The organism is Aquabacterium sp. (genome assembly GCF_050725395.1).
Taxonomy (GTDB): Bacteria; Pseudomonadota; Gammaproteobacteria; order Burkholderiales; family Burkholderiaceae_C; genus Aquabacterium.
In genome coordinates this window covers 1-57,671 of the sequence record NZ_JBOHHL010000028.1, presented here as the reverse complement: position 1 = coordinate 57,671, position 57,671 = coordinate 1, and the positions used below count along the sequence as shown (strand labels likewise).

The following is a 57,671-nucleotide window of genomic DNA, read 5'->3' as shown; positions in this document are numbered from 1 at the left end:
AGCACCGCCGAGCCTTGAACCTGGGCTTGCGGCAAGAGCTTGAGCAGGCTCAAGGCGGTGATGGTCTTGCCCGAGCCGGACTCGCCCACCAGGGCCAGCTTCTCGCCCGGCATCAGGTCGAAGCTGACACCCTGCACCACCGTCTTGTGGCCAAAACCGATGCGCAGGTCACGCACCGACAGGAGGGGCTTGACCGCGCTCATGATTCGAGCTCCTTGCGCGGATCGAGCGCGTCGCGCAGGGCATCGCCCATGAAGGTGAGCAGCAGCAGGGTGACTGTCAACACGAGGAAGGTCGAGAGCGAAATCCACCAGGCGTCGAGGTTGTTCTTGCCCTGGGCCAGCAGCTCGCCCAGGCTAGGGGTGTCGGACGGCACGCCCAGCCCCAGGAAATCGAGCGAGGTCAGCGCCAGGATCGCCGCGCTCATGCGGAAGGGCAGGAAGGTGACGACCGGGGTCAGGCTGTTGGGCAGCACGTGGCGGCGGATGATCTGCCAATTGCTGAGGCCCAGGGCACGGGCCGCGCGCACGTAGTCCATCTGTCGGTTGCGCAGGAATTCGGCCCGCACGTAGTCGGACAGGCCCATCCAGCCGAACAGGCTGAGCAGCACCAGCAGCAGTCCCAGGCTGGGGCTGAACACGGACGAGAAAATGATCAGCAGGTAGAGCTCGGGCATGGAACCCCAGATCTCGATGAAGCGCTGGAAGGCCAGGTCGGTCTTGCCACCATAGAAGCCCTGGATGGCCCCGGTGACCACCCCCAGCACCACGCCAATGGCCGTGAGCGCCAGCGCGAAGCCGATGGACGTGCGAAAACCATACAGAAGACGCGCCGCGATGTCGCGCCCGCGATCATCGGTGCCCAGCCAGTTGTCGCCCGAAGGCTCGGACGGGTTGGGCGTCTTCGCGAAATAGTTGATGGTGTTGTGGTGGTAGCGGTTCAGCGGGTAGATGGCGAAGTTGCCTTCGGTCTTCTTGAACTGGGCCACGATGAAGGGGTCGAGGAAATCGGTGGGCGCTTCGAAGTCGCCGCCGAACTCGGTCTCGGGCACGTTGTGAACGATGGGCACATACCAGTGGCCGTTGTAGCGGGCCACCAGCGGCTTGTCGTTCGACAGCAGGTCGGCGAACAGGGCCAGCAGCAGCAGCACGGCAAAGAGCATCAGACTCCAGTACCCCAGGCGGTGCTGCTTGAAACGCAGCCAGGCACGCCGGGATGGCGACAGCGACACAGGGGGGGCGGTCTTGGCCATCAGTCGAACTTCACCCGTGGGTCGACCCACACATAACAAAGGTCGCTGATCAGCTTGGTGACCAGGCCGATCAACGTGAACAGGTAGAGCGTGCCCAGCACCACGGGGTAGTCGCGCCGGATCACGGACTCGTAGCTCAACAGGCCCAGGCCGTCGAGCGAGAACAGGGTTTCGATCAGCAATGAACCCGTGAAGAAAGCGCCAATGAAGGCGGCCGGGAAACCCGTGATGATGGGAATGAGCGCATTGCGGAACACGTGCTTCCACAGCACTTGCCGCTCCCCGAGGCCTTTGGCTCGGGCGGTCAGCACGTATTGCTTGCGGATCTCTTCGAGGAAGGCGTTCTTGGTGAGCATGGTGATCACCGCGAAACTGCCCAGCACGCTGGCCGTGACCGGCAAGGCGATGTGCCAGAGGTAGTCGAGCACCTTGCCGGCCAAGCTGAGGTCTTCCCAGTTCGACGAGGTCAGCCCACGCAAGGGGAACCAGGCCAGGAAGCTGCCGCCGCCGAACAGCACCAGCAGCGCCACCCCCAGCACGAAGCCCGGGATGGCGTAGCCGACCAGCACGATGAGGCTGGTGGCCACGTCGAAGCGGCTGCCCGCCCTCACCGCCTTGGCGATGCCCAAGGGGATCGAGATGAGGTAGCTGAGCGCGAAGGTCCACAGACCCAGGGTGATGGACACGGGCAGCTTTTCCTTGACCAGTTGCCAGACGTCCTTGTGGTGGAAAAAGCTCTTGCCGAGGTCGAAGCGTGCGAAGGCGCCCAGCATCTGCACGAAGCGCTCGGAGGCGGGCTTGTCAAAGCCATAGAGCTGGCGGATCTCTTCGATCTGGGCCGGGTCCACGCCTTGGCGACCACGGTAACCTGCCGCCGCCGAGACGGCGCTTTCGCCGCCGCCGCCCCGGTTCTTGAGTTGGGACACCATTTGCTCGACCGGCCCACCTGGCACGAACTGGATCACGGCGAAGGTCACCAGCAAGACGCCCAGCAAGGTGGGCACCATGAGCAGCAATCGTTTGAGGATGTAGGCCCACATGGTCGTCGCCTTCACTTTCCGGCTTGCGCCCACCAAGAGGACAGGATCCAATCCTCGGCGCGGTAGTACAGCGGCTTGACGGCAGGTTGCTCGAATCGGTGGGCCGTGTAAGCCACGCGGTGCACGCCTGAATACCAGGCCGGCACCTCGTTGTACTCGAAGCGCAGCACGCGGTCGAGCGCGCGCAGCGCCGCCACTTGCTCTGGCCGGCTGATGGCGGTGACCACACGGTCGAGCAAGGCGTCCACCGCGGGAAGATCGACACCGTAGAAATTGTTCGAGCCTGGTGTGCGGGCGGCCTTGCCGCCAAAGCGGTCGAGCAGTTCGCTTCCCGGCGAGAGGCTGCCAGGAATGTTCAGGCTCGTCATCTCGAAGTCGAAGGCATCCAGGCGCGTCTGCAGCAGGGAAAAGTCGACGGTTTTGTACTGGGCATCAATGCCCAGCTTGCGCAGGTTCTGCGTGAACGGCGTGATGATGCGGCTCATCGAGGCGCCCTGCCCCGAATCGTCCAGGATCTCGATCTGGAAAGGTTCGCCAGCCTTGTTGCGCAAGGCGCCATCGCGGTAGGTCCAGCCAGCCTGGGCCAGCAGCGCCCGGGCTTTCAGCAGGTTGGCGCGCAGGCTGTTCGGCGGCAAGGTGCTGGGAGGCAAGGGCACGGGCTGGGTGAACACCTCTTGGCGCAACTGGCGGCGCAGAGGAATCAACAGCGCCAGTTCGTCCTCGCTGGGCAAACCCTTGGCCTCGAAATCACCTCCGACGAAATAACCCCGCACCCGTTTGTACGAGTTGTAGAACAGCTGCCGGTTCATCCATTCGTAGTCCATGGCCAGGCCGATGGCCTGCCGCACCCGCGCGTCCTGGAACTTGGGCAGGCGCAGGTTGAACAACCAGGACTGCATCCCGCCGGGGTTCTGGTGCTGCATTTCGATCTTGACGAAATCACCCGTTCTGAACTTGCCACCGGTGTAGGCCCGCGCCCATTCCCGCGCAATGTTCGACTGGATGACATCGAACTCGCCCGCCTTGAAGGCCTCCAGCCGTGCGGTGTCGTCCTTGTAGATCTTGAAGGTGATGCGGTCGAAGTTGAACTGGCCTTTGCGCACATTCAATTGCCGCCCCCAATAGTTGGGGTCGCGCTGGTAGGTGATGTCTTTGCCAAAGTTGACGCGGCCGATCCGGTAGGGCCCCGAGGCAATGGGCATGTCCGTGACGATCTTGTCGAAGGGCTTGAGCTTGCCGCCTTCCAGGCCCCACTTGTGGCTGAAAACAGGCAAGGACCCGGCCATCAGGGGCAGTTCGGCATTGCGGCGGATGAAGTCGAAACGCACCAGGCGCTCGCCCACCACCGCCACGGACTTCACATCGCCAAAGGCCGAACGGTAGACCGGAGAGGCTTCCTTGCTCATCAACCGGTCGAAGGAGCTTTTCACATCGATGGCCAGCACAGGATCGCCATTGCTGAAGCGGGCCAATGGGTTGAGGCGAAAGGTGACGGACAAGCCATCGGCGGCCACGCTCACGTCGTCGGCCAACAGGCCATAGGCTGTGGTGGGCTCGTCGTAGGTGCTGATGAGCAGGGTCTCGAACACCAACAGGCTCAGGCCAGAGGGCGCGGTGCCCTTGAGCGTGTAGGGGTTGTACTTGTCGAAGGTGCTGACGCGGACAGGGGCCACGAGCGAGATGTCGCCGCCCTTGGGCGCGGTGGGGTTGACGTAGTCGAAGTGGTCGAAGCCGGCCGGGTATTTGATGTCGCCAAACTGGGCATACGCATGCGCGGCCCAGGCCCCCGTTGACATGCACCACAGACAAACCAGCCAGAAGACTCTCATCATGGCGAACGATTCTGCCACAGGGGTGGTGCGGCACTCATGGGGTGATCAACGGGGTGATCATGCGCGGCACGGCCGAGAGCAAGGTCTTCGTGTAGTCGTTGGTGGGCGCGGTCAGCACCTCGCGGGCGGGTCCCATTTCGACGATGCGCCCTCGCCTCATCACCGCGACCTCGTCCGCCAAGTACTCGACCACGCCGAGGTTGTGGGTGATCAACAGGTAGGCCAGGCCACGTTCGGCCTGCAGCTGTCGGAGCAGGTTGAGGATCTGCGCCTGCACCGACACGTCCAGGGCCGAGGTGGGCTCGTCGCACACCAGCACCTTGGGCTCCACGGCCAGCGCCCGCGCGATGGCCAGGCGTTGCCGTTGACCGCCGGAGAACTCGTGCGGGAAGCGGTCCAGCGCGTCCTGGCGCAGGCCGACCTGGTCCATCAACCGAAGCAGACGCTGTTCTCGCTCGGACGCGGTCCATTCCGGACGCAGCGAACACAGGCCCTCTTCCAGGATGTCTTGCACGCGCAAGCGGGGGTTGAGCGAGGCGAAGGGGTCCTGGAAGACGATCTGGATGTCGCGGCGCGCGGCGCGCAGATCCTCGCCTTGCAAAGCGAACAAGTCACGGCCTTGCAGCAAGGCCTGGCCTTCGACCTGGGCCTTGCCCCTGAGCAACTGCATGATGGCGCGCCCGAAGGTGGTCTTGCCGCAACCCGATTCGCCCACGAGGGCCAGCGTCTGTCCCGAGCGCAAGGCCAGAGACACGCCATCGACGGCCTTGAACGCTGGCTGGGCACGCGCGAAGAGTTTGCGTCGTGGCGCGTAGCCAACCTTGAGGTCTCGCACCGCCAGCAGCACCGGTGGCGCAGGATCACGCTGTTCTGCCGCCGGCTTCATGGCGGGCTCCGCAGGCAGCAGGTCGGCCGAGCGAGTGGCCGCTTCGACGGGGAAGAAGCAGCGAACCTCGTGTCCCGCCTGCCCAGTCGCGCACAGGCCTGGGGCTTCGGTCTGGCAACGCAATTGAACACGGTGACAACGCGGCGCGAATCGGCAACCTTGGAAATCAAGCCACAAGGGAGGCACATGGCCTTGGATGGCCGCCAGGGTCGCGCCACGGTTCTGCCGGTCGGGCAATGCCCGGAGCAACAGTTCGGCATAGGGGTGAAGAGGCCGCGCAAAAAAATGGTCGGCGGGTGCGACCTCCACAATCTGGCCTGCGTACATCAAGGCCACGCGGTGCGCCATGCCGGCCACCACGGCCAGGTCATGGGTGATCAGCAGCAAGCCCAGGCGGCGCTCTTGCTGCAGGTCCTTCAGCAGGTCCAGGATCTGTTTTTGAACGGTGACGTCGAGCGCGGTGGTCGGCTCATCGGCGACCAGGAAGTCGGGCTCGGCACCCAGCGCGATGGCGATCATCACGCGCTGCTTCTGGCCGCCACTCAGCTCGAAGGGGTAGCGCGCCATGCAGCGCTCCGGCTCGGGCAGGCCGACGCGCCTCAGCCAATCCTCGGCCTTGGCCCGCGCCGCCTTGCCACGCAACGCCGTGTGCGCCTGGATGGTTTCCAGGACCTGGTCACCCACGCGCATGACCGGGTTGAGGCTGGTGGCCGGCTCCTGGAAAATCATGCCGATGCGGGCGCCGCGCACCCGCCGCATCGAGGACTCCGGCAGGTCCAGGAGGCTTTCGCCACCGAGGCGGACGTCGCCATGGCCGATGTGGGCGTTTTCGGGCAGGAGGCGCATGAGGGCCAGCGCCGTCATGCTTTTGCCGCAGCCCGATTCGCCCACCAGCGCGAAGGTTTCACCGCGGTCGATGGCAATGCTCAAACCGTCGATGGCCTTGACCAGGCCCGCGTCCGCGTCCAGCACCACCTTGAGGTCTTGAGTCTGCAACATGGTCGCTGCTCCTTCAGGTCCGCGGCCTGGCGGGCGGCCGGATGGCCAGGCGTCGGCGGAAGTGGCGCGCACGCGGGTCGAAGGCATCGCGCACGCCATCGGCGAAAAGGTTGGCGGCCAGCACCACGGTCACCATGAAGCCAAAGGCCGCCGCGAAGCTCCACCACACGACCGGGTCGCGGCTCATTTCCTTGCGCGCGAAATTGATCATGCCGCCGAAACTGTTCATGGAGGGATCGACGCCCACGCCAACGTAGGACAGCACGGCTTCGTAGAGGATCAGCGTGGAGAACTCCAGCACCGTGACGATCAGCATGAGGTGGGCGACATTGGGGAAGATGTGCCGCCACATGATGCGCGTGTGGCTGACGCCAAAGGCACGGGCGGCCTGCACGTATTCCAGTTCGCGCAGCTTGAGGGTTTCGCCGCGCAGCAGGCGGCACAGGCCGGCCCAGCCTGTGAGTCCCAGCACGGTGCACAGCAAGAACAGCTTGAGGTCGGCCCGCTCGACGGCGGTCTCGAACAGTTCGGGATGTTTGTCCAGGAACACCTGCACCATGAGCACGCAGGCCGCGATCAGCAGCACGTTGGGCACCGAGGACAGCACCGTGTACAAATACTGGATGGCTTCGTCCACCCAACCCCCGAAGTAGCCCGCCATGATGCCGAGGACCACCGCCAACGGCAAAGTGGCCAGGGTCGCCAGCGAGCCGATGACGAACGCGGTGCGGATGCTTTTCATGGCCTGGTAGAGCACGTCGTTGCCCGTGGTGTCCGTGCCCAGCACGTGGTATCCGCCCATCAGGGCCTGCACCACGCCGATCAGCAGGGCCAGCACCAGGACGGTCCACAAGGCGGTGCGCCAGGGAATCTCACCCTCCTGGCGCCACACGCTGCCGGCGACTTCACGCCAGGTGGCGCCACGACTGCGGGCCAATGCGGCGATCAGCGCAGCCACCAGGAACAGGGCCAGCAAGGTTCCGCGCGCAAAACCACTGGCAGTGCGATTGGCGATGTCCGCGGCCCATTGGCGATTGGGGTCGCGCAGGTGCGCGCCGCCATGGTGCAAACGCGGTTCGACCCGCAGAACGCGGCCGCCGGGCAAGGTGATGGAGTCCTTCGTGAAGCTGACGTAGGCCAGTGGCCGCGAATAAGTCACCTCGCGGCCGTTGATGAGATCGGCCAGCATGGCGTCCAGCAAGGAACGCGTGCGGGTCTCGTGCGCCACGGGCGTATGGGGGCTCCCTTCTGCGCGAGGCAGGGCCAGACGGTAGTGCACGCTGTCGGCCAGGGTCACCAGCAAACAAAGGCCCAGGACCATGGCCGAGGCCAGCGCCGGGCCGTCGCGGAAAACCTTGCGCCAGTTCGCGGACAGCCCTGGATGGCGAACCACCGCCACCCCATAGGCCAGCAGGGCCGCCACCAGCAGCCATACCGCGGCATCGGTCCAGAGCAAAACGATCTTGGGCATGTCGGTGACGCCTCCTTCAACCCAGCCGCACGCGCGGATCAGCCCAGGTGTAGGCCAGGTCGATCAACACATAGGTCGCGATGTAGAGCAGCGAGCCCAGGAACACCATGGTCCGCACCACGGCGAAGTCTTGCTTGGTGATCGCCTCGATCGCATAGGCCCCCAGGCCCGGCAAGCCAAAGAAGCTTTCGAACACCAGACTGCCCATGAACACATAGGGCAGGTAGGCGCCAGCGCTGGTGATGATGGGAATCCACGCATTGGGCAACACATGGCGGCGCAGCACGGCGGCCTCGGAAAGGCCCTTGGCGCGCGCTGTGCGCACATGGTCCTTGCCCACCTCTTCCAGCAGCATGGCGCGGTACAGGCGGGCCTCTCCCCCCAACCTGGCCACCAGCGACAACAGCACCGGCAATACCAGGAACTTGACCGCATCCAAGCCTGGCATGTAGCCCGACACCGGCACCAGCTTGAGCACGCGTGAAAACAGCAACTGCCCCACGATGACGTAGAAAAGGCTGGAAATCGACAGCATGACCACACAAAGCACCACGCCGGCCACGTCCAACCGGCTTCGCCGGAACATCACCAGCAGCAAGGCGAAACCCACGCTGGCCAGCACCTGCAGGATGAACAACGGCAGCGCCATCTGCAGGCTGACCAGCATGCGGCGGCGGACTTCCAGGCCGATGTCGCCCGCGCTTTCACCGTCGGAGCGGCCGAAACGCAGTGTGAACAGGGAGGCTGAACGTTCCCAGAAGATGGTGCGCGTCACACGTTCTGTGCCCTGCCCCGCATCGTTGAAGTACAGCGGTTTGTCGTAGCCACGTTCGGCTTTCCACTTGTCGATCTGCTGCTGCGCGATGTACTTGCCACCGATGTTCAGGCGTGCCATGTCGTCCGGCGTGTTGACCGTGAAGAACAGGAAAAAAGTGAACAGGTTCACTCCCGCGAGCACCAGGGCGGCGTAGACCAGGCGGCGAAGGGCGTAAGGCAGCATCGTGGTCAAGCCCCGTCCGGCACAGGAGTGATGAGGTGGCCGCGCGCGTTCATGCGCTCACGGCGTTTCAGGCTGCGCCGCAGCAAGGCGGCCAGCCCTGCGATGAGCACCAGGCAGGCCGCCAAAGGCCACCACACGGGCTTGTTCCACAGGGCCAGGCGCTGCTGTCGTTCGGCCACGTCCAGGCGCAAATAACGGCCATGGTCATGGATCATCAAGGAGGGCTTGGCGTTGTGGACCCAGTGCTGAACCGCCGCCGAAGCATCGGGAAAGTAGCCGAAACTCCACGGCGCGTCCTCTTGCGCGATCTTCACCATCTGGTCGATCAGCGCCTGCTTGGCCGGGCCATCGTCCAGCAGCTTGAGTTGGGCGAAAAGCCGGTCATAGGCCGGGTTCGCGTAGTTGGCATAGCCCTCGCCGTCCGCGCGCGTCTTGCCATTGGGGCCATACAGCAGGGACAGAAAATTCTCCGCATCGGGGTAGTCGGCGATCCAGCCTTGCCAGAACACCTGGTGCGCGCCTTTGCGCACCTTGTCCTGGAACTGGTTGTTGTCGGTGGCCCGCACTTCCAGCTGGATGTCGATCTTGGCGAACTGCCGCACCACCCAGTCGATCTCAACCTTGTTCGACGGTGTGGGCAGCAGGTAGAAATCGTAGTTGAGCACCAGCGGTCGCCCCGTCTTGGCATCGCGGCCATCAGGGTAACCGGCCTCGACCATCAACCGCCTGGCTTCGGCGATCGAGCGGCGCACCGGCTTGCCATCGACGATGCGGTGGGTGACCGGGTTGACGCCCGCCAGCGTTTCTTCGCGCGACCCGAACAAGGCTTTCGGCAAAGGCCCCATGGCAGGGACACCGCCTCTGTCCGGAAAGATGCGCGAGAACTCGTCCCAGTCGATCGCGATGGAGATGGCCTGCCGCAGCTTGCGGTTGCGGCGTTGCCGCTCCGGGGTGTCGCCGTGGCCAACGGTCGGGTCGAGCATGTTGAAAGCGATCTGGAAGCTGTCAATGCCGTGCAGCCGGTCCAGCCGAAAGCCCTTGGCTTCGTACTCCTGCCGGATGACATCGGAGCCCTGCATGTCGACCAGGTACTCGACGCCGGTGTCGGTGCGCTCGAAGACTTCGATGTCGTAGAAGCCCTGGCGGAACTTGGCCTGCCGAGGCAGGGTTTCGCGCTCCACGGTCGAGACCAGCGTGTCGATGAAAGGCGTCTTCTTGCCACAGTCCTCCAGCAGGCCAGCTTCCTTGTCGCCAGGCTCGCCTTCGCAGGGATAGGGCTCCCCTCGGTAGTTGGGGTTGCGCTTGAGCACATGACGGCGGTCCTTGATGAACTCGACCATCATGTAAGGACCGGTGCCCACGGGCCAGGTGTCCAGCGTCAGGCCCATGGTGGCCATGCCGGGCTGGGCGTAGAAGGCATCGGCTTCCCACGGCACAGGAGCGGCGAAAGTCATCGCCATCCAGTAGTTCCACTGCGGGTACTTGCCCTTGATGCGGATGCGCAGCAGGTGCTTTTCAGGGGCGGTCACGCCAGCCAGCGGCCAGCGACGGAAATCGAGGAAGGGCCGGTCCAGACTGGCGGGGTCGAGGTGAGCGCGCAGCTTCGCGTCCTCCTTGATGACCAGGTCACGGTATTCCTTCAGACCCACGATGTGCTCGGCAAACACGCCAAAGACCGGTGTGGTGATGCGGGTGGTGGCGTGGCGCTTGAAGGCGTAGACATAGTCTTCGGCGACCAGCTCGCGCGTGCCCTGCTGCTCGAACTGCAGCGGCGTCGCGCGGCCATTCAGGTCGCCAGGCTTCATCGCGTGGTAGAGGTAGTGGCCCTGCGCATCGCGCGCGAAACAGGGGTGCGGCTGGAAAAGGATGCCGGGCTTGAGCCGCACCTCGTAGACGCTTTCGGCGATCTGCTCACCAGGCGCGTCTGCCGGCAATTCGCGCCCGTTCTTGTCCAGGTAACGCGGCGCGCTCACGGCCTGGGCCGTCTTGCCGACCAGTTCGTAAGGCCGCTTGAGGTAGTGGTAGCCGTAGACGGGTTCGTAGACCTGGTAGGTGTAGGGCGTGTCCTGCCCCCAATACGAAGCCACGGGGTCGAGGTGGCGCGGCGAGCTTTCCTTCACCGCCGAATACAGGGTGTTCTCGGCGGCGGCCCCGGCTTGCCAAGGGCTGTTGTCGCAGCCGGCCAGGGCCAGCAGCAGGCAAGCCAGGACCAGGGCACACCACCGCCTCACGACCGTGTCACCACATCATGAAAACATCGCGCCCTTGCACCAGCATCTGGGCTTTGCGCCCGATGGGCAGGCACAGCTTGGTGGGCACGTGGCCAAAGGGCAGTCCGGTCAGGATGGGCGTCTTGGTGACCGTGCGCAGGTGGGCCACCATGGCCTTGAGGTTGTAGCCTCGGTCCAACGGGGACTTGCGGAAGTTGGTGAAATCACCCAGCAAAATGGCCTTTTGCTTGTCGAGGACGCCGGCCTGGTGCAGTTGCAGCAGCGCGCGCTCCACGCGGTAAGGATGCTCGTTGACATCCTCCAGGAACAGCAGGCCATCCTTGACCTTGGGGAAGTGCGGCGTGCCCAGCAAAGCTTGCACCATCGACAAATTGCCACCCCAAAGGCGACCGCTCACGTCCAGGCCGTCGAAGCCGGCTTCGGTGCGGAAACCCACGCCTTCCAGCGCCCCCGTGACGGCTTCGACGAAGCATTCCTGGGTGACGTCATCGCCGCCATCCGGCCGTTCGTCGTTGCCGAAATCATCGCAGGCCATGGGGCCGGCCCAGAAGCCGGAACTGTCGTGCGCGGCCACTTTCATCGGGCCGGTGGCGCCATGGGCCAGGGCGCCCAGTTGCAAGGCGGTCAGGTCGCTGTGGCCCACCCAGGCAGTGCCCTGCTCCACGCTGCGCGCCAGCAATGCCCAGTCGATGCGGTCCAGCAAGCGGCTCAGGCCGTAGCCGCCCCGGGTGGCCAGGGCCACGCATGGCGCGGTTTCGGCGATGCGATGCAAGGCTTGCAGGCGGGTGTCGTCGTCGCCCGCGAAACGTTGATGCTTGGCCAGGGCGGATTCGTCGATGCGGGCATCGAAGCCCAGGGCCTTCAAACGCTTGGCCGCGCGGCGCACGGCCGGCGCCTTCGCCACGATGCCCGAAGGACTGAAAATGACCACGGAATGTGGCTCGTCGGCGTGCGAGTGCTGACAGTGCTCATGCCCATGGGCATGTCCGTGGTCATGGGAATGGGAATGCGAAGAGTGCGAATGCGACACGCGGGCCTCTCGGAGAGTCAACACTGAAAGGCGAGAGTCTACGGGACAGCCCACTCCTCACATTGGGTATTCGCCCGCCGTGGAAACCGCATCGGTCCGGTGAAAGGGCATGAGCCAGGGTGCGCCGGGCTCGGTCAACGCCACGATGCTGATCTGGGGCGGCTCGGACGTCACCGTGCCGAAGATCGTCGAGAAAGCCACGTCCACCGCGTCGCGCCCGGTGCCAATGCGCACAAAACCCATTGGAATGGCCGTGCCGGACGGGTCGAAGATGTACCAGCGCCCACCCACGAACACCTCCACGTAGGCGTGGAAATCCGTGGGGCCCAGGGCCGGATCGGCGCCGTAGTCGATGCCCGTCGCGAAACGCGCCGGCAAGTTGACCGCGCGGCACAGGGCGATCATCAGGTGGGCGAAATCGCGGCACACGCCCACGTGCTGGCTCAGGGTGTCCAGCGCCGACGTGCTGGAGTTGGAGCTCATGGACGTGAACTTGGTGTGCGACTGCACCCAGTCGTGGATGGCCTGGGCGCGAACATAGCCTTGCCGCAGGTGGCCGAACTCGCGGGTGGCCAGCGCCGTCATCTGGTCCGACTGGCAATACCGGCTGGGGTAAATGTAGGGCAGCACCGCCATGGGCAACTGCGCGATGGGCGCTTCGCCCAGGCTGGAGGGCAGCGAATACACCTGGGCGATGTCCACCGTGGCCTCATAGCGCACCATCAGCGGACCCTGGCCCGCCTTCAGGCGCATGAAGCGGTTGCCGAGGTGATCGGTCACGTGCTGCAAAGGCACGGCTTGGCTGACATACAAAGTCTCCTGCACCACCGTTTGGGACGAATTGCGTGCTGCGTGGAGATTGAAGATGAAATCAGCCGTGGAATCCTTGATCTCGTAGTTCAAGGAGATGGAAAACTTCAGCCTGACCATGGGCTACCTGCTTTCCATTGAGTCGTTTTGTCACAGGGAACACTCCCTGCGATGCATCATAGTCCTGCACGCACGATGCATGCCTGAATTGGCTCAAACGGGAACAACCACCCGCCGCCGGGGTTTGACGACCACCACCACGGCGGCACGTTCGGCCGCCGTCGGCCCCTGGACCACCGGCACCCGGGGGTGCTTCACGATCGCAGAACGGAGCTTGGCTTCGACGCGGCTGCTGTTCAAGGTCTGGCGGACGTCGCCATTGACCAGCAGATAGCCCCCCGCCACGTCCTTGGCCAGTGCGCCGATTTCCATGCCACGGCGGATGGTGCCCATGTAAGTGAGGTCGTCGCGGGGCATCGCGAACTGGCGCCAGCCTTCTCCGAGCGTGATCTGGGTATCGTTGCCGGGACGCTTTTTGGGTTTCAGGTTCATGCTGTACTTCTAGCGTGGGTTTTGGGACCAATGGCGCTTCCAGGGCTGAAGGACTGGGCACCTCAATTGCCCCAAACAGCAAGCTACGTGCCCAATTTGGATCACCTGCGAAAGTCACGGTTTGGCAAAGGTTGACGGTCTGTGAACGACCAGGAATCGGTAAATATTTCGGCAAAAGGGATACCCATGAACACCCACCTTGGCTATGTGCCCAGTGCCTCCGCCGCAGGCGAAGAGGACCCTGGCGCTTCCACCGGACTGGTGGATGAAGCGCCGCCCTCCATCGACTTCATGGCGCCGCCCGACGAAGTCGCACGCCAGTTGATCGGTGCCACCTTGCTGGTGGATGGCGTCGGCGGTGTGATCGTCGAAACCGAGGCCTACGACGCGGCCGATCCAGCCTCGCATTGCTTCAACGGGCAAACACTGCGCAATGTCTCGATGTTCGGCCCACCCGGACACGCGTATGTGTACCAATCCTATGGTTTGCACTGGTGCCTGAACCTGGTGTGCAGGCCGACGGGCCACGGCGCGGGAGTCTTGATCCGCGCACTGCAACCCACGGCGGGTCTGGACACCATGCGGCGCAGACGCGGCGTGGAAAACACCCTCTTGCTGTGCGCGGGGCCCGGGCGGGTGTGCCAGGCCCTGGCAGTCACCCGCGACTTGGACGGCCAAAGCATCAGCGCCCCGCCCTTCGAACTGTTGCCCGCTCAGCGGCCCATCGAAGTGGTGACGGGCCCGCGCATCGGCATCTCGAAGGCCGTGGACGTGCCATGGCGCTTTGGCCTGAAAGGTTCGCGTTTCGTCAGCCGGGTCTTTCCGGCCTGACCGATCAGTGCTGGAGAACGCGCTGGAGGATTCGATCTTCCAGCGTGGCAAAAGCCGCCGATCCCCGTTCGCGTGGATAAGGCAGCGCGATGGCTTGGTCGAGCACCACGCGCCGATCTTCGATCAACAGCACGCGCTTGGCCAGCGCTACCGCTTCAGACACATCGTGCGTGACCAGGATGGCGGTGAAGCCATGCTGGCGCCAAAGTTGGTCGATCAGGCGCTGCATCTCGATCCGCGTCAGGGCGTCCAAGGCGCCCAGGGGCTCGTCCAGCAACAACAGGCGCGGACGGTGCACCAGCGCACGCGCCAGCGCCACGCGCTGACGCTGGCCACCCGACAAGGCGGCCGGCCAATCGCCCGCCCGATCCGCCAGGCCGACAGCGTCCAGGGCTTCGTGGACACGCTCTGCTGAGCTCTTCGCATCGAGCCCGAGCGCCACATTGCCCGCGACAGACTTCCAGGGCAGCAGGCGCGCGTCCTGGAACATCAGGCGGGCACCTTGCTGCGCCACCGCTTGAGGCCGCAAGGGCGCCCCGTCCAATTGGATGCGCCCACGTGACGCGGTTTCCAAACCCGCGATCAAACGCAACAGGGTGCTTTTGCCGCAACCGCTGCGCCCCACGACGGCCAGGAACTCACCCGGCGCGATCGTCAGGTCGACGCTGTCCAGGACGTGGCGTTCTCCATAATCCTTGCCCAGGCCCCGCACGTCGACCCGCACACCGGACGGCGACACCGAGGCCGGCACACGTGCCACCACGGGCGCCTCGGCCGTGCCATCGAAGCCGGCGACCACGGCCTGGCTGGTTTTCACGGCGACGCCCATGCGAATGCTCCTGTTTGAATCAAGGTGGCCACGTCAGATCAGGTCAGGTCGGTTGAGTCAGGTAGCCGCTGTGCCACCGGAGCGCCACACGCTCCAATGCACGCGCCATCACGTCCGCGACCTTGCCCAGCAGCGCGTACAGCAGGATGCCGACCAGCACCACATCCGTCTGCAGGAACTCGCGCGCGTTCATGGTCATGTAGCCGATGCCGGACTGCGCCGAAATGGTTTCCGCCACGATCAGGATCACCCACATGAAGCCCAGCGAGAAACGCAAACCGACCAGGATGGACGGCAAGGCCCCAGGCAGGATGACTTCGCGGTACAACGGCCAGCCACTCAGGCCATAGCTGCGGGCCATCTCGATCAAGCCCCGGTCGACCGAACGGATGCCATGGAAGGTGTTCAAGTAGATCGGGAAGAACACACCGACCGAGACCAGGAAGAGCTTGGCGCTCTCTTCGATGCCAAACCACAGGATCACCAGCGGGATCAAGGCCAGTGGCGGGATGTTGCGCACCATCTGAAAGGTGGAATCGAGCAGGGTTTCGGCCCATTTCAAACTGCCCGTGAACAGACCCAATGCCAAGGCCAGCCCCCCACCGATGAACAGCCCGGCGAAGGCTCGCGCGGTGCTCACGGCCAAGTGGTGCCACAACTCGCCGCTGGCCGACAGCGATCCAAACGCTTTGATGACGGCGATGGGCTCGGGCAACACGCGGGTGGACAACCAGCCCAGCCGCGAACTCGCCTCCCAGAGGGACAGCAAGAACACGGGCAACAGCCAGGGCATGGCCCGCTGGAACCAGGCCTTCAGCACCGCGGAGAAACGCGGACGAACCGCCGGACGAACGATGGAAACCGAGGTCATGGGCCGGTTCGGTCAACTGGCCGAGGTTTGCCGAACGCTGGTCGGCGGCACGTAGGCGTTGGCAACAATCTCACCGAAGGGCCCGGTCAAGGTGCGTCCCGGCAAGCCCTGTTGCAACTCCAGTGGCAGCAGCGGGAAGACCAGTTCGGCGAAACGGTGCGCTTCTTCCAGATGGGGATAGCCTGACAGGATGAAGTATTTCAGCCCCAGTGCCGCGTACTCCTTCAGGCGGTCAGCGACCTGCTCGGGGTTGCCCACCAGCGCGGTCCCTGCCCCGCCTCGCACCAGGCCCACGCCGGCCCACAGGTTGGGCGCCACCTCGAGGCCTTCGCGAACATTCTTTGGGTTGAAGCGGCCGCCATTCAACTCAGCCATGCGGCGCTGCCCCACCGAATCCATTTGCGCGAATTTCTTCTGGGCCGCGGCCACCGTCGCTTCGTCCAGATGGGAAAGCAACTCGCCAGCCGCGCGCCAGGCCTCGTCCTCGGTTTCACGCACGATCACGTGCAAGCGGATGCCGAACTCCAGCGTGCGGCCATGCCTGGCGGCACGCTGCGTGATGTCGGCGACCTTGGCGGCGACGGCGGCCGGCGGCTCACCCCAGGTCAGGTAGGTGTCCAGTTGCTCGGCGGCCAACTCGTGGGCTTCTTCCGAGGAACCCCCGAAAAACAAAGGCGGATAAGGCTTTTGCAATGGCGGGTACAACAGCTTGGCGCCCTTGACCTGCAAGTGCTTGCCATCGTAGTCGAACGGCTCGCCTTCGTGGCTGCGCTGCAGGGTCTCGCGCCAGATGGTCAGGAACTCGGCCGACAGCTTGTAGCGCTCGGCGTGGCTGGTGAAGATGCCATCCCCTTCAAGCTCCTCCGGATCGCCCCCTGTCACCAGGTTGACCAACACCCGGCCACCCGAGATCCGGTCCAGCGTCGCCGTCATGCGGGCCGTTTGAGAAGGCTGCATCAGGCCTGGGCGCAAGGCCACCAGGAACTTCAAACGCCGGGTGGCCTCGATCAAGCTGGCGGCCAGGATCCAGGAGTCCTCGCACGAGCGGCCCGTGGGCAAAAGCACGCCTTCGTAACCCAGGCTGTCGGCCGCAATCGCCACCTGCTTGAAGTAATCGAAGGTGGCCGCGCGGGCGCCCTTGGTCGTGCCAAGGTAGCGCGAATCACCGTGCGTGGGAATGAACCAAAGGACTTTCATGGAACCAACCTTTCTGGGGCATCAGCGACGAGGCGCGGGCAAGGCATCGGCCACGCGAATCGCCTTGGGGATGAGCTTGAGCTGGTAGAAGACGTCGGCGATCTTCTGCTGATCGCTGATCACGGCCGCCGAGATGGGCTTGATCCCATACGAAAAGCGCCGTGCTGCCAGATCCGTGGTGCCGAGGTCAAGCCCGATCTGGGGCGCCAGGAGTTCGGCGACCGCTTTGTCGTTGCGGGCAGCCCAGGCGTCCAGCCTGGCCAACTCATCGATCACCGCCTGGACCACCTGCGGATTCTTGCGGTCGTAATCCCTCGACACCAGGTAGAACTGGTGATTGGCCACGATGCCCTTGCCATCGGCCAGCACACGGGCGCCGAGCTGCTTTTCAGCCGCGGCCAAAAATGGATCCCAGATGACCCAGGCATCGACGCTGCCACGTTCAAAAGCCGCGCGGGCATCGGCGGGTGGCAGGAAAACCGTTTGCACATCGCTGTACGCCAAGCCCGCTTTTTCAAGGGCCTTGACCAGCAGATAGTGCACGTTGGAGCCCTTGTTCAAGGCCACCTTCTTGCCCTTGAGCTCAGCCACCGAGTGGATGGGCGAGCCCTTGGCCACCACGATGGCTTCGGCCACCGGCGCGGGCGGCTGGTTCGCCACGTACACCAGGTCGGCCCCGGCCGCCTGCGCAAAAATGGGCGGTGCCTCACCCGCCGTGCCCAAGTCGATGGAGCCGACGTTCAGGCCCTCCAGCAGTTGGGGCCCGGCCGGAAACTCCGTCCATTTCACGTCCACGCCCAGCTGGGCCAGGCGCTTCTCGAGGTCGCCCTTGGCTTTCAAAATGGTCAGCGTGCCGTATTTCTGAAAGCCGATGCGGAGCACCGGCTTGTCGGCCCGGGCCAGCGAAACGCCCCCCAGGCCCAGTGTGGCCACCGCCACCGAGATCACCACGCCGAGCACGCTTCTGCGGGCCAAGTTCTGTCTGATCTGATCCATGTGCCTTGCCCTTTTTTTGTGTCGCTTTAAACGTTATCAACCGACTGGAGGCGTGGCAAAGAAGGTTTTCGGCCGAGGTCATGCCCGGCGCGCATATGCACCAAGGCAGAACAACGTCGGAACTCTTGGGCCCTGCCAGGCCTCAGAAGCCGGTGCGAACCCCCACCATCACCGTGCCCAAGCTGAATTACCGGCAAGTCCGCGCGCGGTGGTGCCTGGCGGTGATCAGGGCGCTGGTCAAGCGCTGGCTGGCTTACATCATCCTGGCCATCGCGATGCTGGGCGCCTTCAGCGTGGGCGCCACGACGTCCATGGCCGCCATGACGGCCTGGACGGTGCTGCCCGTGTTCAAGGCGGCATCAATGCCTTGGTGGCAGGCCCTGCCATGCTGGATGGCGCAAGTTCTTGTGGGCACGGCCATCGTGCTGGCGTGGCGCCCCGTGCTCTGGCCCGAGGATTGGCGGAGCATCGAGAAGGCCTTCCCCATCCGGCCAGGCGAGCTGTGGCGAAGTGACGTGGCCATGGTCACGGTGGCCTTGGCGCCCTTGTTCGCCGTGTACCTGGCCGGGGGGCTCACCTGGACGGTTCAAGCTCCCCCGTGGCTGGATCACCTCGGGCCACGCGCCTGGGGTTTGTTGATCTCGTCCATGGCGTGCTCCCTGGGACTGGGCACCTTCGCGGTCCTGTTGATGCGCCGACCGCCACGGCCAACTTCACGAGGACCCGAACAGACTGCCCTCGCCAAACGCCCCAGCGCCGAGCTCGGCACAGGCGCCTTGATGGCTCTGTGGGTGCTGCCGCTCCAAAGAGGCCCCGCCAAGCGCTCGGGCAGGCTGCTGGTCTTGCACGCCCTTGGCGTGCTGGCTTTGTGCGGTTTGACCGCGGCGGCCAACCGGCGGTGGGCGCCATGGACCCTCGCGGCATTCACCTTCGCGGCTTTGAGCACCACCACGCGCTTGCGCAGCGTGATCGACACCGAGCTCGCGCCGCTGCACGAAGCCTGCCGACCCATGCCCCTGTCGGAGGCCATTTTGCGATGGCAACGTCGGGCCCTGTCCTTGCTGCCGGCATCGGTGGGGCTGCTCTGCCTGCCCATCGCGCTTCATGTCAACGAAACGGCACTGCGTTCCGGCCTCGCGGCTTCCTTCATGGCCTTCAGCGTGTTGGGCCACGCCTGGCAGGCCTTTCACCACAGCCGGCGGTCACGGAACCAGGCCACCTCGTGGATGTTCACCCTGGTGGTCTTGCTCGCCTTGGCCTCCGAGGTCTTTGCATGACGACACTGCACATCAAGCACCTGAACTTCAGCCATCCGGGAAGGCATGTCTTCACCGATTGGTCGGGAACATTCAGTGGCGGCCTGACCTGGCTGAAAGGCTGCAATGGCAGCGGCAAGTCAACACTGCTGATGCTTCTGGCCGGAGGACTGCAGCCAGGCGCGGGCTCGATCAGGCTTGGCGACACTGACCAGGCCCAGCAAGCGCTGGACTACCGGCGACGCGTGTTCTGGTGCGGGCCGGGCCCCCTGCCCTTTGACCATCTGACGCCCCGTGAGTACTGGGGCTTCATGCGGCACCTGTACCCCACCTTGGACACCAGGGCCCTGCAAATGCATGCCACGGCCTTCTCATTGAACGCGCACCTCGATGTTCCTCTGCGAAGCCTGTCAAGCGGCACCCAGCGCAAAGTCTGGGTGGCCGCCAGCTTGGCGGCTGGCACCGAAGCCACCCTCATCGACGAGCCGTTCAATGCACTGGACGCCCGTTCATTGGCACACCTGCGCGAGGTGCTGGCCAAGGCGGCCCAAGACACCGACCGCATCTGGATCGTGACCAGCCACGAGGACCTGGGCCGCGCCGGCGCCGGGGCCCAGGTTCACGACCTGGACAAGCTGTTCAAGGTCGCACCAGGCCTCCAGCCGCCTCCGCGGGCTTGAGCGCCAGGGCCGTGATCAACAAGCCTTGCGCCGAAGCGTGGAAGTCGGACGTGCTGGCAGCGTGGAAGCGTGAAGGCCACCACTTCGCGAGCTGCGAACGGATGAACCAGGGCTGCAGCGCCTGAGGCAGCTCGGGCATCTGCCGGCCGCCAATCCAGCCGCCATCGGGCTGCTGGGCCCGCAACGCCCGCTGCAACCAGATGGGCTTGACCGAATCAGGGTCGCCCTGCCACATGAGCATCATCACGCGTTGAAGGTAAGCGTCCTTGACGACCACATCCACCGCCATTTGCTCGCGGATGTCGTCCAGCAGATCCTTGCGCAGGCTGACCAGCTCTTGCGCCGGTTTGCAGCCTCGGCGCTGAAGCAGCACCACGCCCACCAGTTGATGCGTGGTGCAAACCGGGTCCTTCACCCAGACTTTGGTGGGCAGAGGATGGCAGGCCGAGCCTTGAAGAAAGACATTGGTGTCGACCCCTTCGCTCAACGCCACCGGCACACAGGTGAGCGCATGGTAGAAAAACCTTTGATAGGGTTCCAGTTTGCGCACGGAGCTTGGATCCCACACCACTTCGGCATCGGGTTCCACCATGCGCCGCCAAGCTTCGCCCACCCAGGGACGGTCACGTGATTCGTCCAGAAACCGCTGGAACAAGCCGCGGAGGTATTCATCGCCGGTGTGCTCCGCCGCCACGCTCACGAACCACCACAATGCAACGTTGTCGTCTTGAAGGATGTCAACTTCGTTGGCCCGCATCCAGGACACAGCCTGCTTGAAGGCGTGCAGTCGCTCATCGGCGTGAAGCGGCGCCACGTCCCGGTTGCCATGCCAGATCGCCAGGGCGAAAGCCGCCCCGATCGCCACTGCGAACACCAGCATGGCTTTTGCCACGCGTACCACCCTGCTGCCCATGCCGCCTCCCTGATGCTTATCGAGCCAGGACCTTGGTCCCACAGGGGTATTTTGCCATGGGGTCCGAACGCCTTCCGTGAAGCGGCAAACGATTCGGCAAGAATTACAGAAGTGGTTCAGGGCATGGCAGGTTCACCGGAAAATGCCATTTCCGGCAGTTCAAGGATCCGAAACGCCGGCTGTTGAGGAAAGCTGCGCAGCAGCAAAGGCATGGCCACGTTGTAGACCGGGGTGCCATTGACCGTGGCACCTTCCAGCGTTCCGCGGTGGGCGTGTCCGTGGAAAACGGCGGTCACCGGGTGGCGGATCAATGGATCCTCCAGGCGACTGGTGCCCAGGAAAGGAAAGATCTCCACCGGCTCGCCCTTCACGGTGGCTTCGATGGGCGAATAGTGCAGCATGGCGATTCGGCGCGGCGTCCGGAGCTTGGCCAGCGCCGACTCGAGCTTCAGCCCCTCCTGGATGGCCTCGTTGACGAATTGCTTGATGGCCCGCTCGCCCCAGGGCCCCAAAGCACCGCGGCCAAAGCCCCCGGCGAAGCCCTTGGTGCCGGCAATGCCCACGCCCTGGATTTCGCAGGCTTCACCATCCAGCACATTGACGCCCGCCCCTCGGAGAATCCGGCACACCTCGTCCTGCTGGTCGGATTCGAAATCGTGGTTGCCCAGCACCGCCACCACTGGCACGGTGGCGCCAGACAGTTCTTCCGCGAGCACCCTCGCCTCTTCGGGCAAACCGTAATCGGTCAGGTCACCGCACAGCAGGATCGCGTCGGCCATCTCCGAGGCCTGCGCGAAGAGACCGCGCAACGTGCCGCCTGATTCCTTGCGGCAATGCAGGTCACCCACGGCGGCGAAACGAACTTTTTTTGCTGAAACCATGTCGCGCTCCTGAGTCTGGATTCCCTTTCCTTGGCACATGGCTTGCCCATTGAAAGTCTCCCCTTGGAAACATCTCCGCGATGCGATGCCCATGCCAGCCAACACCTTGATGTCGTCTCAACAGGACTCCGACGCCGACCAGGCGGTGTTCTATCGGCGCGTTCTGGAAACCCTCAACCAGGCTGGCATTCCCTTCCTTGTCGGAGGAAGCCATGCCTTCACCTGCCACACCGCCATCGAGCGCATGACCAAGGACCTGGACCTGTTCATCCGCCGGCGGGACTACGAGCGCGTCACCGAGGCCATGCGCGAGGTGGGCTATGACACCGACATGGTTTTCGCCCACTGGCTGGCCAAAGTGCACGACGATGAGGTGTTCATCGACCTGATATTCAATTCGGGCAATGGCATCTGCGAGGTGGACGATGCCTGGTTCCAGCACGCGGGCTCGGGAACCGTGCTGGGCGTGCCGGTGAAGCTGGCGCCCGTGGAAGAAACCATCTGGTCCAAGGCATTCATCATGGAACGTGAGCGCTACGACGGCGCCGACATCGCGCACTTGCTCAAGGCCAGCGCGCACGAGCTTGACTGGCAGCGCCTCCTGAATCGCTTCGGCCCGCATTGGCGGATTCTGCTGAGCCACCTGGGGCTGTTCGGCTTTGTCTACCCGGCGCACCGAGCGCTGATCCCAACGTGGGTGATGGACCAGTTGCTGGAACGTCTGCGCCATGAAGCCAGTTCACCGCCGGAAGAAACCCGGGTGTGCAATGGCACGCTTTTATCGCGCGAACAATACCTGGACGACACCGAACAGCAAGGCTATCAGGACGGACGACTGATGCCTTTCGGCAAGATGACCCCGAGGGATGTGGTGGATTGGACCAATGGCATCCCGACGCGCGCGCCCATTCAAAGGCAGCTCTAGAAAGGATGTCACCATGCTCAACAACCGACCGCTGGCCCTGGTCACGGGCGCCTCTTCCGGCATTGGCTATCACCTGGCGAAGTGCTGCGCCCTGAACGGCTTCAATCTCCTGGTCGTGGCGAACGAACCGTTCATCGAAGAGTCCGCCAAGTCATTGCGGGCATTGGGCGTGGACGTCGTCGCGGTGCAGGCCGATCTGTCGACCAGCGAAGGTGTGGCCAAGACGTACGAAGCCGCGCGCGGCCGACCGATCGCGGCGCTGCTGGCCAATGCGGGGCGAGGCCTGGGCAAAGGGTTCCTGGACCAGGACTTCTCGGCTGCGCGCCATGTCATCGACACCAACATCAGCGGCACGCTCGAGCTCATCCACCGGGTTGGGCGGGAGATGCGCGCGTTGAATGGTGGGCGCATCCTGATCACCGGCTCCATCGCGGGGTTCACGCCCGGCACGTTCCAAGCGGTCTACAACGGCACCAAGGCCTTCGTGGACTCGTTTGCCGTGGCGTTGCGGCACGAACTGAGCCACAGCGGCATCAGCGTCACGTGCCTGCTGCCAGGACTGACCGACACCTTGTTCTTCGAGCGCGCCGATCTGATGGACACCCAGATGGGGCAATCAGAGAACAAAGCCGACCCGGCGGAGGTGGCCCAGGCCGGCTTCGACGCGATGATGAAAGGTGAAAGCCACATCATCACAGGCGCGGCCAACAAGGTACAAGCCATGTTGGCCAATGTCATGCCGGCCGACCTGCTGGCCGAACGCCACCGGGCCCAGGCGTTCCCGGGCTCTGGCATCCCTTGATGAGGTTCAGTCGCAGATCAGTTTCATGGACTCGATCCGGCCACCAAAACCCAGCTTCTTGACCACGCTGGCCTCCCGGCTGTTGGGACTGAACTGCACGGTGCGGTCCTTGAACATGCGGTGCTCGAAAACCTGCAGATGGGCCTTGGGGCCCAGCACGAGGCTGTCGATGCTGTTCTTGAACTGGCGCCCACTGGTCTTGTCCCAACTGTAGAACTCCGCCGGGCCCAGCAAGGTCAGCATGGTGCCTTTGTAATCCTGGTCGTCGTAGAACTGCACCCAGCAACCCGAGGCCAAGGCCTGGCTGGAAATCTCCAGCGGGACCATGACGACGATGGGCTCGGGGCGGTTGTCACCCGCCTGGCCAGGCGAACTCGCCGCGCCCGAGGCGCCGAAGGCGGTGGATGAGCACACCACACAGATGCCCGCGACGAGTGCGGTCAGAACTCGCCAGCCTGGGTTCATGCGTTTTTTCATGCGAGCAACTCCCTTGCGTTAATTAAAAAAAATGGCTGAATTTCTTTAGCCATTCGCGTGCCCGCACCTGAAACCAATGTTGGAAAACGGCCAATGCGTGAATAACTTCACTACCCAGGCTCAAGTGCACGCGGGTAGCTCCCGATATGGGTGGGAGCAATGATTTATTTCAGGGCTTGGGAAAACGGGGTTTTAGCCACCATCGCATGGCGGCGCAAAGCACATCAAATGACAGGGTTCGGCAGGCATGAACATTCAAAAAGACATCAAGGCTTACTTGGTGTATCCCCCGCTCCTTGGCATAGCAGGCGGAATCTCTGCCTTGCTGCTCAGTGGCGGAACGCTGGCCGCAGGGCTGGTGGCAGGTGCCTTGCCATTGGCAGGTTTGGTGTGCAGCTGGCTCATGGCCCGTGAACTGCGGGCCTGCCGGCAATCCATCCAGGACTACATGGCCGGAAGGCAACGCTTTGGCGAGACCATGGCACCCGTGTGGACAGGGCAGATCGAAACGTCGCGCCAGCAGATGGAAACCGCCATCTCGGAACTGTCGCAACGTTTCTCCGGGATCGTCGACAAGCTGGACAACACCGTGCGCACGACCAGCGCGGCCACCTCGTCCATTGGCGACAACGACAACGGCCTGGTGGCCGTCTTCGCCAGAAGCGAGCAGGAGCTGGGCACGGTCGTGGCGACGATGGAATCGGCCATGAGCAGCAAGACGCAGATGCTGGAGAAGGTGCAAAGCCTGAACCACTTCACCACCGAGTTGCAGCAAATGGCCTCCGACGTTGCCAGCATCGCCTGGCAAACCAATCTGCTGGCCATCAATGCCGCCATCGAGGCCGCCCACGCTGGCGAGAACGGTCGGGGCTTCTCGGTGCTGGCTCAAGAAGTGCGCAAGCTGTCGGCCTTGTCGGGTGACACGGGCAAGCGCATCACTGAAAAGGTTTCACTGATCAACGCGGCGATCGTCGAAACCCGCGAAAGCGCAGAAGCGTCCAACCTCGAAGAAAGCCGCGCGATGGCAACTTCGCAGGGCACCATCACCGCGGTACTGAACCAATTGCGTTCGGTCACCGACACGCTGGTGGCTTCGACCGACTTGCTCAAGGACGAAAGTCTGGACATCAAGGCCGAGATCTCAGAGGCCTTGGTGCAGCTTCAGTTCCAGGACCGCGTGAGCCAGATCATGAGCCACGTGAAGCACAACATCGAGCGTCTGCCCCTGGTGCTGGACGACAACCGGGCTCAATTCGAGCAAGCCGGCGCGCTGCAACCGCTGGATTCCGCCGAACTGCTGGCCGAACTTGAAAAGACCTACGCGATGAAAGAAGAGCGCGCGGTCCACCAAGGTGGGCAGGTCGCGCAAGCCACCGCCGACGACACCGAAATCACGTTTTTCTAGAGGACTGCCAAATGGCCAAAACCATCCTGATTGTGGACGACTCTTCCTCGCTGCGCGTGGTCGTGAGCATTGCGTTGAAAAGCGCGGGCTATGACGTGATCGAGGCCTGTGATGGCAAAGATGCCTTGACCAAGCTGACGGGCCAGAAGATCCACATGATCATCAGCGACGTGAACATGCCCAACATGGACGGCATCACGCTGGTCAAGGCGATCAAACAGCTCGCCGCCTACAAGTTCACGCCCATCATCATGCTGACCACCGAGTCGCAGGATGAGAAGAAAAAGCAAGGCCAGGAAGCCGGGGCCAAGGCCTGGGTGCTCAAGCCTTTCAAGCCCGAGCAGTTGCTGGGCGTGGTTCAGAAGCTGGTTCTGCCTTGAGCCGCGAGGACGACGCCATGAGCACCACCGACAAGCCCGCCGCCTGCCTCGCCATCGAAGGCGAGTTGAGCATCTACCGCGCCACCGAATTGAAACAGACCTTGCTCGATGCCGTCAACGGCGCGTCGTCGCTGGAAATCGACCTGCACGACGTCAGCGAGATCGACAGCGCCGGCATCCAGCTGCTGATGCTGACCAAGTCCTACGGCCAGGCCAACGCCTGCGAGGTACACCTGGTGAATCACAGCCCGGCCGTGCTCGAAGTGTTCGAGCTGCTGGACCTGGCCGCGCACTTTGGCGATCCGCTGCTCGTGCCAGCCTGAGCTGCCGACATTGCCATTTGACCGTTCCCTGAAACGAGACCGACTATGAACCTCGATCAAGCGCTACAGACCTACATCGTGGAAAGCCGCGAGATGCTGGAAGCGATGGAAACCGCCCTGCTCGGCCTGACCCACACCGAAGGTGAAGAGCGCGCCGAATCCATCAACGCCATCTTCCGTGCCGCGCACACCATCAAGGGTTCTGCCGGCTTGTTCGGGCTGGACCAGATTGTGGAGTTCACACACGTGGTGGAAAGCGTGCTTGACCATGTGCGAGACGGCAAGGTGGCCATCGAAGACGAGCTGATGACCTTGCTGTTGTCATGCGGTGACCACATCGGCACCTTGATCGACATCACGGAAAGCACACGCGCCGACCCCGATGAAAGCGTGGCGCAGGCCGGCAAACCCTTGCTGGCTCGGCTCAGCGTGTACCTGAGCTCGCCCACGCCAACCAGTTTGCCCGCCACAACCCATCTGGTGAATGCCGACCCTGCCGATTTCGCGCGCATGGGCCACCACGGCATCAACACCGACAACTGGCACATCTCGCTGCGCTTTGGGCGCGACGTGCTGCGCAATGGCATGGATCCCTTGTCGTTCCTGCGCTACTTGAGCACCATGGGCCAGATCGCCGGCATCGTGACCCTGCACGACGCCCTGCCCTTGGCCCCCGACATGGACCCCGAATCCTGCTACCTGGGCTTCGAGATCTCGTTCAAAAGCGATGCCACCAAGGGTGCCATCGAAAGCGCCTTCGAATTTGTGCTGGACGACTGCCTGCTGCACATCGTGCCGCCCAACAGCCTGGCCTCCGAGTACATCGAGATGATTCAAGCGCTGCCCGAAGGGCCCGCGCGCCTGGGCGAAATCCTGGTCCGCTGCGGCACCTTGACCAACCACGAGCTGGAATCAGCCCTCGCCTTGCAAGCCAAATCCGAGCCCGCCGCACCGATCGGCGAGATCCTGGTCGAGCAAGGCCGCGTTCAGCCCGCCGTGGTGGAAGCCGCCCTCACCAAGCAGAAGCAGACCAAGGACAGCAAGGCACAAGAGAGCCAATCCATCCGCGTTGACGCCGATAAGCTGGACCACCTGATCAATCTGGTGGGCGAACTGATCATTGCCGCAGCCGGTGCCAACCTGGTGGCGCGCAGCACACGGATCCTCGAGCTGCAAGAAAGCCACTCAACCCTGGCCAACCTGGTGGAAGAAGTGCGCGACAGCGCCTTGCAACTGCGCATGGTCAAGGTGGGCGGCACCTTCAGCCGATTCCAGCGGGTGGTGCATGACGTCTCGCGCGAGATCGGCAAGGACATTGGCCTGGTCGTCAACGGCGAAGACACCGAGCTGGACAAAACCGTGGTCGAGAAGATCGCCGACCCGCTGATGCACCTGGTGCGCAACGCCATCGACCACGGCATTGAAGCCGCCGACCTGCGCGTTGCCAGGGGCAAGCCTGCCAAGGGCACGGTCAGGCTCAACGCTTATCACGACTCGGGCAGCATCGTCATCGAAGTGGGTGACGATGGCGGCGGCCTGAACCGCGAGCGCATTTTGGCCAAGGCCCTGGAACGTGGGCTGATCGAATCGGGCAAGGCCCTGAGCGACAGCGAGATCTATGGCTTGATCTTCGAGCCCGGCTTCTCGACGGCGGAACAGGTCACCAACCTGTCGGGCCGAGGCGTGGGCATGGACGTGGTCAAGCGCAACATCACCGCCCTGCGTGGCAGCGTGGCCATCAACAGCGCGGAAGGCGTTGGGACCACCGTGAGCGTGCGCCTGCCCTTGACGCTGGCCATCATCAATGGGTTCCAGGTCGGCGTGGGCCAATCCGTGTTCGTGGTGCCGCTGGACATGATCGAGGAGTGCGTGGCGTTCTCGGCCGAAGAGGGCCACGACTACACGGACCTTCGCGGCCAGGTGCTGCCCTTCATCCGTTTGCGCGAGCTGTTCGACGTTGAAGGCCACAAAGGCAGCCGAGAAAACATCGTGGTGGTGAAGCACGCCGGCCAGAAGTTTGGCCTGGTGGTGGACACCCTGCTGGGCGAAGCCCAAACCGTGATCAAGCCCTTGTCCAAGATGTTTGCACAAGTCCAAGGCATCAGTGGCTCCAGCATCCTGGGCAGTGGCGACGTGGCCCTGATCCTGGACGTGCCCGCCTTGATGCAAAAAACCCATGCCGCCAGTTCGGGCGACAGAGCCTCCGTTTCGGCTTGAGAAACGGCCATTCCACACCATTAAATCAGAGGACGTTTCATGTTCAGCAATTTCAAAATCGGAGTCCGGCTGATCGCTGGCTTCCTTTTCGTCGCGGGCATCAGCTTGATCGTGGGCCTGATCGGCATCTCCAACGCCAGCAAGATCAACACCATGGCCGACAACATGTATGCCCGCGAACTGATGGGGCTGTCGTACATCAAGGAAGCCAACATCAACCTGATCTACATTGGCCGGGCGCGTGGCAACTTCCTGCTGGCCCACTCTCAAGAAGAGCGTGAGAAGCAACAGACCGCCATCGCCAAGTACAGCGCCACCACCAAGGACTATGTTGACAAGGCCCGCCCGCTGTTCTTCAGCGAAAAGGGCAAGGGAATGCTGGCCTCGTTCGACCTCACCTGGACGGACTACCAACGCGACTTGCAGAAGGCCATGGCGTTGGCCGCGGCCAAGAAACTGCAGGACCGTGACGAAGAACTGCAAACCGCGCTGAACATCGCTCGTTCGCAAGCCGACAAGCTGGATGACATGCTGACCGCGCTGACGCAGTTGAAGGAAGGCAACGCCAAGGAGGCGTCAGACGAAACCACTCGCCTTTATGAAAGCAGCCGCGCTTTGATGATTGGCGTCATTGCAGGCGGTGTGCTCATCGGCATTGCGCTGGGATTCCTGATCAGCCGCAGCGTGACCAAGCCTTTGGACAAGGCAGTCGAGGTTGCCAACAGCTTGGCCGAAGGCGACCTGACTGTCAGCATTGATGTCAAGGGCAAGGACGAAACGGCCCAACTGCTGCAAGCCATGCAGAACATGGTTCAGAAGCTCTCGCAGGTGGTGGCCGAAGTGAACAGCGGTGCCGAAGCCTTGGCTGGCGCTTCGGAAGAGGTCAGTGCCACGGCGCAGTCCTTGTCGCAGGCTTCCAGCGAACAGGCTGCCGGCGTTGAGGAAACCAGCGCATCGATCGAGCAAATGACCGCCTCGATCTCGCAGAACACCGAGAACGCGAAGGTGACCGACGGGATGGCCACGAAGGCATCGTCCGAAGCCACCGAAGGTGGCGAAGCCGTCAAGGCCACCGTGGCCGCCATGAAGCAGATTGCGCAGAAGATCGTCATCATCGATGACATTGCCTACCAAACCAACCTGCTGGCCCTGAACGCCGCCATTGAAGCGGCCCGTGCTGGCGAACACGGCAAGGGCTTTGCCGTGGTGGCCGCCGAAGTGCGCAAGCTGGCCGAGCGCAGCCAGGTTGCGGCGCAGGAAATCGGCTCGGTCGCCAGCTCGAGCGTCGATCTGGCCGAAACGGCGGGTCGCTTGCTGGACCAGATGGTGCCCAACATCAAGAAGACTTCCGACCTGGTGCAAGAGATCACCGCGGCCTCGGAAGAGCAATCATCGGGCGTCAGCCAGATCAACTCGGCCGTGGGCCAGTTGAGCCAGACCACGCAGCAAAACGCCTCCAGCTCGGAAGAGCTGGCCGCCACGGCTGAAGAGATGAGCAGCCAGGCAGAGCAACTGCAACAAGCCATGTCCTTCTTCAAGCTGGCGGGCAACGGTGCGCTGCTTCACAGCGCGGCACCCACGCCAAGGCAGGCGGCCAAGCCTCGCATCTCCGTCAAAAAGGCCGCGGGAAACACCCGGAAAAACAGCCAACTGGCATTCGCGCACGCCGATTCAGCCGATGAGGCCCAGTTTTCTCCCTTCTAAGGACCCGACATGACTGCCCTGACTTCAACTTCCAAATCCGGGTCACCTTTGGCCTTGGCGATTGGCTCCCAAGACCCAACGCAATACCTGACCTTCATGCTGGCCGGCGAAGTCTTCGCTCTGGGCATCTTGGCGGTCAAAGAGATCATCGAGTACCACAGCCTGACCGTGGTGCCGATGATGCCCGACTGCGTTCGTGGCGTGATCAATCTGCGCGGCGCCGTGGTGCCGGTGATGGATCTGCTGGCCCGCTTTGGCCGGTCTTCGTCTGAGGTGACCAAGCGCACCTGCATTGTCATCGTCGAGGTGCAAACCGCCGAGCAGGAAAGCCAGGTCATCGGCGTGATCGTCGATGCCGTCAACGAAGTGCTGGACATCGCACCGTCCGACATCGAGCCCGCACCGGCTTTTGGCGCCCGCATTCGCACCGATTTCATCCAGGGCATGGGCAAGGTCAAAGGCAAGTTCGTCATTTTGCTGGATGCCGACCATGTCCTGTCGTTGGACGAGATCACCCAACTCGCTCAAACGCCCGCACCAGCCAGCGCCTTGGCACTGAACTGAACCCCAGAACGAAAAATACTAGGACACGACCATGAATTGGTTCTTGCGCATGAAGCTGGCCCACAAGCTGCTGATCACTTTTCTGACCTGCTCTTTCCTGACAGCCGCCGTCGGGGTGTATGGCCTGATGCGGATCTCGGACCTGGGCAGCATGCTCAGTGCCACCTATGAGAACAATGTGGTCTGCCTGGAACAAATTTCGGATGCGGCGCTCAAGCTGTCATCGCATGCGCGGAGCTATGTTCGGCTGACATCAACCAAAAATCCGGACGAAGCCAAAGCCGCCATGGCGCGCGCCAAGACCTACCTTGATGGCTACAACAAGTCGATCCAGGCCTACCGCAGCACGGTGCTCAGCGCCAAAGAACAAACGCTGCTCAAGGAGCTGGACGCTCAGTTGCCGGTCTACCTGGCTGAAAACGAAAAGGTGGCCCAACTGGCCTTGAGCGGCAAGTTGGCCGAGGCCACCGAACTCAGCAACGGCGAAACCCGCAAGATCACCCGCGCCATGGAAGAAGCCATGACGGCGATCATCGAGGAACTCAGCGCCCAGGCCAAGGCCACCAATGAGTTGGCCACAGCCCAGGTGTCTTTTGCCAAGCAGGTGACCTTGTCGGTGGTGGCCGTGTCCGTCGTGCTGGCCATTGGTCTGGGTTTGATGGTCACGCGCATCATCAGCCGGCAACTGGGTGGTGAGCCCGACTATGCCGCAGCATTGCTGACCAAGGTGGCCAACGGCGACTTGTCGACCGAGGTGATCATTCGCCACAACGACGACAGCAGCATGCTGTTCGCCGTCAAGCAGATGGTGGCCCGCCTCAAGCAAGTGATCGACGGCCAGCGCAATGTGGTCGAAGCCGCCAACCGCGGCAACTTCGAGGCCCGCATCGAGTTGGCCGGCCTGCAAGGCTTTCAAAAGGAAATGGGTGAAGGCCTGAACCAGTTGGTGACCACCACGGGCACCAGCATCAATGACGTGGTGCGCGTGATGAGCGCCGTGTCGCAAGGTGACCTGACCCAGGCCATCGACAAGCCTTACGAAGGCTCCTTCGGCGAGATGAAGGAGTACGTCAACAACACCGTGGACAAACTGTCGCAGGTTGTGACCGAGGTCAATGCCGGGGCCGAATCCCTGGCGGGCGCCTCGGAAGAATTGAGCTCCACCGCGCAATCCTTGTCGCAGTCCGCCAGCGAGCAGGCTGCCGGCGTCGAAGAGACCAGCGCGTCGATCGAACAGATGACTGCGTCCATTTCGCAAAACACCGAGAATGCCAAGGTGACCGATGGCATGGCCACCAAGGCCGCCGGCGAAGCCACGGAAGGCGGCGAAGCCGTCAAGGCCACCGTGGCGGCCATGAAGCAGATCGCCCAGAAGATCGGCATCATCGATGACATCGCCTACCAAACCAATCTGCTGGCCTTGAACGCTGCGATCGAGGCTGCTCGTGCTGGCGAACATGGCAAGGGATTCGCCGTGGTGGCCGCCGAAGTTCGCAAGCTGGCGGAACGCAGCCAGGTGGCCGCGCAAGAGATCGGCACCGTGGCCAGTTCCAGCGTCGAGTTGGCCGAGAAGGCCGGCAAGTTGCTGGACGAAATGGTGCCCAACATCCGCAAGACCTCGGACTTGGTTCAGGAGATCACGGCCGCCTCGGAAGAGCAATCATCGGGCGTCAGCCAGATCAACTCGGCCGTCGGCCAGTTGAGCCAGACCACGCAGCAAAACGCCTCCAGCTCGGAAGAGTTGGCCGCCACGGCCGAAGAAATGAGCAGCCAGGCCGAGCAACTGCAGCAAACCATGTCCTTCTTCAAGCTGGCCACCACCGAGGCCAACCCCGGAAGATTCTCCAGCCCAATCAGGCCCGCGGCCAAAGCTCGAAGCACGGCCAAGAAGCCCATTGGGGCCACTCGCTTGCCAAAGAGCAGCACCGCCTTTGCCAGTGAAGAGTCACTGGACGAGGCCCAGTTCGCCCGATTCTGAACACACCCAACTCGTCATCAAACCCAGCAGCCACGGCTGCGCCTGAAAGTAGTAACCATGCTCCAGATCAAAACCACAAAGCAAGCCAAACACGATGACGAGGTGTTTGAGCGCTTGATCGATGAACAACTGACGACCGCCATCAACGCGGCCGCCCGTGGGGACTTTTCCTCGCGCGCCAACACCGCGAAGTTGCCGCCCGCATTGGCGCGCGCAGCCGAGGCCTTCAATCGATTCCTGGATGTTCAGCAAGCGCTGGCCGCTGACCTGGCCTGCATGAGCGCCGAGCACGACAAGGGCGACATCGACGTGACGGTCGATCCTCAAAAGTTCAAGGGTGACTTCCTGGCCATGGCCCAAGGCGTGAACACCATGGTGGGCTCGCACATCGCGGTCAAGAAGTTGGCCATGGGCGTGGTTCAGGAATTTGGCCGCGGCAACTTTGACGCGCCGATGGAAAAACTGCCCGGCAAGAAAGCCTTCATCAACGACACCATTGAAGTGGTTCGCGGCAACCTCAAGGGCTTGATTTCCGAGATGAACAGGATGTCGACCGAACACGAGAAAGGCGACATCGACGTGGTGATCGATGCTCAAAAGTTCGAAGGCGACTTCCGAACCATGGCCCAGGGCATCAACGGCATGGTGGGCTCGCACATCGCGGTCAAGAAACTGGCCATGGGCGTGATTCAGGAGTTTGGCCGTGGCAACTTCGATGCGCCGATGGACAAGCTGCCCGGCAAGAAAGCCTTCATCAACGACACCATTGAAATGGTCCGCGGCAACCTCAAGGGCGTGATCTCGGAGATGAATTTCATGTCGGCAGAGCACGACAAGGGCGACATCGACGTGATGATCGACGTCAAAAAGTTTGAAGGCGACTTCCGCGCCATGGCTCAGGGCGTCAACGACATGGTGGGCTCGCACATCGGCGTGAAGAAGATGGCCATGGGCGTCATCCAACAATTTGGCTTGGGCAATTTTGATGCACCGATGGAGAAGCTGCCTGGCAAGAAGGCCTTCATCAACGACACGATTGAAACCGTCCGCGGCAACTTGAAGGCGCTGATTGAAGACGCCAACATGTTGTGCGATGCGGCTGTTGAGGGGCGGCTGGACGTGCGGGCCGATGCCCAACGGCATGCGGGTGATTTCCGCCGCATTGTCAGTGGCGTGAACAGCACGCTGGATGCGATTGTCACGCCCTTGAAGGAAGTGCAAGAGGTGCTGTTGCTCATCGAGGGCGGTGATTTGACCCATACCATCCAGGGCGACTACGAAGGCTCCTTCGCCGAGTTGAAGACCGCCGTGAACAACACCGTGAGCAAGCTGAGCGCCACGCTGGCCGAAGTGGTCTCGGCCTCTGATGCACTGCGCGGCGCGGCGTCCCAGGTCTCTGCCACTGCGCAGTCGCTGTCGCAAGCATCCAGCGAGCAGGCGGCTGGCGCTGAGGAAACCAGCGCGGCCATTGAACAGATGACCGCGTCGATCTCTCAGAACACCGAGAACGCGAAGATCACCGACGGGATCGCCACCAAGGCAGCCAAGGAAGCGGCCAGCGGCGGGGAAGCGGTCAAGGCCACCGTGTCTGCCATGAAGCAGATCGCCCAGAAGATCGGCATCATCGACGACATCGCCTATCAGACGAACCTGCTGGCCTTGAACGCCGCCATTGAAGCGGCCCGCGCGGGCGAGCACGGCAAGGGCTTTGCCGTGGTGGCCGCCGAGGTGCGCAAGCTGGCCGAGCGCAGCCAGGTCGCCGCGCAAGAGATCGGCACGGTCGCCAGCTCCAGCGTGGAATTGGCCGAAACCGCCGGAAAACTGCTGGACAACATGGTGCCCAATATCCGCAGGACCTCAGACCTGGTGCAAGAGATCACCGCAGCCTCGGAAGAACAATCGTCTGGCGTCGGCCAGATCAACTCGGCCGTTGGCCAGCTGAGCCAGACCACCCAGCAAAACGCGTCCAGCTCGGAAGAATTGGCGGCCACGGCAGAACAGATGACCAGCCAGGCGGAGCAATTGCAAGAGACCATGGCGTTTTTCAAGCTGTCGGATGATGATCACCGCATTCCCGCGGCTGCGCCGACACGCAAGGCCAACGCCAGGGCCGTGCTGCCGCAGGCCGGCAAGCCGAGTTTCGCGAAACCAGCACCAGCCAGAGCCATGAGCTTCGAGGGCGTTGACGCGCCCCATGAAGCACATTTTGCACGGTTCTAGAACGTCCTCAGGCAGCCCGATGAACACGATCACCGACCAGGAATTCAACCGCTTCCAGCGTTTCATCTACGATGCAGCTGGCATCACCATGGCCTCGTCCAAGAAGGCGCTGGTCTCGGGCCGCTTGTCCAAGCGCTTGCAGGCTCGTCAGCTCAAGAGCTTCACGGAATACTTCAACCTGCTGTCCAGCGGACAGGCCAAGGACGAGGTGCAAACGGCCATTGACCTGCTGACCACCAACGAGACTTACTTCTTCCGCGAGCCCAAGCACTTCGAGCTGTTGAAATCCTTGGCCCAGGCCCACAAGCCGGGCCAGCCTTTCCGCGTTTGGAGCGCGGCCAGTTCCACCGGCGAAGAGGCCTACAGCATGGCCATGGTCCTGGCCGACACCTTGGGCAACAGCCCCTGGGAGATCCTGGGCTCGGACATCAGCACCCGGGTATTGCAGCGCGCCCGCGCGGGGCACTTCCCCATGGAGCGGGCACGCAACATCCCGCAGCCCTACCTCAAACGCTACTGCCTGAAGGGCTTCGACGAGCAGGAAGGCACCATGCTGGTCGAGAAATCCTTGCGCCAACGGGTTCGCTTCATTCATGCCAACCTCAACGAACCTTTGCCGCAACTGGGCCAGTTTGACGTGATCTTTCTGCGCAACGTCATGATCTATTTCAATGGCGACACCAAGCGCCAAGTCGTGGCCAGGGTGATCTCGATGCTCAAGCCAGGCGGGTACTTCTGCATCGGCCACTCTGAAAGCCTCAACGACATCAGCGACGCCTTGCTGACCGTGGCGCCGTCAATCTACCGCAACCCGTGAAATCGACAGAGCAGGTCATTGTCTTCCTGAACCCTGGCGAGTACTTCGTGGGCGACGCACGTCACCGAATTCGTACGCTGCTGGGCTCGTGCGTGTCAATCACCTTGTGGCATCCTGCGCAACGCATTGGCGCCATGTCCCACTTCCTGCTGTCGGAGCGGTCTGGCAAAGTTGGGGAGCCCTTGGATGCCCGTTATGGCAAGGAAGCACTCGGGCTGATGCTGATGGAGTTGGCCAAACAAGGCGTTGACCCCAAGGCCTGCCAAGCCAAGATCTTTGGCGGCGGCGACATGTTTCCAAAGCAAAGTGGCATGGCCAATGCCTCGAACGTGGGGCGCAAGAATGGCGAGGCGGCACACCGCCTGCTGGAGGCGCATGACATCAGCGTCATGTCGGAGAGCTTGTTTGGGCAAGGCCACCGCAGAATCCTCTTTGACGTGAGCAGCGGGCACGTCTGGTCCCGGCAAGTCAAACCGGTCGATGCCACTTGAGCACTGACAGAGAAAGCGCTTAGACATGAAATCGATCCAAGTCATGGTGGTTGATGATTCAGCGGTGGTTCGGCAGGTGCTGTCCGCCGTGCTGAACGCCGCCCCCGGCATCGAGGTGTGCTGCGCCGTGGCCGACCCGCTGCTGGCCATCGAACGCCTGAAGCTCAGTTGGCCGGACGTGATCGTGCTCGACGTGGAAATGCCCCGCATGGACGGCATCACCTTCTTGAAGAAGATCATGAGCGAGCGCCCCACGCCCGTGGTGATCTGCTCCACGCTGACCGAGAAAGGCGCCAAGACCACCATGGAAGCGCTGGCCGCCGGTGCCGTCACCATCATCACCAAGCCCAAGCTGGGTTTGAAGCAGTTCATCGTCGACACCTCGGACGACCTGGTCAACGCGGTCAAGGCGGCTTCCAAGGCCAATGTCCGGCGCCTGGCCATGCGGGCGGAAACGCCCGTGGCCGTGCCCCAGGCCAAGAACACCGCCGATGTCATCCTGAGCGCGGCAAGCCCCAAGGCCATGGTGCAAACCACCGAGCGCGTGGTGGCCATTGGCACCTCCACGGGCGGCACCCAGGCTCTGGAAGAAGTGCTCACCGCCCTGCCCCGCGTGTGCCCTGGCATCGTCATCGTGCAGCACATGCCCGAGAAGTTCACCGCGGCTTTCGCGGCGCGCCTGGACAGCATCTGCCAGATCCGCGTCAAGGAAGCGCAGCACAACGACCGCGTGGTGCCCGGCCAGGCCTTGATCGCCCCGGGTGGCAAGCACATGGTGCTCAAGCGCAGTGGCGCGCAGTATTTCGTCGAGGTGCTGGACGGCCCCTTGGTGAACCGGCACCGCCCCTCGGTGGACGTGCTTTTCCGCTCGGTGGCCAAGTCGGCCGGCGCCAATGCGCTGGGACTGATCATGACGGGCATGGGTGACGACGGCGCCGCCGGCATGCTCGAAATGAAGAACGCCGGCGCCCGCACCGTGGCCCAGGACGAAGAGACCTGCGTGGTCTATGGCATGCCCAAGGAGGCCGTCAAGCGCGGCGCCGTGGACAAGATCCTGCCCATCGGCGTGCTGCACCGCGAGATCATCCAGCACGGCAACTAGGCCCCTGGGCCAAAGGGTGATTTTTCCTCGGGCTATGCTGGCCGACCGCCTGAGGAGATGACATGACCGCCACCCGCACCGAGACCGACTCTTTCGGACCGATCGACGTCCCGGCCGAAGCGCTGTGGGCCGCCCAGACCGCCCGCAGCCTGCATTTCTTCGCCATTGGCGAGCAACGCATGCCCCTGCCGGTGGTGCACGCCCTGGCCTGGATCAAATGGGCCGCGGCCCACACCAACCAGGACCTGGGCTTGCTGGATTCGGCCAAGGCGCAAGCCATTGCCAGCGCGGCGCAACAAGTGGCCCTGGGGCAGTTTGATGCCGAATTCCCCTTGTCGGTGTGGCAGACGGGTTCGGGCACCCAAAGCAACATGAACGTCAACGAGGTCATCGCCAACCTGGCTTCACAAGCCTTGGGTGGCAGCCTGGGGGGCAAACGCCTGGTGCACCCCAACGACGACGTGAACCTGGGCCAATCGTCCAACGACGTTTTCCCGACGGCCATGCACGTGGCCGTGTCCAAGGAAGCCCATGCACGCCTGCTGCCTGCGCTGAGGCAACTTCGCGCCATCCTGGCCGGCCAGGCCGCCGCCTTTGCCGAAGTGGTGAAAATTGGCCGCACCCACTGGCAGGACGCCACGCCCGTGACCCTGGGCCAGGAGTTTGGGGGCTACGAAGCGCAACTGGCCCTGTCCGAGAACGCCATCGTGCAGGCCCTTGACGCGGTGCGCGCGCTGGCCATCGGGGGCACGGCCGTGGGCACCGGGCTCAACACGCACCCGGAATTCGGCAAGCGCGTGGCCGCCCTGCTGGGCCAGCACCTGCAATTGCCACTGCGCCAGGCCGACAACCTGTTCGCGGCCATGGCCGGGCATGAAGCCCTGGTGGCTTTCCATGGCGGCTTGAAGACATTGGCCGTGGCCTTGACCAAGATCGCCAACGACATCCGATTGATGGCGAGCGGCCCACGCGCCGGCCTGGGTGAGCTGCACCTGCCCGAGAACGAACCCGGCAGTTCCATCATGCCGGGCAAGGTGAACCCGACGCAGGTCGAAGCCATGACCATGGTGTGCGCCCAGGTCATGGGCCACGATGCCGCCATCGGCTTCGCGGCCAGCCAGGGGCACTTCGAACTCAATGTGTACAAGCCCCTGATCGCGCTGAACACGCTGGACAGCCTGCGTCTTTTGTCGGATGCCATGGACAGCTTCGGCCAGCACTGCATCAAGGGCATCACCGTGAACCAAGCCCGGGTCGAAGAACTGCTGAACCGCTCCCTGATGCTGGTCACCGCGCTGGCACCGCACATTGGCTACGACAAAGCCTCGGCCGTGGCCAAGCACGCCCAGAAGCACGGCACCTCCTTGCGTGAAGCCGCCCTGGCGCTCGACGCAGTCACGGGGGAGGAGTTCGACCGCTGGGTCGATCCCCGCCAGATGCTGGGCCCGCGCTGAACCACGAAGGGCGCACTGGAAGTCCGATAGGATGCGGGTTTCGGGACTTTCCCGCTTTTGACACCAGGACTTTTTCATGGCCGGCAGCAGCCTTCTTGCCCTCATCGACGACATCGCCACGATCCTCGACGACGTGGCCTTACTGACGAAGGTCGCCGCCAAGAAGACCACCGGCGTGCTGGGTGACGACCTGGCGCTGAACGCCCAGCAGGTTTCCGGTGTCCAAGCCGAGCGCGAGCTGCCCGTGGTCTGGGCCGTGGCCAAGGGATCGGCCCGCAACAAGGCCATCTTGGTGCCCGCCGCGCTGGCCATCAGTGCTTTTGCGCCGTGGGCCGTGACCCCCTTGCTCATGATCGGCGGCCTGTTCCTGTGCTTCGAAGGCTTCGAAAAGGTCGCCCACAAGCTGATGCACAGCCACGCCGACGACGAGGCGCACCGCCAGGATCTTGTCAAGGCCCTGGCCAACCCGAAAGTCGACCTCGTCGCGTACGAGAAAGACAAGATTTCGGGCGCGATCCGCACCGACTTCATTCTGTCGGCCGAGATCATCGCCATCACGCTCGGCACGGTCGCCGAGGCGGAGTTCTCCACCCAACTCACCGTGCTGGTCGGCATCGCCATCATCATGACCATCGGGGTCTATGGCCTGGTGGCGGGCATCGTCAAACTGGACGATGGTGGACTGTATTTGGCCCGCACGGCCGGCCCCGGCTCGCTGGGCCGGCTGCAGAGGGGCGTGGGCCAGGCCATCGTGAACGCGGCCCCCTACCTGATGCGCGTGCTGACCATCGCCGGCACCATCGCGATGTTCCTGGTGGGCGGCGGCATCCTGACGCACGGCATCCCGCACGCCCATGAATGGATCCACCACCTGGCCGACGGCGCTGGCGCCATTTCCGGCATCGGAGGCTTCCTCAAGGTGATTACCCCAACACTGGTGGACGCCGTTGTGGGCATTCTGGCCGGCGGTGTGACTTTGGTGGCAGTGACCTTGTTCCAACGTGTGAAACGCGGCGGCAAGCCTGCCTAGAATCGGACATCGACACTCCTCGAAGTCCCTATGAACCGCATTTGCATTGCCATGACAGCCGCCCTGTCCTTGGCCACTGCCGCTTGCACCAGCCTCGAACCCAATGTCGACATGGTGCCCGTGACCGGCTATGACCTCGTGGACAAGAGCAAGGTCGACACCGTGGCCTATGACAAAGACTACGCGGAATGCGCGGCCATCGCCAACCAGGACATCAACAGCGTGGGCAAGACGGCGTCCAAGGTCGTGGGGACCGCCGCCGACCGGGTCTCGATGGGCATCATCGGTCGCAAGGCCATCAACGATGCCGACCGCATGACGGTGCTCAAGCGCTGCCTGACGGGCCGGGGCTACAACATCCTGCGCTGACCAACGCTTGCAGGGTGATCCGACTCAAAGGTCGCGCAGTTGCACCTGGCCAGGTCGGGCCGCGAACCGATCAAGCGCCGTGAGTTGCTCGATCTCGATGCGTGCCCCGCGCCGGCCATAGACCGACACCTTCAGCCACTCGCATTCCAGTTCCAGCAGGTCCGTGCTGCCGGCGCTGGTGTGCCAGACCTTGCGCTCGGCGTCCCAGCGGTAACCGCGCGCCTTCAAGGCGTCCTTGGAATCGAAAGGCGAACCCGTCGCCATCACCTTGTAGCTGGTGGCCCCGCCGGCCTTGAGCAAGGCTTTCAAGCCGGTGTGGCCTGACTTGGGCAAAGGCTGGCTCAGCACGGCGAGCAAGGCATGGCAGTCCATCTCGGCACGGTGGGCGTCGTAGAACAGGCCCATTTCGGCCGCCAGGAATTCCAGTTTGGCCGACCCGCGGCCTTCTTCGCTCCAGTCGATTTCGGCCAGAGAGCAGGCCCAGGGCAAGGCGGCAAAAGCCGGCAAGCGGCTCTCCATGAAAGCCCGGTCGAATCGGGCGTTGTGCGCGATGACCAGGGACACCCCCTGCAGCAGCCCGGCGATGCGCTCTTCGTCCAGGCGCCGGCCCTTCACCATGTCGTCGGTGATGCCGGTGACGCGCAAGGCGGCCTCGGGGATGGGCATGCCGGGGTCTTCCAACTCGTCGTAGACGTCGAGCACCTTGAGGGGCAGACCGGCCTCCAGATCGACTTCGACCAACAGCAAGGCCAGCTCGATGACCTTGTCCTTGCGCCAGTCGAGGCCGGTGGTTTCGGTGTCCAGGATCAACACCTTGGCCTTGGCGCCGCCGACCTTGTGGCCGAAGGTCTTTCGCGGCACCAGGCGGCGCAGCACGCGGTAATCGGGGTGGGCTTCCAGCACCCGGGCCAAGGCCTCGGGGGTGTCGAAAGAGGGATCGAGCAAGGGGGTGTCGTTCATGGGTCGGTCAGTCGCCGCGCATCAGGGAGTCGAGCGTCAGCTCGAAGGCCGGACCGAACTGGTCCAGGAAATAACGCACCTCGGGGATCATGTGCTGGTCGATCTTGCCCTTGATCTGCTGGGCGGCCTGTTCGAACTCGGTGTTGCCATAGCGCAGCTCGGCCCGGCATTTGAGCCAGGCGGCCAGGCGGTCGGCCGCCTTCACCAGCTGGGCGTGGTCATCAGGCCATTGTTCGTGGTCCACCACCTCGCGCAGGGCCGGTTGCACGGCGGCGGGCAGCAAGGCCAGCATCTCCTGGCTGACTTCGTGTTCCAGGTGGGCGGTGGCCTGGCGCATGGCGGGCGAATACTTCACGGGCGTGGGCAGGTCGCCCGTGATGGCTTCGGTGGCGTCGTGGAACAGGGCGCGCGTGGCCACCGCATTGGGATCGATGGGCACGCCCAGCACGTCGCGGCGGATCACCGCCAGGGCATGGGCCAGCACGGCCACTTCCCAGCTGTGCTGGGCCACGTCTTCTTCGACGGCGTTGCGCATCAATCCCCAGCGTTTGATGAAACGCAGGCGGGCCAGGTGGGCGTAAAAAGGGCTGGTGGTCGACATGCGGGCGACTATATCGCCAATGGGCAAGGCGCCATTTGCGGCACACTCGGGCCATGGACATCGACTGGGGCAAATGGATCGCCGGAGGGATCGTGGTGGGGCTGGCCTTCCTGATGTGGCGCGGCTACCTGGATCGCAAGGCCAGCCCGGAATGGCCCACCGTGACCGGGCGCATCCTCGACTCCAAGGTCGTGGCCCAGAACGAGTCGAACGACGGCGCCACCTTCACGCGCGAGTGGCGCATCGACCTGAACTACCGCTACACCGTGGGCGGCCAAACCTACCAAAGCCAGCGCATCCGCGCGATCTTGCCCAGGTTCGGAACTGAAGCCGAGGCGCTGGCCGTCCAGCAGCGCTTTCCGGTGGGCGCCGAAGTGCCTGTGCATTACGACCCGGCCAAGCCCAAGTCCAGCGTGCTCATTCCAGGCTGACAACACGGTGAAGAGGCAGGCAGGCGGCGGGCAGCGAGCGTGCCGCAACATTTCAGCCAATGCATGCCTAAAAAGATACAAAGGGCCGCAGGCATAATCGGCGTTTACCACACATCCAGCACATCGGCCAAGCGGTTTTCAATATGCTCAAATCATTTCACCGACTGCCCGCCGTGTTTTTCAAGCCCCCAGGATTTAAATCACTGCTGATGTCCATATTGGCCTGTGCCATGGCCATGATTTGGTACGCCAGCCATGTCAAATCGGAACCCTGCACGCGGGAAGGGGATTGCTTCAGATACTCGGCCATGAGCGAAGGCTTCAAGAATCACAGCTATCAGGCCATTGAACGCCCGTTCAACACCAGAATATTGACACCCCTCGTCGCTGCCTGGCTGCCCGGCGATACCACGGATGGCTTCACGGCAATCACTTTCGCATCCTTCCTGGTTTTCATGATTGCCTGGTATTTTATTTCAAAAGAACTGGGATTTCCAATTCACGTTTTCGGATTTTTGGTGGCTTGGTTTCTCATCCACCCTCTTGGCGTACAAATTTACTACAGCCTTCGCCAACTGATCGATCCCATGAGCTATGCCTTGATGGCCATCGCCATTTATTTTTACCTGTCGAGCCGGCATGCACTTTTCTTCGTGACGATGTTCATCTCACTGCTTGCGAAGGAGTCGTTCCTGTTCGTGCTCATGGTGGCAGTGGCCACCGAAATTTACAGCAGCCTCCGTGGACATCAAGAGCCCAAATCTGCCTATCGATTCACCGCGTATGCTATTTTGATATACGTGAGCTATCAAGTGGCCATTTATTTTTGTCAGCAGGCATTTTTCCCGGCTGCAGACCAAACCAACATCATCAGCACCATCAGGTTATGGTGGAGAAAAGTTCGCCATGACCCGAACAGGCTGATTGTTTGGGCAGGTTCATTCTTCTGCGCGACTGGGACCTTGGCTGCGTTGGTGTTTCAAAAAAAACCTTCGCCGGTTTCTGCCATTGAGTTTCGCCAGTCTTTCTTCTTGAAACTGGGCGCCTGCGGTTTTGTTGCCCTGGGTTTGATTGGGGGATCTGACATGAGCCGAATCATTTTCAATGGCATTGTTTTTATATTTCCCGCCCTGATTCTTCAAGTCAATCATTCAAGCAAAAATCACTTGACAAGTCTCGTCTACGCATCGTCGCTTTTAATTGCCACGATTTATCCGTTGTTTTTCAAAACAACTTTTGAATACACTTACTACTTCTCAAACCAAATAGGCAGTTCACTCGTGTTCGTTTTGATCGTGGGATTTTCCATCCTGATGATCCGAAGGACAACACAAAGCACATTGAACTGAATGCCTCAATCAAAACGCCAAGACCAAATCAAGTCCAGTGCATTGTCCTGCCCAGCCTGAGCGCGCAGGGTGAATCGCTGGGCCAGGCGGTAGATGAGCTGCCAGTTGCCGGCCGTCTCGTTCAGGCTTCGCTCATAGCCCAGGTACCACTTGCGCGAGATCTGCTTGCCCACATTGACCACGGTCTCGCGGGCGTCGCCGGTGCCGTCGGTCTGCCGCACCGACAACTCATCCAACCCGATGGCGCCCAGCACCGAATCCTTGGGCGAACCGCCCTCGCCTGCCAGCAAGGCCGAGGCGGCGGTCTGCAGCAGGCCGATGTCAGCACCGCCCAGGCCTGCCGGACCACGCCCCAGGATCAGCCATGACAGGGTTTCGGTCTCGGACATGGTGGGATCGGAGTACAGGCGCACGCGCGGATCCTGTGCAGTGCCAGAGATGGTGACACCCACCTTCACGTCCGAGGCCGCTGCCGTGGGCGACTCGGCCCGCATGGCCTGGATGTCCAAGCGGGGATTCTCGATCGGGCCGGTGAAGGCGATGGAGCCACGCTCGATCACCAGGTTTTGCGCGTAGGCCACATAGGAGCCCGACTCGGTCCTGACCGTGCCATGGACCGCCAGGCGGCCATTGGGCGTGGTCAGGGCCAGCTTGCCCACCAGCAAGGCGTTCAGGCCCCGGCCTTTCAGGCGCAGCTTGGAGCCCAGGTCCACCTCGATGGTCGCCTGCACCTTGCGCTTTGAGGGCGCGGCCCCGGCCTCGGCGGTCTGCTCACCAGACGACGCCACATCGCCCGGCCGGTTGATGACATTCACATCGTCGCCCAGCGTGGGCGCATCGCCTTTGCTGATGTCGATCAGGCCTTCGTCGATGACGAAGCGGCCATCGGCCTTGATGTCCTCCGCGCCCAGAAGCAGCTTGCCTTGCCCGCTGACCAGCACGCGGCGGTCCACCCGTTGCAGCAACGCGAAGTGGTCCACCGCCAGGTTCAAGCGGGCTTCAGGCTGCGCGCCCAGCAAGGCATCGCCATCCAGGCTGATGGTGCCGCCATTCTCACCACCCTTGGCTTTGAACTGGGTCAGGCGGGCCTGGTCGCCCTGCAGGCTCATCTGCAGCACGCCATCGCTCAGGTTCACGCCCAGAAGCGCCTGGCTGGCGCCCAGGTTCTGCCCATTCACCTCGCCCTTGTACAACGGCGCGCCCAAGGTGCCCGACAGCACGGCATTGGCCTGGACCTGGCCAGACAGGCGCCAACCCGGCGGCGCCCACACGCCCCAGGGCCGCAGGTTGCCGATCTTCACTTCCAATGTGCCGGCCAAGAGGTCGTCGGCCGACGGCAAGCTGTCGCGCGACCGGGCCCGAACGGTTTGCTGGCCCGTGACCGTGCCCACCACCCGACCATCGAACTGCTCGGTCAAGGTCCAGACGCCTTCGCGGGCGGTCAAGGCCAGGCGGCCTTGTTTAATGCCCAAGGTCTGGACCGTGTTGCCCTCGATTTCCGATTCCGACAAGCTCAGGTCCCCATCGCGCCGCGACAGTTGGCCGTCCACCTGCCACGGTTGCTCGGGGCTGTGCTGCATGCGCAGTTGCCCGACCACGGTCAGGTCACCACCCCAGCCTGCATCGGGTTGCCAACGCGCCAGCATCTCGGCCAGCTTGATGGGGTCCAGGTCGATGCTGACCCGGGTCTGTCCCCCAGTGGCACCGGCTTGCCGAGGCTCGCGCCAACTCAGCTCCTGGATTTTCAGGCCAGCGCCCATCACCACGACCTGGGTCGGGCTGACCGCCAACAGGGACTCGTCCTTGGTCGAAGCCCATTGCACCTGAACCGCCTGTGCGGACAGCAGGGCCCGCGGGGCCGGTTCGATGGTGGCCACGCTCAGGCGCTGGATCTGCCCTTTCCAGCCATTGAAAGCGTCCAGCGCGCCACCGGCCACCGACAGGTCGAGGTGGACGCGCGGCACCCGCTCGGGCTGACCGGCGGGTTCTGCCTTGACCGGCAGGCGCACGTCACCCTGTGCCACCAAGCGGTGGGATTGGCCGCTGCCCTCCAGCGCGGCGGTGAACTGCTCCACGGCCGTGCCGCCCAGCCTGGCCTGGCGGATGGTCAGACTCGCTTGCGCAGGCGCGCTCACTTGGCCGGTGTTGATCCGCCACCGGCCCTGGCCCTGTTCCAGGGCATACAAGGTGTCGCTGGCATCCTTGGCCTGCAAGGACGACAAATCCAGTTGGCCCTGGGTGGACAAGGCTGGCCACAGCCCTTCCACCGACACCTCGCCCTGCACCTTGCCTTGCAGATCGTGCCAGCCCCACCATTGCGCCAGCGGCTGCAGGGCCTGGATCTGACCGGCCTGGACCTGAAGCTGCCCACGCAAAGGCTTCTGGCTGGCGATCTGCACACCGTCCTGGACTGACCTGGTCACGGGCACCACCGCGTTCAAGGCCAACTGGTTGCCGGCGAGGTTCAAATCGGCCTTGAAGGCCATGTCCGGCTGATTGGCCGGGCCCTTCCAGCTCAACTGGCCCGTCAGGGCCAGGCCCGCCAACTGGCTGGGGTCCAGGCGAGCACTCATGTCGCCCTGCCCCAAGGCATCGGCGTCGAACTGAACGCGGCCTTGCAGGCGGTTGGTACCGACCGCCTTGTCGGGCCACGGCATCCACAACTGGGGGTCGAAGTTCGACAGGTCGAGCTGGCCCTTGGCGCGCCAGGGTGCTTCGCCCGTCTGGCTGGCCTGCCCGGTCAGTTTGGCCAGGGCATCTCCCGAACCGAGGGTCAGGCTTTTGACCTCGATCAGGGTGGGTGACCAATGCCCGGACAGGTTCACCGCCACCGGGCGGACCGGCGTGCCCGGGCCCTTGTTGTACTGGCCCTTCAGATCGGCCAGCACTGCCCAGCGTTGCCAGTCCTTGCTGGCCTCGTTCGATGCCGACGGTGCCGACTGCACATTCACCCGCCCCTGCAATTGCAAAGGCGGTGCGCGCCCGTCCAGGGCCTGCGGCTCCAGCCCTTGGATGTCCGCTTGCAGCATGGTGTTCTGAGGCGTGACGAGGTCCCAATGGCCGTTGATGGCCACCGTGGCCAAGGCCTTGCCACCGATCCTGGGCAAGGCCAGGTTCAAGGCCAGTTGGCCGGCCTGGCCCAGGGTGTTCAACTGGCCGGCCGACGCACCAGAGCTGGCCACGGGCAAACCAAGCTGGCCCGACATCCGCACCAAGGGCAGGCCCTTGGCATCCCAGGAACCAGGCTTGGCATTCTCAAGGGCCAGGTCCATGGCCAGGTCGGGCGCGCCACGCTGGGCGCTGGCGGGCGTGGGCTGCACGTTCACTTGCCCGGACAAAGCCGTGGTGGGCAAGGCGGGCCACAGCACCGCCAGGTTCAGGCCACGCGCCTGCAACGCCAAACGGGGCACCGGCCAGGCCGCGAAAGGCGTCACCTCGCCGGACAAGACAAGGCCTTGGGCGGCTTCGGTGCCCTCCCCCAACTGCACCTGCCCGGAGGCGGCCAGACGCTGCAACGGGCCTTTCAGCCGCAAGCGCGCATCGCCAATGTCGATGCCGCCAGAAGCCCCCGCCGGATGCTCGGCGTCCAGGTTCAGGTCCAGGTCCATGCGCTCGCGCGTGACCAGCGCCGCCTGGCCCTTCACCTGCCAGCCATGCACGACCAGCTTGTTCAACGCCACCTGGTGCTGGTGCCCCGCGCCCACGGACTCCTGCAGGAAGACGCGCGCGTCCAGGTCCTGCAGATCCTGCGGCGCCAGCAGGTTGCTGCGGAACACGCCCACGGTCACCGATTTCAAGCGCACCGACACGGGCAGGTCGAACTGCGTGGGAGGCGGACTGGGCGTTTTTGACGGTGGCCCGGACACCCAATGCAAATCCACACTGCGGGCCTGCAAGGCGTCAATGGTGACGCCGACCTGCGTGGCCACCGACCCATCATGCCGAAAGCTCACGCCCTGCCAACGCGGCTCGATCAACACCAGCCTGGACCCATGCGGCAAACCGACCTCGACACGTTGAGCACTGAAGCCCGTGAGCAGCCCACCCTTGGGCTCGATCACCTTCACGCCCGGCAGCACCGACAGCAGGCGCGCCGTGGCGACCTCCTGGTGCAAGGCCCACCACAGACCGCCCAAGCCCAGGGTGACCAGCATCAGCAAGGTCATCACCAGCCACAAGGGGCGCGCCCAGGCCGACAGCCAGGTGCGGGTTCGCACGGTCGCCTCGTCACTCACAAGGTGATCCCCACGCTGAAGTGGACGCGGAAGCTCTTTTGCTGCTCGCCATAGGCCAAGTCGATCTTCAGGGGGCCGACCGGACTGCGCCAACGGATGCCCGCGCCATAGCCGCGCTGCATCTTGATGTCGGCGAACTGGTCGCCCACCCCGCCGGCATCGAAGAACACGGCCCCCAGGATGCTGGGGTATTTCTTGAGGAAGGGATGGGCCAACTCGCCACTGAGCGTGGTCATGGCGCGCCCCCCCACCAGGGCACCGTCGCGGGTCACGCCGATCGAACGGTAGCCATAGCCGCGCACCGACTCGTCGCCACCCGCGCGGAACAGCAAGGGATCGGGCACGCTGACCGATTCACCCCGGGACAAGACCCGCCCGCCTTCGACACGGGTGGTGGCATCCCAGCCCCAAGGCAAAGGTCTGTACCAGGTCAGGCGCCCATACAGGCGGCTGAAGAGGCCAGAACTTTCGGAGGTGGCGAAGCTGTGGCCCAGCCCCGCCGAGGCCAGGGCCGTGATGCCCTTGGTCGGCAGCACCTGGCTGTCGACATCGCGCCAGGCGTACTGCTGCGTGAAACTGACGGCGGTGGCATCCGAGACCTTCACGCCGGTGTTGGCGTTCACCCGGGCGCTCTGGTATTCGACGTAGCGGGTCAGCTCCAGGCGCTCACCCTCGCGCAACTGCCCGAAGCGAAAGCGTTCGCTGGTGGTCACCGAATCGGTGCTGTCGGTTTCGCGCGCCAATTGCCCCGACACCAGCCAACGCTTGCGGCCGGGATTGGGGTGCGAGGTCAAATCCACCTGCAGGCTGGAATCGACCTTGGCCAGTTGCAGCTTGGTCTTGGCTTGCCAGGCCTGGTTGAAGACGTGGCGGTGCAGGTGTTCCACCGAGATGCGGGGCCCGGTGTCGCTGCTCGCGCCCACGCCCACCGTGGCCTGTTGCAGGGGCAGCTCGTGCACCTGCACGGTCACCGGCGCCCCATCGGCCTTGGCGGGATCGGGGTCCATGTTGATGAAGACGCTGTCGAAGAGGTTGAGCTTTTGCACGCGCTCCTGAAAATCCAGCAAGGATTGCTCGCGGTAGACCTGTCCCTTGGCGAAAGGCGCCAGGTTGAGGATGGCCGAAGCCGGCTGCACTTTCAGCCCCTCGATGGCGATGTCGCCAAAATGGAAGACCGGACCGCTGTCGGCCACGACGAAAAGCGCGGCCGTCTTCTGCTGCGCATCGACGGTGGCCGAGGTACCGCTCCAGGTGGCCAGTGGATAGCCCTCCGCCCGCATCTGCGCCAGCATGCCATTCTTGGCCGCCGACCAGGTGGGTTGGGTGAAGATGCTGCCCGCCGGCAAGGCCCACTCGGACTCCAGGTCGGCCACCAATTCCTTGGCCTCGGCCTCCTCCTTGGACAAGGCCGTGTCCAGCGCCCCTTCGAACACCATCTGCACGCGGCTCACCCTCGTGCGGGGTCCGGGCTGAACCACCAGCTTGATGACGAGGGGCTGCCCCACGACCTCTTCAGAGACGCTGGTGTGGATTTGCGGGGCGAAGTAGCCCTGCGCTTCCAGCAGCCCACGCGCTTGGTCGGGCGCGGCGGCCACCAGGCGCCGCAATTCACTGCGCCGGATCGCATTGGCGTTGGCCGTCCCCTTCTCGGCTTCAGACTCGGCTTCCTCGTGGTAGCGCGCCAGATCGAGGTAAGTGCTCAGCAGCTTGTCGAGATCGCGCGGCGCCTCGATGTCCAGCTTCCAGACCGGCGGGGGGCGCCGGGCCTGGCGGGGTGCCTGGGCCGCGGCGCTGGCGGCGGCTTCAGGGGGCAGCAAGGCAGCCTTGTCCTGGACGTCCTGCTGCGCCCAAGCCCCAGAGGGCAGCAGCCCCCAGGCGACACAGCTCAGGACCAGGAAGCGTGCCGTCATTTGCTCAGCAACCGCATCGCGCCTTCCAGCCCTTGCAGGCTCAAGGGGAACATGCGGTTGCCAACCAACTGCTGCATGATCGAAATGCTCTGGCGGTAGCCCCAGACCCCAGTCGGCTCCGGATTGATCCAGGCATGGTGCGGGAAGGCATGCGTGAGGCGTTGGACCCACTCCGCGCCAGCTTCCTCGTTGTTGTACTCGACGCTGCCCCCCGCCTGCAGGATCTCGTAGGGGCTCATGGTGGCGTCGCCCACGAAGATCAGCTTGTAGTCCTTGTTGTACTTGCGGATGATGTCCCAGGTGGGGATTTTCTCGGAATAGCGCCGGTGGTTGTTCTTCCACATGAAGTCGTAGACGCAGTTGTGGAAGTAGTAAAACTCCAGGTGCTTGAACTCGCTCTTGGCGGCCGAGAACATTTCCTCGACGCGGTGGATGTGGTCGTCCATGGAGCCGCCCACGTCCATCAGCAGCAGCACCTTCACGGTGTTATGGCGTTCGGGCACCATCTTGATGTCCAGCATGCCGGCGTTGGCGGCCGTGGCCTGGATGGTCGCGTCCAGCGCGAACTCTTCGGCCGCGCCCTGGCGCGCAAACTTGCGCAGGCGCCGCAGGGCGACCTTGATGTTGCGCGTGTCCAGCTCGACGGTGTCGTCGTAGTCTTTGAACTCGCGCTGGTCCCAGACTTTGACCGCGCTGCGGTGCCGTGACTTGTCCTGGCCGATGCGGATGCCCTCGGGGTTGTAGCCGTGCGCGCCGAAGGGCGAGGTGCCGCCCGTGCCAATCCATTTGTTGCCGCCTTCGTGGCGCTCTTTCTGCTCTTCGAACAGCTGTTTGAGGCGGTCCATGAGCTTGTCCCAGCCCATGGCTTCGATCGCGGCCTTGTCCGCCGCACTCAGTTCTCGCTCGAAGCGCTTGCGCAGCCATTCGAGAGGAATGTCACGGGTCAGGTCGACCGCGGCACTCGCCCCCCTGAAATAGGTGGAAAACGCCCGGTCAAATTTATCGAAGTGGGTTTCATTCTTTACAAGTGACATCCGCGCCAAGTGATAAAACTCGTCCACCGACGGTTCGATCACATCGAGCTTGATGGCCTCCAGCAAGCTGAGGTACTCCGGGATGGTGACCGGCAGCCGGGCTGAACGCAACGCGAAGAAGAAATCGATGAGCATATGAAGTCCTGCGAATTGCCGCCTATTTTGGCCTCTTACAGGGTCCGAGACGAGGCCCTGCGTGTTTTAACCCTGCCAATGTTTCAGGGTTGCCCCTGTCACCCGGCTGGGTTAGAGCTCCGTTAAGGTCTCACCATGGAAGTACGCCACCTGCTTTTGGCCTTCGTGCTGCTGACGCACGGGCTCACCACCCTGATGTGGTGGGCAGCGGGCACCTGGCTGGGCCTGTCGCGCAAGGCCGCCATGCACTGGCTGGTGGCCAGCCTGTCCAACGGCCTGGCGCTGGGCTTCATGATGGTCAACGATGGATGGCCAAGCACTCCCCTCGCGCTGCTGGCCTGCGTGCTGGTGGTGCATGGCGCGGTGTCGTTGCGGCGCGGCCTGCAGGCCTTCCTGAAATTGCGGCACACCGATGGCGCGCACCTGGTGCTGGGCGTGGGCACCACCATTTTCTGCCTGGGCCTCTGTTTGCCCATGGGCTGGCGAACGAGCGGCATCACGGTCAGCAGCCTGGTCATCGCCTGGGTGATGTGGCGCACGGCCCGCGAATGCTTCGCCCCCCTGCGCACGGAATTCCAGGTGGGCACCGCCTGGACGCACACGACCCTCCTGACCGGTGCGGCGCTGATGTTCGCCGGCCTGGCCGTGAGCGAATTGTTCCCCGAGGTGCCTTGGCCCTGGTTGCTGAGCAATGTCCAGCAAGCCCAGGTGGGCATGGCCTTCACCAGCGTGACCGTCTCCATCCTGTCGGCCTTCGTGCTGGGCTACATCGTCGTCATCCGGCTGGTGCGTCGCCTGGAACACCTGTCCCACCACGACGCCCTGACCGGCCTGCTCAACCGCCGCGCCATCGAGTACCTGCTGGACCGCGAAGCCCAACGCTTGCACCGTTTTGGCGAACCTTTCACCGTGCTGATGGTGGACATCGACCACTTCAAGCGCATCAACGACCGGCTGGGCCATGCCGCAGGCGACGCCGTGCTGTGCGCCGTCTCGCAAGCCCTGCAGGCGCAGGCCCGCGAGGTGGACCGGGTGGCCCGTTTTGGTGGCGAGGAATTCTGCGTGCTGCTGCCGCACACCCTGCACGAGGGCGCGCTGCTGGCGGCCGAGCGCCTGCGCCACGCCATCAGCCAGATCAACATCCCCTGGGCGGACGAGACGATCACGGTCACCATCAGTTCGGGGCTGGCCACGGCCAACGACCCGCTGGAAACCTTGTCTTCCTTGTTGCGCCGCGCCGACGATGCGCTCTACAAGGCCAAGGCCGAAGGCCGCAACAAGGTGGTCAGCGCGCCAGACCGCGAAGCGGCCTGACCGACCATTCAACGCCGCGATCAGCGGTTGTTGCGGGCCATGGCCACCAGCTTTTCGAACAAGCTCAGGTCCTGCTCGTTCTTGAGCAAGGCGCCCACCAGAGGCGGCACGCTGGCCTTGTCGTCCTTGCTTTGCAGCACCGACAAGGGGATGTCTTCAGCCAACAACAGCTTGAGCCAGTCGATCAGCTCGGAGGTGCTGGGTTTTTTCTTCAGGCCCGGCAGGTTGCGCACCTCGTAGAAGTGGCGCATGGCCGCGGCCAGCAGATCTTGCTTGATGCCCGGGAAATGGACGTCCACGATCTGCTTCATCGTGGCGGCATCCGGGAAGCGGATGTAGTGGAAGAAGCAGCGGCGCAGGAAGGCGTCTGGCAGGTCTTTTTCGTTGTTCGAGGTGATGATGACCAGCGGGCGGTGCTTGGCCTTGACCAGCTGTCGCGTCTCGTACACGTAGAACTCCATGCGGTCGATTTCGCGCAGGAGGTCGTTCGGGAACTCGATGTCGGCCTTGTCGATTTCGTCGATCAGCAAGGCAACCTGCTGGTCGGCGTCAAAAGCCTGCCACAGCACACCCTTGATGATGTAGTTGTGGATGTCCTTGACCTTTTCTTCGCCCAGTTGGCTGTCGCGCAGGCGGCTGACGGCGTCGTACTCGTACAGCCCTTGTTGCGCCTTGGTGGTCGATTTGATGTGCCATTGCAACAGTGGCATGCCCATCGCTTGCGACACCTCTTCGGCCAGCATGGTCTTGCCGGTGCCGGGCTCGCCCTTGATCAGCAAGGGGCGCTGCAGCGTCAGGGCGGCGTTGACCGCCAGTTTGAGGTCGTCTGTCGCGACGTATTGGTCCGTGCCTTGAAACTTCATGAATTTGCTCAACCGGGTTGATCCTGTATTCGAGTATAGGTCGCTCTCTATAATGGCGCGATTCGTGTTTTTTCACCTGTCAGCATTTTCCCCCCGCTCGAACCATGAAAACACTGTCCCCCCTGATTTGCTCCCTGGGCCTCGCCGTGGCGAGTTTGCTGACACAAGCAGCGCATGCCCAGGAGACCAAGCCAGGTGATCCGGTGGCGGCGCAGAAAAAAGTGGCCATGTGCATCGGTTGCCACGGCATCGTCGGCTACCAGGCCAGTTTTCCGGAAGTGCACCGGGTGCCGATGATTTCCGGCCAAAGTGCCAAGTACATCGCGGCGGCCTTGCACGCCTACCAGAAGGGCGAACGCAAGCACCCCACCATGCGCGGCATCGCGGCATCCCTGACCGACCAGGACATCGCCGACATCTCCGTGTATTACGAAGCCAACGGCAAGAACCTGCCCGCCCACACCGGCAAAGGGCGTGCACCCAGCGCGGAAGTCGATGCGCTGCTGAAGAAAGGCAACTGTGCCTCCTGCCATGGCGCCGACCTGAACAAGCCCATCGACGTCTACCCCAAGCTGGCAGGCCAATACGAAGACTATGTCTTCGTGGCAATGAAGTCCTACCAGACCGAGGGCAAGGGCCCGATCGGCCGGGGCAACCCCATCATGGCCGCCCAGGCCAAGATGTTCACCCTGCCCGAACTGAAGCTGCTGGCCAACTACATCGGCAGCTTGCCCAGCGATCTGAAAACCGTGCCGCAGTCCAAGTTCCGCTGAAGCGTTTCTCCCCCTGCCTCGGTAAAAAAAGCCACGCCTTTCAGCGTGGCTTTTTTCATGAGTCACCCGATCAGCCGTCGACCAGCAACTTGTTCTGTTGCAACAGCTTGACGATGATCTGGTCGTCCGTGGCATTGGTCGCCAGGCCCAGGTCGGTGCGGATGTTGACGCCCTCCAGAACGATGCGCTGGGTTTCCTGCCCGGCCGTGTAGGTGCCGTTGGTGAACCCACCCGTGGCGCTGACGTGCACCACAGTCGAGCCCGGCGTGGAGGTGTCGAAATCCAGGTAGTTGTGCAGGTTGCCGCTGCCACCCGTGGTGTTCTCGCCTTGCAGCAGATCACGCAGGTCCAGCACATCACCGCCATCGGCCACCGGGGCGATGTTGAAGTCCTTGATGGTGTCGATCGCGCGGCCTGAAGTCGTGGCCGTGCCAGGATCGGCGAAATGCCAGGCAAAGGTGTCCGACCCCGCGCCGCCGGTCAGGACATCGCTGCCCGGACCACCAATGAGGAGGTCGTTGCCATTGCCGCCACCCAGGGTGTCGTTGCCCAGGCCGCCATTGAGCGTGTCCTGGCCATCGCCGCCGTTGATGACGTCGTTGCCGGCATTGCCATACAAACGGTCATCGCCAGTGCCCCCGTTCATGACGTCGTTGCCATCGCGGCCCATCAGGATGTCGGCCCCGGCCGTGCCGTTCATGGCGTCGATCACCGTTGTGCCGGCTTGCACGTTCGTGGATTGGACCTGGATGGTGAGGATCGACGAGGTGGTGTCGCCATCGCCATCGGCCAGCGAATAGCTGAAGGTCTCGGTCAGGCCCGCGGATCCTTGGCTGCCTGGCGCGTTGTAGGTGTACTCGCCGGTGTCCATGTTCAGGGTCAGGCTGCCCACGCTGGTGGTCAAGGTGAGCACCGGGTGCGCGGCATCGTAGTGGTGCACCTGGCCATTGACGGTGATGCTGTCCAAGCGCGAGAAGCCATCGGCACCGCCCGCTTCCGACATGACCGAGCCCTTGGTGAACAAATGGCCCACCGCGGCTTCCTTGACCGTGCCCGACAGCACCGCATCGAGCTGGCTGAGGTTGCTGACCACCGTGCCATTGAGGTTCTCGGCGGCCTGGCCATCGTGCGCGATGGGGTTGAGGTAAGTGGCCGCGACACCTGCGCCCAGGCCAATGGCGTAGGACTTGATCTGGTTGTCGTTGAGGAACTTGACCCAAGTGGCTTCTTCAGAGCTGTTGGTGCCGGACACCGTAGGGTTGCCATCAGAGAAGAAGTAACCCACGTTTTGGGCGCCTGCCAGCTTGCCGGCCGAGGTGAAGGCGGTTTGGGCCGTGGTCAAACCAGCGTCATAGTTGGTGCTGCCGTTGGCAGTGATAGAGGCAAGCAGGCTCTTGGCCGCGCTGACGGTGAGCCAGGTGCTGCCCAAGGTTTGCGCGGTGCTCGAGAAGGTCACCAGGCGCACAGCCACATCGCCGATCTGGTCGTACTTGTCCAGCAAGGTCTTGATGGATGCAACGGCCAGGTCCAGGCGGGTCTGCGTGCCATTGATGATGTCGTCCATGCTGCCGGACACGTCCAGGGTGATCAACAGGTTGGTGTTGATCGTGACCACCGAATCGGTGACGGGGCCGAGCACACCAGGCGCATCGTCCTGAACCTGGATGGTCAGGTTGCCTTGTCCAGTCTTGGCGCCGTCGCTGGCGGTGACGCCGAAGCTCAGGTTCAGGACGTCTTCGCCGGCCGAAGCGTGGTGCAAGGGGGCCAGCAACTGCGCGGCGTAGTTGCCGGCGTTGTCGATGGACACGGTGAACACGGTGCTGGCACTGGCACCCGTGCCGTCCTTGCCGATCAGGCCGCCATTCCCATCGCTGGTCCAGACGACCTGCTGGCCGCTGGAGGTCATGACGGGGTCGGTGGGCGCACTCAGGGTGACGGACGTGATGGTCGAGTCGGCATCACTCATGGTGATCTTGCCGCTGGCGGTGGCGCTGTCGGTGTTGTCGTTGCTGCCGGTGCTGTCCTTCAGGCCACCAGGCAGGCCTTCTTCTGACACGTAGCCGGTGGTGTTGCCAACCACGGGCGCGTCATTGATCGCAATCACGTGGACAGTGGTCAGCGCGGTGTTGCTGGCACTGGTGCCATCGGTGACCGTGACTTCGACCGAGCGGTCGACTGTCGACGGGTCGTGCGAGGTGCTGGAGAAGCCGATGTTGCGGATGGCCGCCTGGTAGTCGGCCAAGGAGGCCGAACCGCTCAGGGTGACGACACCGTTCACGACCGTGGCCGTGATGCCGGACGGCAAGGGGTTGGCCACGGACAGCACGTCGCCAGCTTGGGCGTTGGCCAACTTGATGGTCGCGCCGGTCAGCACGGTGGGGTGCGAGCTGGACAGGCTGATGTCGGCGTCCGACAGGCGGACGGCGGACGCACCTTCGGTGTAGGTGGTGACGTAGCCTGTGCCGGTGACACCGCTGGAGTTGTCGGCGTCGAGGTCCAGGGCTGGCGGCGTGGTGTCGATGATGGCGCTGTCCGCACCGGCGGCGCTGGCATTGCCAGCCTTGTCCACAATGTTGGCGGTCACGGTGATCGTCGTGCCATCGGCCGTCGGCACAAAGCTGGTGATGACGAAGCCATTGGCCTTGTCCTGTGCCGTGATGGTCACGTCGTTGCTCACGCCGCCCGAGGTCACCTTGACCACATCACCCACATTGACCTGCGCTGGCGTGAACGCCACCTTCACGTCCACATTGCCGTTCAACTCGGCCTTGTTGATGTAGCCGTCGTTGTTCGCGTCTTCTGTGATCGTGACGGTCGGGGCTGCGCCGTTGTTGGGCACGCCGGTGTCGATCGTCAGGGGCACGTTCGTCTGCACGCTGTTGCCGGCGGCGTCGGTTTCGGTGACTTGCGCCTGGCCTGTCGTGCCGTTGGGGATGTCTTGCGTGGGCGTGACTGCCCATGTGCCGTTGGGCTGCACGGTGGTCGTCAGCACTTCGTTCGTGCCAGGCAAGGTGACCTTGATCTGCGCACCGGGTTCGCCCGTGCCGCTGATCGTCGGGGTCGCATCATTGGTGATGCCGTCGCCCTTGGTGCCACTGTCCGAGGTCGGGTCGAGTTGGGCCGTCAGCACGGTCGCAGGCGTGGTGTCGATGATCGCACTGTCGCTGCCCGTGGCACCGAGGTTGCCGGCCACGTCCTTGACTTGCGCCGTCACCGTCAGGGTGCTGCCTTCGCCAGGGTTGGTGATGTTCGGGACCGACACGCTGCCCTTGTCAATGTCGGCTTGCGTCAGCAAGATGGCTGGCTGAGCCGTTCCGTTGGCGCTGACCAGCAGGCTGTCGCCCGCCTTCGCCGTGGCCGGCAAGGTCACCGACACGTCGATGTTGCCGCTCAGCTCGGCCTTGTTGATGAAGCCGTCGTTGTTGGCGTCTTCGCCGAGCGTGACGATGGGCGCGCCTGGCGCCCCCAGTTGCAGGCGGGCCGCGTCGCTCACCGGACCCGCGGCATTGCCGGCCGCGTCCGCGATGCTGGCGCTCGACACGAAGTCGGTGTTGTCGCCCGTGGGGTTGAACTTCAGGTCCACGAAGCCGGCGGTCAGTTGCGCGTTTGTCAGTGTGACCACCTGGGCCACATTGCCCGAGCCCGTCACCGTCAGGGTGTCACCCGCCGCCGCACCGGCCGGCAATGTCACACGCACGCCGATGGTGTTGTCTGTCAACTCCGCCTTGCTGATGTAGCCGTCGTTGTTGCCGTCCGTCGTGATGCTGATGCCCAGACCGGTGTAGTTTGTCGTGTCGATCTTGGCGCTGTCCGAACCGGTGGCGCTGGCGTTGCCAGCCTTGTCCACGATGTTGGCGGTCACGGTGATCGTCGTGCCATCGGCCGTCGGGGCAAAGCTGGTCGTGACAAAGCCCTTGTCCAGGTCAGTCTGCGTGATGGTCACGTCCTTGGTCACGCCGCCCGAGGTGACCTGGACCGCGTCGCCCGCGTTGACCTGGGCCGGGTTGAAGGCCACCTTCACATCCACATTGCCGTTCAGTTCGGCCTTGTTGATGTAGCCGTCGTTGTTCGCGTCTTCCGTGATCGTGACGATCGGGGCTGCGCCGTTGTTGGGCACCCCGGTATCGATCGTCAGGGGCACGTTCGTCTGCACGCTGTTGCCGGCGGCGTCGGTTTCGGTGACTTGCGCCTGGCCTGTCGTGCCGTTGGGGATGTCTTGCGTGGGCGTGACTGCCCATGTGCCGTTGGGCT

Annotated in this window: 49 protein-coding genes (1 of these 49 running past the window's edge); 23 read left to right on the top strand and 26 right to left on the bottom strand. The window is 63.4% G+C overall.

From position 1 onward, the window contains the following. From ACREB4_RS15965 to ACREB4_RS15915, 11 genes are all read right to left on the bottom strand, one after another. Positions 1-203, bottom strand: the start of a protein-coding gene (locus ACREB4_RS15965; protein ID WP_431589219.1) for an ABC transporter ATP-binding protein. Its footprint begins 1,438 nt before the window's first position; the window shows 203 of its 1,641 coding nt (coding positions 1-203); the start codon lies at positions 201-203; the stop codon falls past the left edge of the window. Then, complete coding sequence (locus tag ACREB4_RS15960) at positions 200-1,252, bottom strand: ABC transporter permease (protein WP_431589218.1); 1,053 nt, start codon at positions 1,250-1,252, stop codon at positions 200-202. Before ACREB4_RS15960 ends, ACREB4_RS15965 begins: the two co-directional genes overlap by 4 nt. After that, positions 1,252-2,292, bottom strand: a complete 1,041-nt coding sequence (locus ACREB4_RS15955) for a microcin C ABC transporter permease YejB (RefSeq protein WP_431589217.1) — start codon at positions 2,290-2,292, stop codon at positions 1,252-1,254. The genes ACREB4_RS15960 and ACREB4_RS15955 overlap by 1 nt, the downstream gene beginning before the upstream one ends. An 11-nt stretch (positions 2,293-2,303) precedes the next feature. Further along, positions 2,304-4,121 (bottom strand): extracellular solute-binding protein, encoded by a 1,818-nt coding sequence (locus ACREB4_RS15950; protein WP_431589224.1) that lies wholly within the window; start codon positions 4,119-4,121, stop codon positions 2,304-2,306. Positions 4,122-4,158: 37 nt separating this feature from the next. Further along, positions 4,159-6,009, bottom strand: a complete 1,851-nt coding sequence (locus ACREB4_RS15945) for an ABC transporter ATP-binding protein (protein ID WP_431589216.1) — start codon at positions 6,007-6,009, stop codon at positions 4,159-4,161. 13 nt (positions 6,010-6,022) lie between these two features. Beyond that, entirely contained in the window at positions 6,023-7,480 is a 1,458-nt protein-coding gene (locus ACREB4_RS15940) for an ABC transporter permease (RefSeq protein WP_431589215.1), read from the bottom strand. Between the two features lie 16 nt (positions 7,481-7,496). Continuing rightward, a complete protein-coding gene (locus ACREB4_RS15935) occupies positions 7,497-8,480 on the bottom strand; it encodes an ABC transporter permease (RefSeq protein WP_431589223.1) in 984 nt (327 codons plus the stop codon). Positions 8,481-8,485: 5 nt separating this feature from the next. After that, positions 8,486-10,711 carry an ABC transporter substrate-binding protein gene (locus tag ACREB4_RS15930; protein WP_431589214.1) on the bottom strand — a complete coding sequence of 742 codons (2,226 nt, stop codon included), beginning with the start codon at positions 10,709-10,711 and terminating at the stop codon, positions 8,486-8,488. Positions 10,712-10,718: 7 nt separating this feature from the next. Beyond that, the gene (locus ACREB4_RS15925) at positions 10,719-11,642 is read right to left on the bottom strand and encodes an LD-carboxypeptidase (RefSeq protein ID WP_431589213.1); all 924 of its coding nucleotides are present in this window, start codon (positions 11,640-11,642) and stop codon (positions 10,719-10,721) included. A 156-nt stretch (positions 11,643-11,798) separates the two neighbouring features. Continuing rightward, entirely contained in the window at positions 11,799-12,671 is an 873-nt protein-coding gene (locus ACREB4_RS15920) for a transglutaminase-like domain-containing protein (RefSeq protein WP_431589212.1), read from the bottom strand. A 93-nt stretch (positions 12,672-12,764) separates the two neighbouring features. Continuing rightward, complete coding sequence (locus ACREB4_RS15915) at positions 12,765-13,103, bottom strand: hypothetical protein (RefSeq protein WP_431589211.1); 339 nt, start codon at positions 13,101-13,103, stop codon at positions 12,765-12,767. 291 nt (positions 13,104-13,394) lie between these two features. Between ACREB4_RS15915 and ACREB4_RS15910 the strand changes: the two genes are divergently transcribed. Then, positions 13,395-13,934 carry a DNA-3-methyladenine glycosylase gene (locus ACREB4_RS15910; protein WP_431589222.1) on the top strand — a complete coding sequence of 180 codons (540 nt, stop codon included), beginning with the start codon at positions 13,395-13,397 and terminating at the stop codon, positions 13,932-13,934. A gap of 4 nt (positions 13,935-13,938) precedes the next feature. Here ACREB4_RS15910 and ACREB4_RS15905 read toward each other — a convergent pair whose 3' ends face one another. Genes ACREB4_RS15905 through ACREB4_RS15890 form a run of 4 tightly spaced genes read right to left on the bottom strand, consistent with a single transcriptional unit; the run spans position 13,939 to position 17,827 of the window. After that, on the bottom strand, positions 13,939-14,763 hold the full coding sequence (locus ACREB4_RS15905) for an ATP-binding cassette domain-containing protein (RefSeq protein WP_431589210.1): 825 nt from the start codon (positions 14,761-14,763) through the stop codon (positions 13,939-13,941). 43 nt (positions 14,764-14,806) lie between these two features. After that, the gene (ssuC, locus tag ACREB4_RS15900) at positions 14,807-15,634 is read right to left on the bottom strand and encodes an aliphatic sulfonate ABC transporter permease SsuC (protein WP_431589209.1); all 828 of its coding nucleotides are present in this window, start codon (positions 15,632-15,634) and stop codon (positions 14,807-14,809) included. 12 nt (positions 15,635-15,646) lie between these two features. Beyond that, complete coding sequence (ssuD, locus tag ACREB4_RS15895; protein WP_431589208.1) at positions 15,647-16,831, bottom strand: FMNH2-dependent alkanesulfonate monooxygenase; 1,185 nt, start codon at positions 16,829-16,831, stop codon at positions 15,647-15,649. Positions 16,832-16,852: 21 nt separating this feature from the next. Next, complete coding sequence (locus ACREB4_RS15890) at positions 16,853-17,827, bottom strand: sulfonate ABC transporter substrate-binding protein (protein ID WP_431589207.1); 975 nt, start codon at positions 17,825-17,827, stop codon at positions 16,853-16,855. Between the two features lie 152 nt (positions 17,828-17,979). On the opposite strand from ACREB4_RS15890, the gene ACREB4_RS15885 reads away from it, so the two are divergent. After that, a complete protein-coding gene (locus ACREB4_RS15885) occupies positions 17,980-19,104 on the top strand; it encodes a hypothetical protein (protein ID WP_431589206.1) in 1,125 nt (374 codons plus the stop codon). Further along, on the top strand, positions 19,101-19,763 hold the full coding sequence (locus tag ACREB4_RS15880) for an ABC transporter ATP-binding protein (protein ID WP_431589205.1): 663 nt from the start codon (positions 19,101-19,103) through the stop codon (positions 19,761-19,763). Before ACREB4_RS15885 ends, ACREB4_RS15880 begins: the two co-directional genes overlap by 4 nt. Here the strand turns inward: ACREB4_RS15880 and ACREB4_RS15875 are convergent. Together ACREB4_RS15875 and ACREB4_RS15870 are read right to left on the bottom strand one after the other, a co-directional pair. Next, positions 19,723-20,655 carry a hypothetical protein gene (locus tag ACREB4_RS15875; RefSeq protein ID WP_431589204.1) on the bottom strand — a complete coding sequence of 311 codons (933 nt, stop codon included), beginning with the start codon at positions 20,653-20,655 and terminating at the stop codon, positions 19,723-19,725. The genes ACREB4_RS15880 and ACREB4_RS15875 overlap by 41 nt on opposite strands. A 137-nt stretch (positions 20,656-20,792) precedes the next feature. Further along, positions 20,793-21,557 (bottom strand): metallophosphoesterase family protein, encoded by a 765-nt coding sequence (locus ACREB4_RS15870; protein WP_431589203.1) that lies wholly within the window; start codon positions 21,555-21,557, stop codon positions 20,793-20,795. A 91-nt stretch (positions 21,558-21,648) separates the two neighbouring features. Between ACREB4_RS15870 and ACREB4_RS15865 the strand changes: the two genes are divergently transcribed. Both ACREB4_RS15865 and ACREB4_RS15860 read left to right on the top strand, forming a co-directional pair. After that, positions 21,649-22,482: a nucleotidyltransferase gene (locus tag ACREB4_RS15865; protein WP_431589202.1), complete on the top strand. Its 834-nt coding sequence runs from the start codon at positions 21,649-21,651 to the stop codon at positions 22,480-22,482. Between the two features lie 13 nt (positions 22,483-22,495). Next, positions 22,496-23,284: an SDR family NAD(P)-dependent oxidoreductase gene (locus tag ACREB4_RS15860; RefSeq protein WP_431589201.1), complete on the top strand. Its 789-nt coding sequence runs from the start codon at positions 22,496-22,498 to the stop codon at positions 23,282-23,284. 6 nt (positions 23,285-23,290) lie between these two features. Here the strand turns inward: ACREB4_RS15860 and ACREB4_RS15855 are convergent, their stop codons facing one another. Beyond that, the gene (locus tag ACREB4_RS15855) at positions 23,291-23,761 is read right to left on the bottom strand and encodes a hypothetical protein (RefSeq protein WP_431589200.1); all 471 of its coding nucleotides are present in this window, start codon (positions 23,759-23,761) and stop codon (positions 23,291-23,293) included. Between the two features lie 247 nt (positions 23,762-24,008). Between ACREB4_RS15855 and ACREB4_RS15850 the strand changes: the two genes are divergently transcribed. The 14 genes from ACREB4_RS15850 (at position 24,009) to ACREB4_RS15785 (ending at position 39,815) form a co-directional block, all read left to right on the top strand. Then, a complete protein-coding gene (locus tag ACREB4_RS15850; protein WP_431589199.1) occupies positions 24,009-25,166 on the top strand; it encodes a methyl-accepting chemotaxis protein in 1,158 nt (385 codons plus the stop codon). A gap of 11 nt (positions 25,167-25,177) precedes the next feature. Continuing rightward, a complete protein-coding gene (locus tag ACREB4_RS15845) occupies positions 25,178-25,546 on the top strand; it encodes a response regulator (RefSeq protein WP_431589198.1) in 369 nt (122 codons plus the stop codon). Between the two features lie 17 nt (positions 25,547-25,563). Then, complete coding sequence (locus ACREB4_RS15840; RefSeq protein ID WP_431589197.1) at positions 25,564-25,869, top strand: STAS domain-containing protein; 306 nt, start codon at positions 25,564-25,566, stop codon at positions 25,867-25,869. A 45-nt stretch (positions 25,870-25,914) separates the two neighbouring features. Continuing rightward, positions 25,915-28,086, top strand: a complete 2,172-nt coding sequence (locus tag ACREB4_RS15835) for a chemotaxis protein CheA (RefSeq protein WP_431589196.1) — start codon at positions 25,915-25,917, stop codon at positions 28,084-28,086. Positions 28,087-28,125: 39 nt separating this feature from the next. Next, positions 28,126-29,790 (top strand): methyl-accepting chemotaxis protein, encoded by a 1,665-nt coding sequence (locus ACREB4_RS15830; RefSeq protein WP_431589195.1) that lies wholly within the window; start codon positions 28,126-28,128, stop codon positions 29,788-29,790. 9 nt (positions 29,791-29,799) lie between these two features. Continuing rightward, entirely contained in the window at positions 29,800-30,354 is a 555-nt protein-coding gene (locus ACREB4_RS15825; RefSeq protein WP_431589194.1) for a chemotaxis protein CheW, read from the top strand. Positions 30,355-30,385: 31 nt separating this feature from the next. Beyond that, entirely contained in the window at positions 30,386-32,332 is a 1,947-nt protein-coding gene (locus tag ACREB4_RS15820; RefSeq protein WP_431589193.1) for a HAMP domain-containing methyl-accepting chemotaxis protein, read from the top strand. Positions 32,333-32,389: 57 nt separating this feature from the next. Further along, a complete protein-coding gene (locus ACREB4_RS15815) occupies positions 32,390-34,552 on the top strand; it encodes a methyl-accepting chemotaxis protein (protein ID WP_431589192.1) in 2,163 nt (720 codons plus the stop codon). Between the two features lie 19 nt (positions 34,553-34,571). Continuing rightward, entirely contained in the window at positions 34,572-35,369 is a 798-nt protein-coding gene (locus tag ACREB4_RS15810; protein WP_431589191.1) for a CheR family methyltransferase, read from the top strand. Then, positions 35,366-35,860: a chemotaxis protein CheD gene (locus ACREB4_RS15805; RefSeq protein ID WP_431589190.1), complete on the top strand. Its 495-nt coding sequence runs from the start codon at positions 35,366-35,368 to the stop codon at positions 35,858-35,860. The genes ACREB4_RS15810 and ACREB4_RS15805 overlap by 4 nt, the downstream gene beginning before the upstream one ends. Before the next feature lie 25 nt (positions 35,861-35,885). Beyond that, positions 35,886-36,962 carry a protein-glutamate methylesterase/protein-glutamine glutaminase gene (locus tag ACREB4_RS15800; RefSeq protein WP_431589189.1) on the top strand — a complete coding sequence of 359 codons (1,077 nt, stop codon included), beginning with the start codon at positions 35,886-35,888 and terminating at the stop codon, positions 36,960-36,962. Positions 36,963-37,024: 62 nt separating this feature from the next. Next, positions 37,025-38,416, top strand: a complete 1,392-nt coding sequence (fumC, locus tag ACREB4_RS15795) for a class II fumarate hydratase (protein ID WP_431589188.1) — start codon at positions 37,025-37,027, stop codon at positions 38,414-38,416. A 76-nt stretch (positions 38,417-38,492) separates the two neighbouring features. Next, complete coding sequence (locus ACREB4_RS15790) at positions 38,493-39,446, top strand: DUF808 domain-containing protein (protein WP_431589187.1); 954 nt, start codon at positions 38,493-38,495, stop codon at positions 39,444-39,446. Positions 39,447-39,497: 51 nt separating this feature from the next. After that, a complete protein-coding gene (locus ACREB4_RS15785) occupies positions 39,498-39,815 on the top strand; it encodes a hypothetical protein (protein ID WP_431589186.1) in 318 nt (105 codons plus the stop codon). A gap of 24 nt (positions 39,816-39,839) precedes the next feature. Here the strand turns inward: ACREB4_RS15785 and ACREB4_RS15780 are convergent, their stop codons facing one another. Beyond that, positions 39,840-40,775: a 3'-5' exonuclease gene (locus ACREB4_RS15780; RefSeq protein WP_431589185.1), complete on the bottom strand. Its 936-nt coding sequence runs from the start codon at positions 40,773-40,775 to the stop codon at positions 39,840-39,842. Positions 40,776-40,782: 7 nt separating this feature from the next. Beyond that, the gene (gene yfbR / locus ACREB4_RS15775; protein ID WP_431589184.1) at positions 40,783-41,376 is read right to left on the bottom strand and encodes a 5'-deoxynucleotidase; all 594 of its coding nucleotides are present in this window, start codon (positions 41,374-41,376) and stop codon (positions 40,783-40,785) included. Between the two features lie 53 nt (positions 41,377-41,429). Between yfbR and ACREB4_RS15770 the strand changes: the two genes are divergently transcribed. Next, positions 41,430-41,807 carry a DUF3592 domain-containing protein gene (locus ACREB4_RS15770; RefSeq protein ID WP_431589183.1) on the top strand — a complete coding sequence of 126 codons (378 nt, stop codon included), beginning with the start codon at positions 41,430-41,432 and terminating at the stop codon, positions 41,805-41,807. A gap of 157 nt (positions 41,808-41,964) precedes the next feature. On the opposite strand, the gene ACREB4_RS15765 is transcribed toward ACREB4_RS15770, so the two are convergent. Then, positions 41,965-42,117, bottom strand: a complete 153-nt coding sequence (locus tag ACREB4_RS15765) for a hypothetical protein (RefSeq protein ID WP_431589182.1) — start codon at positions 42,115-42,117, stop codon at positions 41,965-41,967. Between ACREB4_RS15765 and ACREB4_RS15760 the strand changes: the two genes are divergently transcribed. Next, a complete protein-coding gene (locus tag ACREB4_RS15760; RefSeq protein ID WP_431589181.1) occupies positions 42,116-43,156 on the top strand; it encodes a hypothetical protein in 1,041 nt (346 codons plus the stop codon). The two genes, ACREB4_RS15765 and ACREB4_RS15760, sit on opposite strands and share 2 nt — an antisense overlap. A gap of 5 nt (positions 43,157-43,161) precedes the next feature. On the opposite strand, the gene ACREB4_RS15755 is transcribed toward ACREB4_RS15760, so the two are convergent. The 3 genes from ACREB4_RS15755 to ACREB4_RS15745 are packed head-to-tail and all read right to left on the bottom strand — an operon-like array spanning position 43,162 to position 50,470. After that, positions 43,162-47,373, bottom strand: a complete 4,212-nt coding sequence (locus tag ACREB4_RS15755) for a translocation/assembly module TamB domain-containing protein (protein ID WP_431589180.1) — start codon at positions 47,371-47,373, stop codon at positions 43,162-43,164. A gap of 14 nt (positions 47,374-47,387) precedes the next feature. After that, a complete protein-coding gene (locus tag ACREB4_RS15750) occupies positions 47,388-49,301 on the bottom strand; it encodes an autotransporter assembly complex protein TamA (protein ID WP_431589179.1) in 1,914 nt (637 codons plus the stop codon). Then, a complete protein-coding gene (locus ACREB4_RS15745) occupies positions 49,298-50,470 on the bottom strand; it encodes a vWA domain-containing protein (protein WP_431589178.1) in 1,173 nt (390 codons plus the stop codon). The genes ACREB4_RS15750 and ACREB4_RS15745 overlap by 4 nt, the downstream gene beginning before the upstream one ends. Positions 50,471-50,605: 135 nt before the next feature. On the opposite strand from ACREB4_RS15745, the gene ACREB4_RS15740 reads away from it, so the two are divergent. Continuing rightward, positions 50,606-51,784, top strand: coding sequence for a diguanylate cyclase (locus ACREB4_RS15740; protein ID WP_431589177.1), 1,179 nt, complete (start codon positions 50,606-50,608; stop codon positions 51,782-51,784). Between the two features lie 20 nt (positions 51,785-51,804). Here the strand turns inward: ACREB4_RS15740 and ACREB4_RS15735 are convergent, their stop codons facing one another. Then, a complete protein-coding gene (locus ACREB4_RS15735) occupies positions 51,805-52,647 on the bottom strand; it encodes an AAA family ATPase (RefSeq protein WP_431589176.1) in 843 nt (280 codons plus the stop codon). A 104-nt stretch (positions 52,648-52,751) separates the two neighbouring features. Here ACREB4_RS15735 and ACREB4_RS15730 point away from each other — a divergent pair, with 104 nt between their 5' ends. Next, the gene (locus ACREB4_RS15730) at positions 52,752-53,420 is read left to right on the top strand and encodes a c-type cytochrome (protein WP_431589175.1); all 669 of its coding nucleotides are present in this window, start codon (positions 52,752-52,754) and stop codon (positions 53,418-53,420) included. A 70-nt stretch (positions 53,421-53,490) separates the two neighbouring features. On the opposite strand, the gene ACREB4_RS15725 is transcribed toward ACREB4_RS15730, so the two are convergent. Then, positions 53,491-57,671, bottom strand: a 4,181-nt coding sequence (locus ACREB4_RS15725; protein ID WP_431589174.1) for a beta strand repeat-containing protein, incomplete at its 5' end; no start/stop codon positions are given.

What these genes read in the sequence shown, in the direction of transcription:
- ACREB4_RS15960 (WP_431589218.1), bottom strand. Translation starts at nt 1,252, where the DNA reads ATGGCCAAGACCGCCCCCCCTGTGTCGCTGTCGCCATCCCGGCGTGCC.
- ACREB4_RS15955 (WP_431589217.1), bottom strand. Translation starts at nt 2,292, where the DNA reads ATGTGGGCCTACATCCTCAAACGATTGCTGCTCATGGTGCCCACCTTG.
- ACREB4_RS15950 (WP_431589224.1), bottom strand. Translation starts at nt 4,121, where the DNA reads ATGAGAGTCTTCTGGCTGGTTTGTCTGTGGTGCATGTCAACGGGGGCC.
- ACREB4_RS15945 (WP_431589216.1), bottom strand. Translation starts at nt 6,009, where the DNA reads ATGTTGCAGACTCAAGACCTCAAGGTGGTGCTGGACGCGGACGCGGGC.
- ACREB4_RS15940 (WP_431589215.1), bottom strand. Translation starts at nt 7,480, where the DNA reads ATGCCCAAGATCGTTTTGCTCTGGACCGATGCCGCGGTATGGCTGCTG.
- ACREB4_RS15935 (WP_431589223.1), bottom strand. Translation starts at nt 8,480, where the DNA reads ATGCTGCCTTACGCCCTTCGCCGCCTGGTCTACGCCGCCCTGGTGCTC.
- ACREB4_RS15920 (WP_431589212.1), bottom strand. Translation starts at nt 12,671, where the DNA reads ATGGTCAGGCTGAAGTTTTCCATCTCCTTGAACTACGAGATCAAGGAT.
- ACREB4_RS15915 (WP_431589211.1), bottom strand. Translation starts at nt 13,103, where the DNA reads ATGAACCTGAAACCCAAAAAGCGTCCCGGCAACGATACCCAGATCACG.
- ACREB4_RS15910 (WP_431589222.1), top strand. Translation starts at nt 13,395, where the DNA reads ATGGCGCCGCCCGACGAAGTCGCACGCCAGTTGATCGGTGCCACCTTG.
- ACREB4_RS15905 (WP_431589210.1), bottom strand. Translation starts at nt 14,763, where the DNA reads ATGGGCGTCGCCGTGAAAACCAGCCAGGCCGTGGTCGCCGGCTTCGAT.
- ssuC (WP_431589209.1), bottom strand. Translation starts at nt 15,634, where the DNA reads ATGACCTCGGTTTCCATCGTTCGTCCGGCGGTTCGTCCGCGTTTCTCC.
- ssuD (WP_431589208.1), bottom strand. Translation starts at nt 16,831, where the DNA reads ATGAAAGTCCTTTGGTTCATTCCCACGCACGGTGATTCGCGCTACCTT.
- ACREB4_RS15890 (WP_431589207.1), bottom strand. Translation starts at nt 17,827, where the DNA reads ATGGATCAGATCAGACAGAACTTGGCCCGCAGAAGCGTGCTCGGCGTG.
- ACREB4_RS15880 (WP_431589205.1), top strand. Translation starts at nt 19,101, where the DNA reads ATGACGACACTGCACATCAAGCACCTGAACTTCAGCCATCCGGGAAGG.
- ACREB4_RS15870 (WP_431589203.1), bottom strand. Translation starts at nt 21,557, where the DNA reads ATGGTTTCAGCAAAAAAAGTTCGTTTCGCCGCCGTGGGTGACCTGCAT.
- ACREB4_RS15865 (WP_431589202.1), top strand. Translation starts at nt 21,649, where the DNA reads ATGCCAGCCAACACCTTGATGTCGTCTCAACAGGACTCCGACGCCGAC.
- ACREB4_RS15860 (WP_431589201.1), top strand. Translation starts at nt 22,496, where the DNA reads ATGCTCAACAACCGACCGCTGGCCCTGGTCACGGGCGCCTCTTCCGGC.
- ACREB4_RS15855 (WP_431589200.1), bottom strand. Translation starts at nt 23,761, where the DNA reads ATGAAAAAACGCATGAACCCAGGCTGGCGAGTTCTGACCGCACTCGTC.
- ACREB4_RS15850 (WP_431589199.1), top strand. Translation starts at nt 24,009, where the DNA reads ATGAACATTCAAAAAGACATCAAGGCTTACTTGGTGTATCCCCCGCTC.
- ACREB4_RS15845 (WP_431589198.1), top strand. Translation starts at nt 25,178, where the DNA reads ATGGCCAAAACCATCCTGATTGTGGACGACTCTTCCTCGCTGCGCGTG.
- ACREB4_RS15840 (WP_431589197.1), top strand. Translation starts at nt 25,564, where the DNA reads ATGAGCACCACCGACAAGCCCGCCGCCTGCCTCGCCATCGAAGGCGAG.
- ACREB4_RS15835 (WP_431589196.1), top strand. Translation starts at nt 25,915, where the DNA reads ATGAACCTCGATCAAGCGCTACAGACCTACATCGTGGAAAGCCGCGAG.
- ACREB4_RS15830 (WP_431589195.1), top strand. Translation starts at nt 28,126, where the DNA reads ATGTTCAGCAATTTCAAAATCGGAGTCCGGCTGATCGCTGGCTTCCTT.
- ACREB4_RS15825 (WP_431589194.1), top strand. Translation starts at nt 29,800, where the DNA reads ATGACTGCCCTGACTTCAACTTCCAAATCCGGGTCACCTTTGGCCTTG.
- ACREB4_RS15820 (WP_431589193.1), top strand. Translation starts at nt 30,386, where the DNA reads ATGAATTGGTTCTTGCGCATGAAGCTGGCCCACAAGCTGCTGATCACT.
- ACREB4_RS15815 (WP_431589192.1), top strand. Translation starts at nt 32,390, where the DNA reads ATGCTCCAGATCAAAACCACAAAGCAAGCCAAACACGATGACGAGGTG.
- ACREB4_RS15810 (WP_431589191.1), top strand. Translation starts at nt 34,572, where the DNA reads ATGAACACGATCACCGACCAGGAATTCAACCGCTTCCAGCGTTTCATC.
- ACREB4_RS15800 (WP_431589189.1), top strand. Translation starts at nt 35,886, where the DNA reads ATGAAATCGATCCAAGTCATGGTGGTTGATGATTCAGCGGTGGTTCGG.
- fumC (WP_431589188.1), top strand. Translation starts at nt 37,025, where the DNA reads ATGACCGCCACCCGCACCGAGACCGACTCTTTCGGACCGATCGACGTC.
- ACREB4_RS15790 (WP_431589187.1), top strand. Translation starts at nt 38,493, where the DNA reads ATGGCCGGCAGCAGCCTTCTTGCCCTCATCGACGACATCGCCACGATC.
- ACREB4_RS15785 (WP_431589186.1), top strand. Translation starts at nt 39,498, where the DNA reads ATGACAGCCGCCCTGTCCTTGGCCACTGCCGCTTGCACCAGCCTCGAA.
- ACREB4_RS15780 (WP_431589185.1), bottom strand. Translation starts at nt 40,775, where the DNA reads ATGAACGACACCCCCTTGCTCGATCCCTCTTTCGACACCCCCGAGGCC.
- yfbR (WP_431589184.1), bottom strand. Translation starts at nt 41,376, where the DNA reads ATGTCGACCACCAGCCCTTTTTACGCCCACCTGGCCCGCCTGCGTTTC.
- ACREB4_RS15770 (WP_431589183.1), top strand. Translation starts at nt 41,430, where the DNA reads ATGGACATCGACTGGGGCAAATGGATCGCCGGAGGGATCGTGGTGGGG.
- ACREB4_RS15760 (WP_431589181.1), top strand. Translation starts at nt 42,116, where the DNA reads ATGAGCGAAGGCTTCAAGAATCACAGCTATCAGGCCATTGAACGCCCG.
- ACREB4_RS15765 (WP_431589182.1), bottom strand. Translation starts at nt 42,117, where the DNA reads ATGGCCGAGTATCTGAAGCAATCCCCTTCCCGCGTGCAGGGTTCCGAT.
- ACREB4_RS15750 (WP_431589179.1), bottom strand. Translation starts at nt 49,301, where the DNA reads ATGACGGCACGCTTCCTGGTCCTGAGCTGTGTCGCCTGGGGGCTGCTG.
- ACREB4_RS15745 (WP_431589178.1), bottom strand. Translation starts at nt 50,470, where the DNA reads ATGCTCATCGATTTCTTCTTCGCGTTGCGTTCAGCCCGGCTGCCGGTC.
- ACREB4_RS15740 (WP_431589177.1), top strand. Translation starts at nt 50,606, where the DNA reads ATGGAAGTACGCCACCTGCTTTTGGCCTTCGTGCTGCTGACGCACGGG.
- ACREB4_RS15735 (WP_431589176.1), bottom strand. Translation starts at nt 52,647, where the DNA reads ATGAAGTTTCAAGGCACGGACCAATACGTCGCGACAGACGACCTCAAA.
- ACREB4_RS15730 (WP_431589175.1), top strand. Translation starts at nt 52,752, where the DNA reads ATGAAAACACTGTCCCCCCTGATTTGCTCCCTGGGCCTCGCCGTGGCG.